Raw genomic sequence first — 56546 nt, forward strand, 5'->3', positions numbered from 1 at the left:
CCGCCCGCCTGCGGCGCCGCCGCGCGCACCGGCGTGGCAGATGCCGCGCCCGGCCGGTTGGCCACGCGAACGATGTCGGGGTTGGCCTCGGCCTGCTGCGCACCGAGCTTCTCGGCCAAGCGCTGGCGCAGGCGGTCCATCGGATCCTCGAAGCCGCGTGCCTTCGCGGCCTTGGCGGTCGCCGGCTTGTCGGAATCGGCATCCTTCATCGGCTTGACCGGCGAATTGCGCGGATCCGGTGCATGGACGTCGGACGCCTGCGCCGCAGCGGCGCACAGGCTCAGGCCGAGCAAGGCCGCAGCGACGCGGGCAGACAGGATGGTGGACATGGTGGAAACGCTCCCGGCTCGCCCCCGGAACTCGGGGCGCCTGTCGCGATATCGACCGTCAGGCCGCCGGCTTGAGCTTGATGACGACGCGCGGCTTGACCCAGATCCACGCGAAGACGCCGATGCTCATCATCAGCAACGACGTGATCGCGAGCCAGAGCGTGGAATGCATCACCAACGGCGCGATCAGGCCGGCCACCATGCCGTTGGCGAGGCTGCCGATGCAGGCCTGGAACGACGACGCCATGCCGCGCCGCTCAGGCACGAGGTCGAGCGTCATCAGCGTGACCACCGGCACCATCAGCGCCCAGCCGAACGCGAAGATGCCGATCGGCAGCAGCGCCCACCAGGCCTGCGGCTCGAACAACAGGTTCAGCGCGAGGTTGACGACCGATACCACCAGCATGATCACGAAACCATGGCGGATCTGGTGGTGCGGCTTGATCTTGCCGGCCAGCCGCCCCGAGAACCAGGCGCCGCCCATGATCCCGCCGATCGTGATCAGGAAGAACCAGAAGAACTGGCCGGGCTGCAGGTGCAGGTGGTCGCCGAGGAAGACCGGCGCCGACAGCACGTACAGGAACATGCCGTTGAACGGAATGCCGCTGGCGAGCGCCAGCATCAGGAAGCGCGGGTTCGAGCCCAGCTGCCAGTAGCCGCGCATCAGGTGGCGCACGTTGAACGGCTGCTTCTGCGAGGCATGCAGCGTCTCGGGCAGCAAGCGGTAATTGCCGATCCACAGCGCGATGCCGACCGCCGTGAGGAACCAGAAGATCGCGTGCCAGCCGACATGCACGAACAGGAAACCGCCGACCATCGGCGCGATGGCCGGCGCGATGCCGAAATAAATGGTGACCYGCGACATCACGCGCTGCGCATCGGCCGGCGGGAACATGTCGCGGATCACCGCCCGCGAGACGACGATGCCGGCACCGGCCGACATGCCTTGCAGCGCACGGAAGAACACCAGCGCGCCGATGTGCTGCGACAGCGCGCAGCCGGCCGATGCGAGCGTGAACACCGCGATGCCCCACAGCACCACCGGGCGGCGCCCGAGGCTGTCGGACAGCGCACCGTGGAACAGGTTCATCACCGCGAAGCCGAACAGGTAGGCCGACAGCGTCTGCTGCATCTCGACCGGTGTCGCGCCGATCGACTGCGCGATGCCGGTGAAGGCAGGCAGGTAGGTGTCGATCGAGAAGGGGCCGAGCATGCCGAGGCATGCGAGCAGCGCGGCCAGCGCCCAGCGCGGTGCGCGCCAGAGGTGTTGTGCGTCGGGATTCATGCGGAGCGTCGAGTGTAGCGGGCGGTCCGCGGCCCCGTGCGCGTGCGGGGTCGACCTGCGACGGCGCTTGCGTCACACTCGGCCCATGAGCTCCTCGACGGACCGCGTTCCGCTGGTCCAGGTGCGCGATCTGCTGCACGTGGGCGAGCCGCTGCCGTTCCGGATCCTCGACACGCATGAGCGGCTGTTGCTGAACGCCGGGCAGGTGCTGCTCGATGAACGCCAGCTCGACGAACTGCACGAACGAGGCGCCTGGGCGGAGCGGGCCCTGGTGGAGGCGGCCCGCCAGGCGCAGTCTGCCGCGGCCAAGAAGGCCCAGGCTGTTGCCGCCTTGTCGATCTTCGACCGCTGGGAGCGCCTGATGCTCCATTTCGACCAGGTGCCGCGTGCGCTCCAGCGCCGCGAGGCGCAGGGCACGGCGGTGACGAGCTTCTTCGTTGCGCTGCAAGCGCTGGTCGACCGGGATCCGGACGTGGCGCTGTTCGAATGCATGCGACAGGAAGAGCGCCGCTTTGCGCTCTACCCGTTCCGCCACGCCGTCCGGGTGGCGGCGCTGGCGCTTCTGACCGCCCGCCAGCTCGGGTGGGCGCCCGAGCGATGCACCTCGCTCGGCTGTGCCGCGCTGACGATGAACCTGTCGATGTTCGACCTGCAGGCCACGCTGGCCGCGCAGGACACGCCACCGACCCGCAAGCAGCTGGAGCAGATCCGCGCGCACCCCGAAGCCTCGGTCGCGATGCTGCGGGCCGCCAGCGTCGACGACGAAACCTGGCTGGCGACGGTGCTGGGCCACCACGAACGCCTGGGCGGCGCCGGCTACCCGCAGGGGCTCGAACCCACCCCGGAAGCGCGCGTGCTGCGCGCGGCCGACGTCTACATGGCCAAGATCAGCGCGCGCGAAAAGCGCCCGGCGATGACGCCCCAGATGGCGACGCGCCAGCTCTTCCAGCAAAGCGCCGGCGATGAACTGGCGATGGCCATGATCAAGACCGTCGGCGTCCACCCGCCCGGCAGCCTGGTGCGGCTCCACTCCGGTGAGGTGGGCGTCGTGATCCGCCGGGCGGTCACCGGGCCGCACCCGCTGGTGGCGACGCTGAGCGACAAGAACGGCAAGCCGGTCGGCGAGACCCATCGGCGCGATTCGTCCCAGGTGGGCTTCGCGATCGAAGGCGCTCCCGAGAACGCAGCCGCGTTCCCGCGCATCCCGCCGGAGCGGGTGTATGGCCTGATGACCTGATGGTCAGTGGATAGTGTGAAGCGGACCGATAGGCCGGATTCTGTGCGTCCCCCGATTCTTGCGAACCGGTGAACGTGACCGCCATTCCTCTGGGCCGGGCATCGCTGCCCGGCTCGGTGCTACCTACCCGCACACTCCTCGGGCCGAATCAACGTGTGCCTATTTGGTATTGCTGCGCGTAGAGATTGCCCGTTTCACCCGCCACGCCGGCCTTGCGACCGATGCGGCGACTCGTCTCTGTTGCTCTGATCCTCACCTCGCGGTGGACAGCCGTTGGCTGCTACGCTGCCCTGTGCAGTCCGGACCTTCCTCCAGTGCGCCCTTTCGGGCCTTGCACCAGCGGCGGTCTGGTCCGCTTCACCGGCGCATTATCCCCTGCTCTTCGAGAGCCGCTTGTCGCGCAGCACCACCTGGCTGCCGCGGCGGTCGAGTTCGAACAGCTGCGTCGCCTCGATCAGGTCGATCAGCTTGCGGTAGCCGTAGTTGCGCGGGTCGAACGAGGCCTGGTTGCCGATCTGCTGGCCGACCGCACCGAGCGCCGACCAGCCGTCCTCGCCGGCCGCCGATTCGGCCGCATTGCGCAGCAGCGAGACCAGCCGCGCGTCCTGCTTCAGCGCCGCGGTGTCCTGGCGCAGCGCCGCGGCCGGCTCGGCTACCACCGGCGCGGGCTCCGGCGCCGCCTTGGCGCCGCCGCGGGTCTTGCGGCCGGCGGCCGGCTTGGCCTTCGCCGGCTTCGATGCGCTGTCGGCCTCGGCCACCTCGACCGCCTGGCCCAGGTTTTCGAGGTACAGGAAGCGCGAGCAGGCGTTGACGAAGGGCATCGGCGTCTTCTTCGCGCCGAAGCCGTAGACCAGCGCGCCCTTGGCCTTCAGGTGCATCACGAGCGGCGTGAAGTCGCTGTCGGACGAGACAATGCCGAACGCATCGGGCTGGTCGGTGTAGAGCAGGTCCATCGCCTCGATGACCATGCCCATGTCGGTCGCGTTCTTGCCCTTGCTGTAGTCGAACTGCTGCACCGGGCGGATCGCGTACTCGTGCAGCACCGCCTCCCAGCCCTTCAGCCCGTCCTTCTTCCAGTTGCCATAGGCGCGGCGGATGTTCGCGACGCCGACCTTGGCCAGCTCCGCGAGGATCACGTCGATCTTGCTGGCCGGCGAGTTGTCGGCATCGATCAGCAGCGCGATGCGGGCGGGCTTGTCGAGCAGGGTCATGCGGTCTCCAGTTTCCAGCCGATCGTCTCGCCGCCGCGCAGCGGTTTCAGCTGGGCCTCGCCGAACGGCAGGGCTTCGGGGAGTGTCCATGTTTCGCGGCGCAGCGTCACGCGGCCGCTGTTGCGCGGCAGGCCGTAGAAGTCGGGGCCGTTGAAGCTCACGAAGGCCTCCAGCTTGTCGAGCGCGCCGGCCGCCTCGAAGGCCTCGGCATACAGCTCCAGCGCCGACAGCGCGGTGTAGCAGCCCGCACCGCACACCGACTGCTCCTTCAGGTGCGACGCGTGCGGCGCGCTGTCGGTGCCGAGGAAGAACTTCGTGCTGCCCGAGGTGGCGGCCTGCACCAGCGCCTGGCGGTGCACTTCGCGCTTGAGCACCGGCAGGCAGTAGTAGTGCGGCCGCAAGCCGCCCTGGAAGATCGCGTTGCGGTTGTAGAGCAGGTGGTGGGCGGTGACGGTGGCGGCGGTGTGCGCATCGGCCTGCGCCACGTACTGCGCCGCCTCGCGCGTGGTGATGTGCTCGAACACCACCTTCAGCTCGGGGAAGTCGCGGCGCAGCGGCTGCATCACGGTGTCGATGAAGACGGCTTCGCGGTCGAACACGTCGACCGCCGGGTCGGTGACCTCGCCGTGCACCAGCAGCAGCAGGCCTTCGCGCTGCATCGCTTCGAGCGTGGCGTAGGTCTTGCGCAGGTCGGTTACGCCGGCATCGCTGTTGGTGGTGGCACCGGCCGGGTAGAGCTTGACGGCGACGATGCCGGCATCTTTCGCGCGGCGGATCTCGTCGGGCGGCAGCTTGTCGGTCAGGTACAGCGTCATCAGCGGCTCGAAGGCCGAGCCTTCGGGGCGTGCCGCGAGGATGCGCTCGCGGTAGGCGACGGCCTGCGCCGCGGTGGTGACCGGCGGGCGCAGGTTGGGCATCACGATCGCGCGGGCGAACTGGCGCGCGGTGTCGGGCAGCACCGCGGCGAGCGCGGCACCGTCACGCAGGTGCAGGTGCCAGTCGTCTGGCGTGGTGAGGGTGAGTGAATCGGTCGTCATGCGCCGATTTTCGCACCCGCGCCATCAGCTCAGATCACCTCAGTGTTGCAGGATCTTCGACAGGAATTCCTTCGCGCGCGGAGTGCGCTCTTCGGGCTTGCCGAAGAAGCTGTCCTTCGTGCAGTCCTCGACGATCTTGCCGGCGTCCATGAAGATCACGCGGTTGCTGACCTTCTTCGCGAAGCCCATCTCGTGCGTGACGCACATCATCGTCATGCCTTCGTTAGCCAGCTGCACCATCACGTCGAGCACCTCGCCGACCATCTCGGGGTCGAGCGCCGAGGTCGGCTCGTCGAACAGCATCACGATCGGGTCCATGCTGAGCGCGCGGGCGATCGCGACGCGCTGCTGCTGGCCGCCCGACAGCTGACCGGGGAACTTGTCCTTGTGCCCGCTCAGCCCGACGCGGTCGAGCATCTTCATGCCGCGCACCTTGGCTTCTTCAGGCTTGCGGTTCAGCACCTTGATCTGCGCGAGCGTCAGGTTCTCGGTGACGGTGAGGTGCGGGAACAGCTCGAAGTGCTGGAACACCATGCCGACGCGGCTGCGCAGCTTCGGCAGATTGGTCTTCGGGTCGGAGATCGAGATGCCGTCGACGACGATGTCGCCCTTCTGRATCGGCTCCAGCGCGTTCACCGTCTTGATCAGCGTCGACTTGCCCGAACCCGACGGGCCGCACACCACGACCACCTCGCCCTTGGCGATGCTGGTCGTGCAATCGGTCAGCACCTGGAACGCGCCGTACCACTTCGAAACGTTGTTGATCTTGATCATGGGAAGTCCCCCCGGGGGTTCAGCGGATGATGGCGATCTTCTTCTGCAGCCGACGAACCAGCATCGACAGGCTGAAGCAGATCACGAAGTAGACGACGGCGGCGACCAGGTAGGTCTCGACCGGGCGGTTGAAGTTCTTGCCCGCGACCTCGAAGCCCTTCAGCAGGTCGTAGGCACCGATCGCGTAGACCAGCGAGGTGTCCTGGAACAGGATGATGGTCTGCGTCAGCAGCACCGGCAGCATGTTGCGGAAGGCCTGCGGCAGCACGATCAGCTGCATGGTCTGGCGGTAGGTCATGCCGACCGCGTAGCCGGCGTACACCTGCCCGCGCGGCACGCTCTGGATGCCGGCCCGCATGATCTCCGAGTAGTAGGCCGCCTCGAACACCGTGAAGGTGATGATGGCCGACAGCTCGGCGCCCATCGGCCGGCCGATCAGCAGCGGGATCAGAAGGAAGAACCACAGGATCACCATCACCAGCGGGATCGAGCGCAGCGTGTTGACGTAGAACGCCGCCGGCATCACCAGCCACTTCTTGCCCGACAAGCGCATCAGCGCGAGCAGCGTGCCCAGCGCGATGCCGCCGATCATCGCGACCAGCGTCAGCTGCACCGAGAAGATCATGCCCTTGGCAATGAACGCCGAGACGACGTTCCAGTTCAGGAAGGCAAAGTCGAGGTTCATTTGCCGCCCCCGATCATGCCGGGCACCTGCACCCGGTTCTCAATGAACAAGGCCAGGCGGTTGATCGCGAACGCGGAGATGAAGTAGAGGCCGGTCACGGCAAGGTAGACCTCGATGCCGCGCGAGGTTTCTTCCTGCGCCTGCATCGCGAACATCGTCAGCTCGGAGATGCTCACCGCGAACGCCACCGACGAGTTCTTGATGATGTTCATCGACTCGCTGGTCAGCGGTGGAATGACGATGCGGAACGCCATCGGCAGCAGCACGTAGCGGTAGGTCTGCGGCAGCGTCAGCCCCATCGCGAGGCCGGCGTAGCGCTGGCCCTTGGGCAGCGCCTGGATGCCGGCCTTGACCTGCTCGGACACGCGTGCCGACGTGAAGAACCCGAGCGCGAACACCACCAGCACGAAGCTCGGCACGGCGCGCAGGCTCAGGAACAACGACGGAATCACGTGGTACCAGAGGAAGACCTGCACCAGCAGCGGAATGTTGCGAAACAACTCCGTCCACGCATTGGCGAGAAACACCAGCGTCTTGCTGGGAACCGTGCGCAGGATGCCCATCAATGAACCGACCACCAGCGCGACCACCAGCGACAGCGATGCCACCGACAGCGTCCAGCCCCAGGCAGACATCAACCATTCCAGGTAGGTCTGCCCTCCCCCCGTGTCCTGCAGGAATACCTGCCAGTCCCACTTGCCCAAGGTGTTGCTCCAATTCTTGTGAGGGGTCGCACCACGGCTGCGCTGCCCCAATGAAAAGCGCGACGCGGGTCACCCGGCGCCGCGCTGGGGGGACTGTAAGCAAGTGTCGCGCCCAGTGGCGTCAGGGCTTACCTCAGTCCCGGTCCATCGCAAGAACCCGCCTTACTTCTTGACGTAGTCTTCCATCGGCTTGTCGTTCGGGGTCGCCCACGCGGCCTTGGTGGCGTCCGACAGCGGCAGGCCGACCTTGGTGTTGCTCGGCGGGATCGGCTGGTTGAACCACTTGTCGTAGGTCTTCGCCAGGTCGCCCGACTTGATCTGCGCCACGATGCTGTCGTCGACCGCCTTCTTGAAGGCCGGGTCGTCCTTGCGCAGCATGATCGCGATCGGCTCGACGCTCAGCACTTCGCCGACGATCTTGAACTCGGCCGGGTTCTTCGCGCGCGAGATGTTGCCGGCGAGGATCTGGCCGTCCATCACGAACGCATCGGCACGGCCCGATTCGAGCAGCAGGAAGCTGTCGGCGTGGTCCTTGCCGAACACTTCCTTGAAGTCGACGCCGGTGGCGCGCTCGTGCTTGCGCAGCGTCTGCACCGAGGTCGTGCCGGTGGTGGTGGCGACCGTCTTGCCGGCCAGCTGGCCGATCGCGGTGATGCCCGAGTTGGCCTTCACCGCGATGCGCACTTCTTCCACGTAGGTGGTGAAGGCGAAGGCGACGTCCTTCTGGCGGGTCGCGTTGTTGGTGGTCGAGCCGCACTCGATGTCGACGGTGCCGTTCTGCACCAGCGGAATGCGGTTCTGCGAGGTCACCGGCTGGTACTTGATGTCCAGCGCGGCCAGGCCCAGCTGCTTCTTGATGTCGGCCAGCACCTTCTGGCAGACGTCGTAGTGGAAGCCGGCGTACTTGCCGTCACCCAGCGTGTAGGCCAGCGCACCGGACGACTCGCGCACGCCCATCGTGACGGTGCCGCTGTCCTTGATCTTCTTCAGCGTGTCGCTCTGCTGCGCCTGGGCAACGCCCGCGACGGACAACAGGACGGCAACGCTCAGCCATGCCTTTTTCATACGATCTCCTTCAGGGTGGAAAAGAGGGGGTGGGGGAGGACCCCCCTACAACGAAATTCTAGGGACACGGGGCCTACGCACTACCACGTAGACGAGAGGGCCGCGCGGGTTTCAGCCCGGCACCTGGTCCGACGGGTACTTCCAGAAGTCCCGCAGCAGGTAGTTCATCGGCAGGTTCAGCGGCAGGTTCTTGGGCGGGATCGGCTTGTTGAACCAGCGATCGTAGATCGCATAGGCCTCGCGGCTGAGGATCAGGCGCTTCATTTCTTCGTCGCAGATCTTCTTGAACTCGGGATCGTCCTTGCGCATCATGATCGCGAGCGGCTCGATGGTCAGGAACTTGCCCACCACCTTCAGCTTGCCCGGGTCGGCACTCGACGAGATCAGGCCGTACAGCAGCACGTCGTCCATCACGAAGCCGTCGGCCTCGCCGGCCAGCACCATCTGCATGGCCTTGGCATGTTCGGGCGCTTCGAGGATGGTGATGCGCAGCAGGCGTTCGCGGTTCGCGCGATCCACCTCTTTCAGCGGCGTCGTGCCCTTGGTCGACACCAGCTTCTTGCCCTCGAACATCGGCAGCTCGGCGATCGGGCTGTCGGCCAGCACCATGTAGCGCGCACCGGTGATGTAGTGCGGGATCGTGAAGGCCACCTTCTGGCGGCGCTCGGCGTTGTTGGTGGTCGAGCCGCACTCCAGGTCGGCCTTGCCGTCGACCACCATCTGGATGCGGTTGCCGGCGGTGACGAGCACGAACTCCGGCGCGATGGCCTTGATCTCGAGCCGCTTGCGCACCGCCTCGGCCAGCTTCAGGCACAGGTCGACCGCATAGCCCATCGGCTTCTTGTCGGCATCGAGGTACGAGAACGGCACCGACGATTCGCGGTGCGCGATCAGGATCTTGCCGGTCTGCTTGATGCGGTCGAGCACCGGGCCGGTGGGGACGGCCGCAGCCGCCGGCGGCGCGGCCATCGCCGGCACCGCAAGCATTGCCAGCACGACCACGGATGAACGCAGAAGAACGGAACACCGGCGCTTGCTGTGCTGAAACTTCATGGGTGGATTCTCGCAACCTTCGTGCCACGAACCCGTCGGGCGCCGTGGGGCAGAAGGCGCCAGTGTGCCCGCTTGTCGGCATGAGGCCGGTCACGCAGGAGCAAGGGCATCGGCGCATGGGAACAAGTTGGCGTTTGGGTGGCGATGGGCGCGGACTGTATGCGCCTGCCGGTTGGAAATCCAATGCGGATTCGCGGGCAAGCCATGCATCGAATGCATGTGGCGCGAGGGAAAACCCTCTGGCATCGGCGGTCGCCGACCGTCGTGCCCGGCGTCACCTCGGGGGTTTGAGGAAATCCCAGAGCGCCCGGGCGCTCGGCTTGGCGCCCTGGCGCGAGAGCTCGGGCAGCTCGCGGTACATGCGGACTTCCATCGTCAGCTCGAGCGTGCCGGGGGCCGAGGCGCGCACCAGTCGGCGGCTCTTCAGCTCCTTCTTCACCGAACTGACCGGCAGGAAAGCCAGGCCATGGCCTTCGAGTGCCATCGCCTTCAGGCCCTCGGCCATGTCGGTCTCGTAGATCGGATCGAGGTTCAGTGGCGCGGGCGAGAGCTTGACGATCTGCTCGACCAGGCGCCCGAGGTAGGCGCCGCTGCCGTAGCTGAGGAAGGGCACGCGCTCGCCGGAGGCGCCGGGCAGGCGGAACAGCGGCTCGCCCTTCGGGTCGGCCTTGGCGTACACCGCCAGCATCTCGTGGCCGAGGCTCAGCATCTCGTAGCGCTCCGGGCTCAGCTGCAAGGGCTGCGACGGGTGGTGGTAGGCGATCAGCAGGTCGCAGCTGCCTTCGGTGAGCTGCATCACGGCGTCGTGCACGTTGAGCGCGATCAAGCGGCTCTTCAGCGCGCCGAAGCGCTTGCGCAGGTCCATCACCCAGTGCGGGAAGAAGGTGAACGCGAGCGAGTGCGGCACCGCGAACTCGATCATGTCCTGCCCGGCGACCTGGTGGCCGCGCATCATGTTGCGCGTGGTCTGCAGCGCGCCGAGGATGTCGAGCGCCTGCGCATGGAAGGTCTCGCCGGCGGGCGTCAGGCGGGTCGGGTACGACGAGCGGTCGACCAGGTCCAGCCCGGCCCAGGCTTCCAGCGCCTGGATGCGGCGCGAGAACGCCGGCTGCGTCACATGCCGCATCTGCGCCGAGCGCGAAAAACTCCGCGTCTCGGCCAGGCTCACGAAGTCTTCAAGCCACTTGGTTTCCACGGCCGGCAGTGTAACGAGGGGGCGTCACGCGTCCGGCCGCGCGGGCTCAATGGGAGCGGCTGAGGGTGACGTCCAACTCGTGGACCAGGTCGTTCACCAGCTGCACCGTCGCCAGCTTCGGATCCGATGCCGCGCCGGCCGTCTGCGCCACCACGTCGGCATTCCACGTGGCGCCCGAGGAGGCGCTGACACCGGACACCCGGAACACCACGCGGCTGGCCAGGCTGCCGCAGTTCTGGCCGCCGTTCAGCGGCGTCAGCGTGACGAACTGCTGGCTCGCCGGCGTCACGCCGTTGCTCAGCATCATCGGCCCGAGGTCGCTCATCAGGCGCTCGCGCAGTGCGCCCATCACCGCCGCCACATGCTCGCCGCCAGCGGCGGAGCAGGTGTCGAACGCAAAGCTCTCGTTGTCGACCCACACCACCTTGGCGTCGGGCAGACGCAAGCTGGCCTGGGACACCGCGTCGGGCGTCGCCGCCCTGGCCGGCATCGCCAACGTCGAGATCGCGCCGGCAAACGCCAGCATCGCAAACAGAACCGTCTTCTGAGTCATCTGAGCAGTCATCGCATCCGTCCTCTGTGGGTGAATCGGTGACGCGACTCTAGAAGTGCAACAAGATGTGTGCTCGTCGGCTCCGTAACGATTGTTCACAATTGACCCAGACTTCACGCTCGTTTTTCACGAAACGGTCCGGAACCTTCGCGACTGTCCTACAGCCGCGATCATGGGGCTGGAACGATGTCACGCCAGCGCGTCTTCGGTGCTGCTTTGCTGCAGGCGCCACATGTCGGCATAGCGGCCGTCGAGTGCCAACAACTGCGCATGCGTGCCGCGCTCGACGATGCGGCCCTGCTCCATCACCAGGATCTGGTGCGCATCGACGACGGTCGACAGCCGGTGCGCGATGACCAGCGCCGTCTTGTTGCGCGCGACGCCCTGCAGCTCGGCCTGGATGGCGCGTTCGTTGGCCGAGTCGAGCGCCGAGGTGGCCTCGTCGAAGATCATGATCGGCGGGTCCTTCAGCAGCGTGCGCGCGATCGCGACGCGCTGCTTCTCGCCGCCGCTCAGCTTCAGCCCGCGCTCGCCGACCGTCGTCTCGTAACCCTTCGGCGTCGACACGATGAAGTCGTGGATGCGCGCCGCGCGCGCCGCGCCCTCGATCTCGGCCTGCGTCGCACCCGGCCGGCCATAGGCGATGTTGTAGGCCACGCTGTCGTTGAACAGCACCGTGTCCTGCGGAACGATGCCGATGCGCTGGCGCACGCTGCTTTGCGTGACCGAGCGCAGGTCCTGCCCGTCGATCGTGATCACGCCGCCCTGCACGTCGTAGAAGCGGTACAGCAGCCGCGCGAGCGTGCTCTTGCCCGAGCCCGACGGGCCGACCACCGCCACCGTCTTGCCGGCCGGGATCTCGAAGCTCACGTCGTGCAGGATCTGCCGGTCCGGCTCATACGAGAAATCGACGTGGTCGAAGCGCAGCTGCCCGTGCGGCACCTGCAACGGCAATGCGCCCGGCGTGTCGGCGATCTCGCGTTCGCGCTCGAGCAGCGCGAACATCTTGTCGAGGTCGGTCAGGCTCTGCTTGATCTCGCGGTAGATCACGCCGAGGAAGTTCAGCGGGATGTAGAGCTGGATCATGAAGGCGTTGATCATCACCAGGTCGCCGAGCGTCATGTGGCCGGCCACCACGCCCTGCGTCGCGCGCCACAGCATCGCGACCAGGCCCGCCGCGATGATCAGCTGCTGCCCGGTGTTCAGCATCGACAGCGTGGCCTGCGATTTCAGCGCGACGCGGCGCAGCCGCTCCAGGCTCTCGTCGTAGCGGCGCGCCTCGAAGTCCTCGTTGTTGAAGTACTTGACGGTCTCGTAGTTCAGCAGCGAGTCGATCGCGCGCGAATGCGCGGTCGAATCGAGCTCGTTCATCTGCTTGCGGAACTGCGTGCGCCAGTTGGTGAACACGACCGTGAAGCTGATGTACACCGCCAGCGCCGCCAGCGTGATCCACGCGAACCAGGCGTCGAACTTGACGGCCAGCAGCGTCAGCACGAGCACCATCTCGACCAGCGTCGGCACGATGCTGTAGATCGAATACGAGATCAGCGAATGCACCGCGCGCGTGCCGCGCTCGATGTCGCGCGTCATGCCGCCGGTCTGGCGCTCGAGGTGAAAGCGCAGGCTCAGCGCATGCAGGTGGCGGAACACGTTCAGCGAGATGCTGCGCGCGGTGCCCTCGGTGGCCTTCGCGAAGATCAGCTCGCGCAGCTCGGTGAACAGCGAGGTCGACAGCCGCAGCAGCCCGTAGGCCGCCAGCAGCCCGATCGGCACCACCAGCACCGCCTGGAGGTCGCCCGGCTTGATCGACAGGCTGTCGACCAGTTGCTTCAGCAGCAAGGGCACGCCGACGTTGGCCAGCTTGGCGGCGATCATGAAACTGAGCGCGATCCCGACCCGCCAACGGTAGCGCCACAGGTAGGGCAGCAGCTTGCGCAGCGTGGCCGCATCGGTTCGCGGTGCGGCAGGTGTCACGGCATCGGGCGTCGGAACAGGGGTCGAGAGGGATCGCATCGTGGAAGAATCGTGGGGTTGAACCCAGGTGAAGGCGCCCAGTATGAATACAAGCCAGCCGCAGCATGACCCCGCATTGGCGGTCACGCTGCCGAAAGACCTCGATCTGGTGCTGCGCGTGATGCCGATGCCGGCCGATTCGAACAGCAACGGCGACATCTTCGGCGGCTGGATCATGGCCCAGGTCGACCTCGCCGGCTCGGTGCTGCCGGCGCGCGTCGCGAAGGGCCGCGTCGTGACGGTCGCCGTCAACGAGTTCGTGTTCAAGCAGGCGGTGTCGATCGGCGACCTGCTGAGCTTCTATGCCCGGGTCGATCGCATCGGGCGCACCTCGATCACGGTGCACGTCGAGGTCTATGCCGAGCGCAACCCGGCCGACCTGAAGGTCGTGAAGGTCACCGAGGCGAACCTGACCTATGTCGCGATCGACCGCGACGGGCAACCGCGGGTGATTCCGCGCGACTGATGGCGATGCGCCTGATCGATGCGGCGCAGACGGCCGCCCTGCTGCCGTGGCGGCCGCTGGCCGATGCGGTCATGCGCGCGGCGATCGAACGCGATGAAGGCCGGCTGCAGGCGCCGGTGCGCAGCAGCTTCGCGCTGTCGGGCGACGACAGGCTGTTGCTGATGCCGGCCAGCGATGCGCACTACGCGAGCGTCAAGCTGGTGACGGTGAACCATGGCAACCCGGCGCTCGGGCGCGAGCGCGTGCAGGGCGAGGTGCTGCTGATGGCCCGCGCGACCGGCGAGCGGCTTGCGATGTTCGATGGCGTCACCGTGACGGCGCGGCGCACCGCGGCGGTGTCGTTGGCCGCGGCCTTGGCGTTGAAGGTGCCGGCCGGCGAACGCTTGCTGATCGTCGGTGCCGGCGCGCAGGCGCTGGCGCATGGGCTGGCCTTCGATGCGGTGCTGGCGCCGGCGTGGATCGGCGTGGCGGCGCGTTCGCGCATGTCGGCAGACGCGTTGGTCGCGGCGCTCGCGGCGCAGGGGGTGACGGCGCATCCGGTCGACGACATCGGCGCCGAGATCGGCCGTTGCGGGTTGATCGTCACCGCGACGACGAGCCGGTCGGCGGTGATCCCCGATGCGTTGCGCCCCGGCGCACGCGTGTTCGCGGTCGGCGCGTTCACGCCGGCGATGTGCGAGCTGCCGGCGGCGCTGGTGCGGCGGGCCGCGCTGGTGGTCGACGACCTCGACGGGGCGAAGGAAGAGGCGGGCGACCTGATCCAGGCGGGCGTCGATTGGTCGAAGGTGCGGGGGCTGGCGCAGGCCGCGGAGCTTGCCGATGCCGGCGATGCGCCGGTGGTGTTCAAGAGCGTCGGCAGCGCGGCGTGGGATCTTGCCGCGGCGCGGTTTGCGTGGGACCGGCTGAGCGCCTGTTGAACCTCAATCCACGAAGAAGTCCGGCACGAACTCCGTCGTCCCCGGCGTCACGCTGTACTTCTCGAGGTCGGTGACCCCATGCCGCGCCAGCAGCTCGTCATCGATGAAGAAGTTCCCCGTCGTCTGCCGCGCATCGCTGGTCAGCACCAGGTACGCCGCATCGGCCAGGATCTCCGGCGTGCGGCAGCGCGCGATGTCGGCGCCCGGGATCATCTGCAGCGCCGCCGTCGCGATCGCGGTGCGCGGCCACAAGCTGTTGACGCCGATGCCCAGCGGCCGGAACTCGCCCGCGTGCCCCAGCGTGCATTCGCTCATGCCGTACTTGGCCATCGTGTAAGCGACGTGCGGGCTGAACCAGCGCTCGCGCATCGACAGCGGCGGCGACATGTTCAGCACGTGCGGGTTGCGCCCGGCCTGCGCGGCCTTCGCCAGGTGCGGCAGGCAGGCCTGCGTCACCAGGTAGGTGCCGCGCACGTTGACGCCGAACATCAGGTCGAAGCGCTTCATCGGCGTGGCCGTCGTCGGCGTCAGGCTGATCGCGCTCGCGTTGTTGATCAGGATGTCGATGCCACCGAAGCGCGCCACCGCCTGCTCCACCGCCGCCAGCACGCTGGCTTCGTCACGGATGTCGGTCTGCACCGGCAGCGCCTGCCCACCGGCGGCCTCGATCTCGGCGGCGGCCGAATGGATGGTGCCCGGCAGCTTCGGGTTGGCCTCGGTCGTCTTGGCCGCGATCACGATGCGCGCGCCATCGGCTGCGGCGCGCTTCGCGATCGCAAGGCCGATGCCGCGCGACGCGCCGGTGATGAACAAGGTCTTGCCCGCCAAGGTCTGGTGGTTCTGGCTCATGGGGTCTGTCTCCGCGTGGGGGTGGTGGCCGGCAGGCGCGGCGCGAGCTCGGTCGCGATCATGCCGGCCAGTTGTTCGGCCCACAGCGCATACACCGCCGGGCCGGGATGGAAGCCGTCATCGGCCATCAGGATGCTGTCGGACATGCGCTCGTTCTCGAACGGCACCGGCAGCCACCAGCGGTCGGGCCAGCGCTTGATCCAGTCGGCGAGCGCCCGGTTGTAGCGCCGCGCGTCGGCGCCGAGCACCCAGCGCAGCGGGTTCGGCAGCAGCGGGAACGAATGGATGGGCGGCACGCCGCTGTGCACGACCTGGCGCACGCCGGCCCGCCGGATCGCGACGCCGTCGAGTTCGTCGAGCTGGGCCAGCCAGCGCCGCACCGGCACCTGCGAGATGACGTCGTTGACGCCGAGCGCGGTGACCATCACGTCGGCCGGGTGCAACGCCGCGCTCTCCAGCGCGATCAGCGCGTCGCGCGTGGTGTCGCCGGTGTGCGCGACCAGCTGCCACACGACCGCACCGCCCAGCCGCTGCGACAAGGCCTCGCTGAGCCGGCCGGCCAGCGCCTGGCCCTGCGTCGGCGCGCCGACACCGGCCGCCGACGAATCGCCGACGATCAACACGCGCATGCGCACGCGGCCGGTGCCGGCCACGCCCTCGCGCGAGCCTTCGGCCTCGGGCAGGCGCAGCGCGAGACGCCGCACGCGGGCACCCTGCCACAGCAGCAACGGCGACAGCAGCACCTTGGCCGCGGTGAGCATCGACCGGGCCGTCTTCAGCTGAACTGCGAGAAATCGGGCTTGCGCTTCTGGAAGAACGCGCTGAAGGCCTCGCGTGCCTCGGGGCTGGTGAGCCGCTCGGCGAAGATCGCCGCTTCGGCCTGGATGGCCTGCAGCGTGCTCTCGCTGCCGGCGCGGCGCAGCAGCTTCTTCGTGTCGCGCACGGCGCCCGGCGGCAGCGCGTTGAAGCGCTCGGCGATGCGGCGGGCGTGCGGCGCGACCTCGGCGGTCGGCAGCACCGCGTTGGCGATGCCCATCTCGACCGCCTCGGCACCGGTGAACGGCTCGCCGAGCAGGATCTTCTCGGCCGCCTTCACGCGGCCCACCAGCTGCGGCACCACCAGGCTGGACGCGAACTCCGGCACCAGGCCCAGGCTGACGAACGGCATCGCGAGGCGCGCCTCGTCGGCCACGTAGACCAGGTCGCAGTGCAGCAGCATCGTGGTGCCGATGCCGATCGCGGCGCCGGTGACGGCGGCCACCACCGGCTTCTCGCAGCCGTTCAGCGCCTGCATGAACTGGAACACCGGCGAGTCCTGGCCGCTCGGCGGGCGCTTCATGAAGTCTTCGAGGTCGTTGCCCGAGGTGAAGATGCCGGGCTGGCCGGTGATCAGCACCGCGCGCACCGCGCCGTCGGCCTGCGCGGCCTTCAGGCCGTCGGCCATCGCCTGGTACATGTCGATGGTGATCGCGTTCTTCTTCTCGGGGCGCGCGATCTCGATCGTGAATACGCCGTTCAGCACGGCGGTCTTGATGCTCATGTCGTCTCCTTCATCGTGTGCAGTGAGGCAGGGCCGAAGCCTTGCAGCAAGGCCGTCATGCGCGGCCAGAGTGTCGCCTGGAACTGCTCGCGGAACAGCCCGAAATGCCCGATGCGCTTCGCTTGCACGTCGGCCGGCGCGATGCGCTCGATGCGGCGCGGCGCGTTCGGGTAGCAGTCGACCAGCACACGGGTGCCGCGCTCGGTCATCAGTTCGTCGTCGGTGATCGACAGCGCGACCAGCGGGAAGCGCGCCGCCTCGAACTGCTCGCGCACCGCCGTGCCCTCGGCCCCGACGTGGTAGCGCGGGTGCAGGCACCAGCGCCGCCATTGCAGCATCACGCCCTTCGGCAGGTCGCCGACCTTGCGCAGCCGCTTGCCGGGGAAGTAGCCGAACAGCGCGGTCGCGACCGGTACCAGCAGGTACCAGAAGTACAGGACCGTGCGGCGCAGCGGCGGCGCGTTGTCGCGCCAGTAGCCGCTGCCGGCCGCCACCGAGATCAGGCCGTCGACCTGCGCGTGGTTGCGCAGCAGGCCGGGCAGCTGCGCACCCAGGCTGTGGCCGACGAGGTAGAGCGGCACACCGGGCGCGGCCTCGCGCAGCGCGTCGATCGCGCTGTCGTAGTCGCGGGCCCAGCTGAACAGGTCGGCCTTCAGGCCGCGCAGCGACGGCGTCATGCGCGACTCGCCCATGCCGCGGTAGTCGAAGGTCGCGATCGCGTAGCCCTGCCCGGCCAGCCATTGCGCGAACGGCTGGTAGTAGTCCTGCCGCACGCCCATCGCGCCGCCGATCAGCACCGCGGCTTTCGCGGTGCCGGTCGACGGGTACAGGCGCAGCGACAGGCGGCTGCCGTCGTCGGCCGTGAGTTGCCTCGTCTCCATGCTCACCTCCTGGCGGTGAAAACAAAGCCCGCTCTGCGGCGGGCTTGTCCGAGAGAGATCAGACGCGTTCGAAGATGCCGGCGGCGCCCTGACCCGTTCCCACGCACATCGTCACCATCCCGTACTTCAGGTTGTGGCGACGCAGCGCGTGGATCACCGTCGCGGCACGGATCGCACCGGTGGCGCCCAGCGGATGGCCCAGCGCGATCGCGCCGCCCATCGGGTTCACCTTGGCCGGGTCGAGCCCGACGCTGTTGATCACCGCCAGCGACTGCGCGGCGAACGCCTCGTTCAGCTCGATCCAGTCCATGTCCTTCAGGCTCAGGCCGGCGTAGCGCAGCGCGGCCGGGATCGCCTCGATCGGGCCGATCCCCATGATCTCCGGCGGCACGCCGCGCGCGGCGAAGCTGACGAAGCGGGCCAGCGGCTTCAGGTCGTACTGCTTGACGGCCTTCTCGCTCGCGAGGATCAGCGCACCCGCGCCATCACTCGTCTGCGAACTGTTGCCGGCCGTCACGCTGCCCTTGGCGGCGAACACCGCCTTCAGCTTGGCCAGGCCTTCCGGCGAGGTGTCGGCGCGCGGGCCTTCGTCGAGGCTCACGGTGCGGGTCTTCACGCCCTGTTCGCCGGTCAGCAGGTTCGGGAAGCGCTCGACGATCTCGATCGGCGTGATCTCGTCGGTGAACTCGCCCGCCTTCTGCGCCTTCAGCGCGCGCATGTGCGATTCGTACGCGAACGCGTCCTGCGCCTCGCGGCTGACCTTCCATTGCGCGGCGACCCGTTCGGCCGTCAGGCCCATGCCGTACGCAATGCCGACGTTCTCGTCCTTGGCGAACACCTGCGGGTTGAACGACGGCTTGTTGCCGCCCATCGGCACCAGGCTCATCGACTCGGCACCGCCGGCGATCAGCACATCGGCCTCGCCGACGCGGATGCGGTCGGCCGCCATCTGGATCGCGGTGACGCCCGACGCGCAGAAGCGGTTCACCGTCACGCCGCCCACCGGGTGCGCAAAGGCCAGCGCGACCGCGATGCGGGCCATGTTCATGCCCTGCTCGCCCTCGGGGAACGAGCAGCCGATGATGGCGTCCTCGATGGCCTTCGGGTCCAGCGTCGGCACCTGGGCCATCGCGCTGCGGATCGCGGTGACCAGCAGGTCGTCCGGGCGGGTGTTCTTGAAGTAGCCCCGGCCGGAGCGGCCGATCGGGGTGCGGGTGGCGGCGACGATGTACGCGTCTTGCACTTGCTTGCTCATGTTCTTTGCTCCGTTCAGTTGCCGTCAATTACGAACAGGCTTGCCGGTCTGCAGCATGCCCATGATGCGTTCCTGGCTCTTCGGATGTTCCAGCAGCCCGCAGAAGTGCTTGCGCTCCAGCGCCATCAGGTACTCCTCGCTGACCAGCGAGCCGGCATCGACATCGCCGCCGCACACCACGTCGGCGATCAGCGCCGAGATGTGGAAGTCGTGCGCGCTGATGAAGCCACCGTCGCGCATGTTGACGAGCTGCGCCTTGATGGTCGCGATGGCGTTGCGGCCGGCCACCGGGAACAGCGTCTTCGCCGGTGCGCGGTAGCCGCTCTCGAACATCGCCTTGGCCTGCTGGATCGCGACGAACAGCAGCTCGTCCTTGTTCGGAACGATCACGTCGCTCCACAACAGGTAGCCGAGCTTGCGGCTCTCGATCGCGCTGGTGCCGACCTTGGCCATCGCGGCGTTCGTGAAGCCGTCGGTCAGGAACTTCAGGATGTCGGCGTTCGCGTTCGCGGCGCTCGCCATCTCGGCCGCGCGGCGCGCGATGTACGCGAGACCACCGCCGCCCGGGATCAGGCCGACGCCCACTTCCACCAGGCCCATGTAGCTTTCCATTGCCGCGACGCGCTTGGCGGAATACACCGACAGCTCGCAGCCACCGCCCAGCGCGATGCCGCGGATCGCCGAGACAACGGGCACTTGCGCGTAGCGGATGCGCAGCATCGCGTCCTGCAGCTTCTTCTCTTCGGGCGCGATGCCCTTGGCGCCGCTCTTCATGAACACCGGCATCAGCGCCTCGAGGTTGGCACCGGCCGAGAACACGTCATCGGGCGACCAGATCACCAGGCCCTTGTACTTGGCCTCGGCGATCTCCACCGCCTTCAGCAGGCCTTCGGTGACGGTCGGGCTGATCAGGTGCAGCTTCGCGGTGATGCTGGCGATCAGCACCTCGCCGTCGAGCGACCAGACGCGCACTTCGTCGTTCTTGAACTCCTGCGTGCCGGCCTTCAGCGGATCGGTCGCACCCGAGCCAAGCACCGCCTCGGGGAAGTGCTGGCGCGCATACACCGGCAGCGTGCTGCCCGGGATGTACTTGTTCAGCGCCGCGCTCCACGAGCCTTCGGCGGTGTGAACACCGTCGCGGCCGTCGAACACCCAGGCGGGCAGCGGCGCCTTGCTCAGTGCCTTGCCGGCGTCGATGTCGGCCTTGACCCACTCGGCGACCTGCTTCCAGCCGGCGGTCTGCCACAGCTCGAACGGGCCTTGCTGCATGCCGAAGCCCCAGCGCATCGCGAAGTCGACCTCGCGCGCCGAATCGGCGATGTCGGCCAGGTGCACCGCGACGTAGTGGAAGCTGTCGCGCAGGATCGCCCACAGGAACTGCGCCTGCGGGTTGGTCGATTCGCGCAGCAGCTTCAGGCGCTCCGGCGCGGCCTTCTTCAGCATGCGCGCGACGATCTCGTCGGCCTTGCCGCCTGCCGGAACATAGTCGGCCTTGGCGGGGTCGAGCCGCAGGATGTCCTTGCCGACCTTCTTGTAGAAGCCGGCACCGCTCTTCTGGCCCAGCGCGCCCTGCTCGATCAGCTTGGCCAGCACCGGCGGCGTCGCGTAGCTGGGGAAGAATGGGTCGTCGGCCAGGTTGTCCTGCAGCGTCTTGACGACGTGCGCCATCGTGTCGAGGCCGACCACGTCCGCGGTGCGGAAGGTGCCCGAGCTCGCACGGCCCATCTTCTTGCCGGTCAGGTCGTCGACGACGTCGTACGTCAGGCCGAAGTTCTCGGCTTCCTTGATCGTCGCCAGCATGCCGGCGATGCCGACGCGGTTGGCGATGAAGTTCGGCGTGTCCTTTGCGCGCACGACGCCCTTGCCGACCGCGGTGGTCACGAAGGTCTCGAGCTGGTCGAGGATCTCCGGACGCGTCGTCGGGGTCGGGATCAGCTCGACGAGGTACATGTACCGCGGCGGGTTGAAGAAGTGGATGCCGCAGAAGCGCGGCTTGATCTCTTCGGGCAGCACCTCGGACAGCTTGGTGATCGACAGGCCCGAGGTGTTGCTCGCGATGATCGCGTGGGGCGCGATGAAGGGCGCGATCTTCTTGTACAGGTCGAGCTTCCAGTCCATGCGCTCGGCGATGGCCTCGATGATCAGGTCGCAGTCTTTCAGCAGCTCGCTGTGCTCTTCGTAGTTGGCCTGCTGGATCAGCGCGGCGTCTTCCGGAATGCCGAGCGGCGACGGCTTCAGCTTCTTCAGGCCCTCGACGGCCTTCGTGACGATGCCGTTTTTCGGACCTTCCTTGGCCGGCAGGTCGAACAGCACGACCGGCACCTTGACGTTGACCAGGTGAGCGGCGATCTGCGCGCCCATCACGCCGGCGCCGAGGACGGCGACCTTGCGGACGTTGAAGCGACTCATGTTTCTTCTCCTTTGACTTTGATTTACTCGACCCGGATCCAGGTCTGGGTGCGCCCGAACAGCGGCGCGCCGACATAGCCTCGAACTTCCAACTTCTTGCCGCCCTCGACCGGCTTCAGGCGCAGCTTGTAGGTCTTGCCGTTGGCCGGGTCGAGGATGGTGCCCCCGTCCCACAGGCCGTCGGTGTCGGCGCTCTTCTTCGCGCCGCGGATGATGGACAGGCCGACCAGCGGCTGGCCCTTGCGGTCGTCGCTGCATTCGTCGCAGACCGCGTCCTGCTTCGCGTCGGGGTCGAGCAGCTTCTCGAGCTTGCCGCTGATCACGCCGTCGGTGTCGACGATGCGCACCAGCGAGCGCTCTTTCTTCGTGCTGTCGTCGATCGTCTTCCACAGGCCCGCGGGCGTGCTCTGCGCGTAGGCGCTCGACAGGGTCAGCGTGGCGGCCAGCGCCAGCAGCAGTCTCTTCATCGCGTTGTCTCTCCTGATTGTTTTTGATTCGATGGCGGTGGAACGCGAGGCCTCAGAACAGCGCCTCGTCCATTTCCATCAGCGGCTTCAGGCCCGAGCGCGCCGTGCGGATCAACGACGCGGTCTCGGGCAGCAGCTTCGCGAAGTAGAAGCGCGCGGTCGCGATCTTGGCCTTGTAGAACGGATCGCCGCCGTCGAGCTTCTCAAGCGCGACCTTCGCCATGCGGGCCCAGAAGTACGCGAACACCAGGTGGCCGGCCACGCGCAGGTAGTCGACTGCCGCGGCGCCCACTTCGTCGGCGTTGCCGAAGGCCTTCATGCCCAGCTCGGTGGTCAGCTTCGTGACCTTGTCGCCCAGCTCGGCCAGCGGGTTCACGAACTCCTGCATCGCCTCGTTCGTGCCCTCTTCCTCGACGAACTCCTGCACCAGCTTGCCGAACTTCTTCAGCTTGGCACCGTTGTCGGAGAGGATCTTGCGGCCCAGCAGGTCCAGCGACTGGATCGTGTTGGTGCCCTCGTAGATCATGTTGATGCGGGCATCGCGCACGTACTGCTCCATGCCCCATTCCTTGATGTAGCCATGGCCGCCGAACACCTGCATGCAATGCGAGGTCGCGATCCAGCCGTTGTCGGTGATGAAGGCCTTGATGATCGGCGTGATCAGCGCGACCAGGTCGCCGCAATCCTTGCGCACGTCCTCGTCGTCGGACGACAGCTCCTTGTCGAGCTGCAGCGTGGTCCACATCGCGAGCGCCCGGCCGCCTTCGGCATAGGCGCGGGCGGTCAGCAGCATCTTGCGCACGTCGGGGTGCACGATGATCGCGTCGGCCGGCTTGTCCGGGTTCTTCGGGCCCGACAGCGCGCGCATCTGGATGCGGTCCTTCGCGTACGCCACGGCGTTCTGGTAGGCCACTTCGGTCAGGCCCAGCGACTGCATGCCGACACCCAGGCGGGCCGCGTTCATCATCACGAACATCGCGGCGAGGCCCTTGTTGGGCTGCCCGACCAGCGTGCCGACGGCCCCTTCGAGCACCATCTGCGCGGTCGCATTGCCATGGATGCCCATCTTGTGCTCGAGGCCGCCGCACCAGATGCCGTTGCGCGAACCGATCGAGCCGTCGGCATTGACGTTGAACTTCGGCACCGCGAACAGCGAGATGCCCTTCGAGCCGGCCGGCGCGTCCGGCAGGCGCGCCAGCACCAGGTGGATGATGTTCTCGGCCAGGTCGTGCTCGCCGGCCGAGATGAAGATCTTGTTGCCGGTCAGCTTGTAGGTGCCGTCGGCCTGGGGCTCGGCTTTCGTGCGCAGCAGGCCGAGGTCGGTGCCGCAGTGCGGCTCGGTCAGGCACATCGTGCCGGTCCACACGCCGCTGGTCAGCTTCGGCAGGTACAACGCCTTCTGCGCGTCGGTGCCGTGCGCATGCAGCGCCTCGTAGGCGCCGTGCGACAGGCCGGGGTACATGGTCCAGGCCTGGTTGGCCGAGTTCAGCATCTCGTAGAAGCACTGGTTCACGACGTGCGGCAGGCCCTGGCCGCCGAAGGCCGGGTCGCAGCTCAGCGCCGGCCAGCCGCCTTCGACGTACTGTGCGTAGGCTTCCTTGAAGCCCTTCGGCGCGGTGACCTCGTGCGTGCTCTTGTCGAGCGTGCAGCCTTCTTCGTCGCCGCTCTGGTTCAGCGGGAACACCACCTGCGATGCGAACTTGCCGCCCTCTTCGAGCACGGCGTTGATCGTGTCGAGGTCGATGTCGGCATGCGCCGGCAAGGCCTTCAGTTCGTCGACCACGTTCAGCACTTCGCTCATCAGGAACTGCATGTCACGCAACGGAGGGGTGTACTGAGCCATCGGAAAAACTCCTGGGAAAGAAGTGAAAAGTCGAAAAATCGGGGTTCAGCGGCGCGCAGCGCGCACCAGCTTGTCGGGGGCGGCGGCCGTATCGACCGCGTAGTAGCTGACGACGCGCTCGAAGGCATGGCGGGCGCGGTCGAGCGCGCCGGGGATGCGCAGGAAGCGGGCGTCGTGGTGCAGCGCGAGGATCAGGCCGTGGATCTCGAACAGCATCTGCAGCGGGTCGGTGTCGGTGCGCAGCTGGCCTTCGTCGATCGCGATGCGGATCGCCTTCTCCAGCGCGGTGTGCCAGGCCTGCACCATGGTCGCGAGCGCATCGCGCACGGGGCCCGGCCGGTCGTCGAACTCGACCGCACCGCTGATGTAGATGCAACCCGAATCCAGCTCGATCGACACCCGCTTGACCCAACGCTCGAACAGCGCACGCAAGCGGGGCAAACCCCTGGCCTCGCGCACGGCAGGGAAAAACACTTCTTCCTCGAACTTGGCGTGATACTCGCGGATCACGGAGATCTGCAGTTCCTCGCGGGAACCGAAGTGCGCGAAGACGCCGGACTTGCTCATCTGCGTGACCTCGGCCAGCGCCCCGATCGACAGGCCTTCCAGCCCCATCGAAGACGCCAGGCCGAGCGCGGCTTCGAGAATCGTCGCCCGCGTCTGCTGGCCCTTCTGCAGGGTCTTCGAGACATCGCGGGACGCGCGACCGGTGACGGGCGCTGCAGTGTTCACGGGTGTATCGGTTGTGTCGCTCACGGGTGCATCCACAAAATCGAACGGTCGTTCTATTTTGCAGGTTCCGCGCAGATCACGCGCTGCTATTTCGAGCAAGCCGTCTGTTTCTGTAGGGTTTAGTGCCTAGAAAGCGACGGCACTGCCGGCCGCCAAGGGTTAACCCGGGCCACGGGTTATCGCCTCTTCCGGTGATCCGCGTGTGACAACGTGCGCTTGTGGCGCCAACGCACTGCAGTATTCGCGCCACGGTTGAGCGAAATGCAGTGAATGGATTACGCTCCGAGGAAGGAGATCATCCGTGGAAGTGCTCCAGCTCGATGTGTCCGGCCGGCCCCAGTCGTGGATTTCAGCGAAGGAGGCAGCCATCATCTACGCCAGCGACGGTGTCGCGTGGACGCTCGGTGATGCGTTCTATGTGCTGCGTGGCGGCATGCAGCGGCGCACGGGCCTGCAATCGCGCATCGAGGTGCACCCGATCATCGCGGTGCGCGGGGCGATCCCGAGCCGGGCCTGGCGCCAGACGCCGGCGCTGTCGAACCCCAAGCTCTTCGCGCGCGACCGGCAGGTGTGCGCCTACTGCGCCGGGCGTTTCCACATGGACGACCTGACCCGCGAGCACATCATCCCGACCTCGCGCGGCGGGGTCGACAGCTGGATGAACTGCATCACCGCCTGCCGGGCCTGCAACGGCCACAAGGGCAACCGGATGCCGGAAGAAGCGCACATGTCGCTGATGTACCTGCCCTACGTGCCGAGCCTGCACGAGGACATGATCCTGCGCGGCCGGCGCATACTCGCGGACCAGATGGAGTTCCTGCTGGCGAGCGTGCCCCGGCACAGCCGCCTGCGGATCTGACTTCCGCTTTCTTTACATCGCCGCCGCGGAACTCACCGCACGGCCGACTCGTCCATGCAGATGAGTAACGAGGAGTGACCCCATGAACAAGCTTTTGATCGCCGTGGCCGTTGCCGCCACCTTGAGTGCCTGCGCCACCAGCAGCCCCGATGTCGTGTCGCGCAATGAAGCGCAGCGCCTGTCGCAAATTCAAGACGCCACCGTGCTGTCGGTGCGGTCGGTCGTGATTGACGGCTCGCAATCCGGCGCCGGTGCGGTGACCGGCGGCGTGGTCGGCGGCATCGCCGGTGCGTCGGTCGGCGGGCACCGCGAAGCGGTGGCCGTCGGCGTGCTGGCCGCGGTGGCCGGCGCGGTGGTCGGCAACGCGATCGAGCGTGCCGGCACCCGCGAAGAAGCGCTCGAGATCCTGGTGCAGCTGCGCAACGGCGAACGCCGCTCGATCGTGCAGGCCAAGGGCAAGGAGACGCTGACACCGGGCGAACCGGTGATCCTGGTGTCGACGAACGGCAAGACGCGCGTGATGCGCGCCCCGGCCGTCACGCAGCCGGCACCGGTGCCGGCCGCCCCGTCAACGCAAGGCTGATGCGCTGAACCGGCTCATCCGCCGCGCAGGCGGGTGAGCAAGCCGGCGGTCGAACCGTCGAGCCCCGTGGTGTCGCCCGAGGCGAGCCGCGGCAGCAGTTCGTTGCACAGCGCCTTGCCGAGCTCGACCCCCCACTGGTCGAAGCTGTTGATGCGCCACAGCGCACCGCTGACGAACACCCGGTGCTCGAACAGCGCGATCAGCGCGCCGAGGCTGCGCGGCGTCAGTTCGTCGAGCAGCAGCGTCGTGCTGGGCCGGTTGCCGGGGAAGGTGCGGTGCTTCGCGAGCGTCAGCGCATCGAGCGTGGCCGAGGCCGTCGGCGCCTTCTCCTTCATTGCCTGCTCGGTCGTCTTGCCCACCATCAGCGCCTGCGCCTGCGCGAGGCCGTTGGCCAGCAGCTTGGTGTGCAGGTCGCTCAGCGAATGCGTCGGCCGCTTGACGAGCAGGAACTCGACCGGGATCACGTCGGTGCCCTGGTGCAGCATCTGGAAGTAGGCGTGCTGGCCGTTCGTGCCGGGCTCGCCCCACACGACCGGGCTGGTGCCGAACGGCAGCGCTTCACCGTCGATGTCGACGCGCTTGCCGTTGCTCTCCATCTCGAGCTGCTGCAGGTAGGCCGGCAGCCGCTTCAGGCCCTGGTGGTACGGCGCCATGCTGCGGCTGGTGAAGCGGTGGAAGTTGCGGTACCAGACGTCGATCAGGCCTTGCAGCACCGGGAGGTTCTTCTCGAGCGGCGCCTGCGCGAAATGAACGTCCATCGCGTGCGCGCCGGCCAGCAGGCCGCGGAAGTTGTCGGCGCCGATCGCCAGCGCGATCGGCAGACCGATCGCCGACCACAGCGAGTAGCGCCCGCCCACCCAGTCCCAGAAGCCGAAGGTGGTGGTGATGCCGAACTCGGCCGCGGCCTTCACGTTGGTGGTGGTCGCGACGAAGTGCTGGTGGATCTCTTCGCCGCCCTGCGCCAGGAACCAGGCCTTCGCGGCATGCGCGTTGGCCATCGTCTCTTGCGTCGTGAAGGTCTTGCTCGCGATGATGAAGAGCGTTTCCTGCGGCTTCAGCCGGCGCAGCACCGGCGCGATGTCGTGGCCGTCGACGTTCGACACGAAGTGGAACGTGAGGCCCGGGTGCACGAAGGTGTCGAGCGCCGGCACCACCATCTGCGGGCCCAGGTCGGAGCCGCCGATGCCGATGTTGACGACATGCCGGATGCCGCTGGCCGCGGTGTCGCGCACCGTCTCGGCGTAGCCGAGCATCGCGTCGAGCACCGTGTGCACCTCGCGGCCGAACGGCGATGCGCCTTCGGGTGCGCGCAAGGCCACGTGCTGCACCGCCCGACCTTCGGTGACGTTGACCGGGTCGCCGCGCAGCATCGCATCGCGCTGCGACTCGATGCCGCATTCGCGCGCCAGGTCGACGAGGAACTTCAGCGTCGCGGTGTCGACGCGGTTCTTCGACAGGTCGGCGAAGATCTCCGGCGCCTCGACGCTCAGCGACGCGAAGCGGTCCGCGTCGCGCGCGAATGCCTCGCGGATGTCGAAGTCTCGGCCGTGCGCCTCGAAGTGCCCGGCCAGCGCGGCCCAGGCCGAGGTGCGGTCGCAGCGCGGGAAGCCGCTCACTTCAGGCCCTCGATCAGCTTGTCGAGCTTGCCGGCGTCAACCGCAAAGGCGCGGATGCCTTCGGCCAGCTTCTCGGTGGCCATCGCGTCGTCGTTCAGCGCGAAGCGGAAGCTCTGCTCGTTGAAGGTCGCCGCATGCAGGCTCGCGCCCTTCGCGTTGGCCGGGTCGAGCTGGCGGGTGATCGGCGCTTCGCTCGCCTGCATCTGCGCGAGCAGCTCGGGGCTGATCGTCAGCAGGTCGCAGCCCGCGAGCGCGGTGATCTGGCCGACGTTGCGGAAGCTCGCGCCCATCACCTCGGTGGCAATGCCGAACTTCTTGAAGTAGTTGTAGATCTGGGCCACCGACTTGACGCCCGGGTCGTTGACGCCGGCGTTCGCCGCCTCGTCCCACTGGCTGCCGGCCGATTTCTTGTACCAGTCGTAGATGCGACCGACGAAGGGCGAGATCAGCTTGACGCCGGCATCGCCGCAGGCCACCGCCTGGCAGAACGAGAACAGCAGCGTCAGGTTGCAGTTGATGCCGTCGCGCTGCAGGATGCGCGCCGCCTGGATGCCTTCCCAGGTGGACGCGAGCTTGATCAGCACCCGCTCGCGGCCGATGCCCGCGGCTTCGTACAGCTCGATGATGCGGCGCGCCCGCGCGACGCTGCAGGCGGTGTCGAAGCTCAGCCGCGCATCGACCTCGGTCGACACCCGGCCCGGCACCACCTTCAGGATCTCCTGGCCGAAGCGCACCAGCACCTGGTCGACGATGCCCTCGAGCGGCAGGCTCTTGTGCCGGGCCACCGTCTCGCTGAGCAGCGGCGCGTAGTCGGCGTGCTGCACCGCCTTCAGGATCAGCGACGGGTTGGTCGTCGCATCCTTCGGCGCGAACTGCGCCAGTTGCTTGAAGTTGCCCGTGTCGGCGACAACGGCGGTGTACTGCTTGAGCTGGTCGATTTGATTCATGGCAAGACGCTGTTGAGCACAGGAAGGAAATTAGAACCCGGCTGGCGTGACACGCGCGCACGCCGACGACGGTTTGTTTTCAGAACGTAACCCGAAGTTCCACCGGCCGCATGATGCACCTTCAGGCGCCCCTCGTGCGGGGCGGGTTTCGTTGACGCTGCTCGGAAACTTGGGCATCATCCCGGTGAAACTAAATTACATCGTCGACCGCCTGCGTCGACTTCACCACTGAGGCAAGGCATGTCTTTCGATCTCGTTTTCTTCGGCGGCACGGGCGACCTGACGTGGCGCAAGCTGATGCCGGCCCTGTTCCAGGCCTTCCGCCACGGCAAGCTGCCGGCCGGTGGCCGCATCCTGGCGGTGGCCCGCGACGAGCAGAGCGACGACAAGTACCGCGCCTGGCTGAAGGAGCGCTTTCAAGAGGTCGAAGGTGCCAAGCGCCCGACCGATGAAGAGTTCGCCCGTTTCGCCGACATGCTGCATTACCGCCGCATGGACCTCTCGCAGCCCGAGCACTACGCCGGGCTCAAGAAGTGGATCGAGGAGCGCAATGCCGACACGGCGGTGCTGTACCTCGCCACCAGCCCGCATCTCTTTCCGCAGATCTGCGAGCAGCTCGGCGTCGCCGGGCTGAACACGCCGCGCATCCGCGTCGTGCTTGAAAAGCCGTTGGGCCACGACCTGCAGAGCGCGCAGGAGATCAACCGCGTGGTGCGCTCGGTGTTCAGCGAGACGCAGGCCTTCCGGATCGACCACTACCTCGGCAAGCCGTCGGTGCAGAACCTGATGGCGCTGCGCTTCGGCAATGCGCTGTTCGAGCCGCTGTGGCGCCGCGAGAGCATCGCCAACATCCAGATCACGCTGGCCGAGGCGATCGGCGTCGGCACGCGTGGCGATTTCTACGACCGCACCGGCGCGCTGCGCGACATGGTGCAGAACCACGCACTGCAGCTGCTGACGATGATCGCGATGGAGCCGCCGTCGCGCAACGATGCCGATGCGATCCGCGACGAGAAGCTGAAGGTGCTGCGCTCGCTGAAGCCGTTCACCGAAGAGAGCGTCGGCCGCGACGTGGTGCGCGGCCAGTACCGCGCCGGCACGGCCGGCGGGCAGCCGGTGGTCGGCTACCTGCAGGAGATCAAGGTGCCCGCGGGCAGCCAGTGCGAGACCTTCGTCGCGCTGCGCACCGAGGTGCAGAACTGGCGCTGGGCCGGCGTGCCCTTCTACCTGCGCACCGGCAAGCGGCTGGCCGCGCGCGACGCACAGATCGTCGTCAATTTCCGCCCGACACCGCACAGCATCTTCCCGGGCCACAACCAGCCGAACAAGCTGGTGATCAACCTGCAGCCGGAAGACGGCCTCGAGCTGCACCTGCTGGCCGCCAAGGGGGCCGGGCAGCAGGAGCAACTGGCGCCGGTGTCGCTGGACCTCGACTTCGACAAGGCCTTCGCCGAGAACCGCGTGGGCGCCTACGAGCGGCTGCTGCTCGACGCGATCGCCGGCCGGCTGAACCTGTTCGTGCGCAGCGACGAGCAGGAGCAGGCCTGGCGCTGGGTCGAGCCGATCCTCGACGCCTGGGGCAAGGACAGCACCGGCCCGCGCCCCTATGCGGCGGGCACCTGGGGCCCGGCGGCCGCGAGCGCGCTGGTCGCACGCGACGGCTTCGCGTGGTCCGAAGAACAGTAATCGGAACACTTCATGCTGGACCGCATCCGCGCCTCGATTCCGGCGCTTCCCCCTGCGGAACAGCGCGTGGCGAAGCTGGTGCTGGCCGACGCCCGCAGCTTCGCGAGCCTGCCGGTCACTGAGCTGGCCGACCGGGCGCACGTCAGCAAGCCGACGGTGGTGCGCTTCTGCCGCAGCGTCGGCTACGACGGGCTGGCCGACTTCAAGCGCAAGCTGGCCGGCAGCGTCAACGAAGGCGTGCCTTTCGTGCACCGTGCGGTCGACGAAGACGACAAGCCGGGCGACATCGTCGTCAAGGTGATCGACAACGCGGTCAGCGCGCTGCTGAAGTACCGCAACGACGCTGCCAGCCTGGCGTTCGATCGCGCGATCACGGTGCTGACCGAGGCCGGCCGCGGTGGGCGGCGCATCGAGTTCTATGGTGTCGGCAATTCGGGCATCGTCGCGCAGGACGCCCAGCACAAGTTCTTCCGGCTGGGCGTCAATGCGCTGGCCATCAGCGACGGCCATGTGCAGGTGATGAGCGCGACGATGCTGCAGCCGGGCGATTGCGTCGTGATCATTTCGAACTCCGGGCGCAGCCGCGACCTGATCGACGTGGCTGACATCGCGCGCAAGAAGGGCGCGACGACGATCGTGATCACCGCGAGCGGCTCGCCGCTGGCGCAGATCGGGCAGTCGGGCAGCAACCAGATCCTGCTGGCGGCCGATCACCCGGAAGACTACGACCGCTACAGCCCGATGGTGTCGCGGCTGCTGCACCTGATCGTGATCGACATCCTGACCACCGGCGTCGCGCTGCGGCTGGGGAGCGAGTTGCGGCCGATGCTGCAGGAGATCAAGCGGAATCTGCGGGCGAAGCGGTACGCGCAGGCTGAGTAGCTTGTCGGGTTCTCAGTGCGGCAAAGGCGCGGGTGGGGAGGCTGTGGCTCGCCGGCCGGGTCGGTCATCGCCCCTTGGGGGGCGATGACTCCCCTCCGCTGACCCGTCCTGATTGGCGCTCCACAGCCTCCCCACCCGCGCCTTTGCGGGCACCGCTGTGCTGTGTTTGGGGGAAAAAGACTGAAGTGACCGACGAGCGTGCCGGCGCTCGCATGCTTGTCGGTCACTTCAATCTTTTCCCCCCAACAAGAGCGGGTGGGTCTGCGCGGCGCGGCGCGCCTAAGAGGCCTTCAGCAACAGCCCATCCACACCATACAGCCGAGCCAGCTCAGCCAGCTTCGCCGGTGCATTGCGCACCGCGAAGCCCTTGCCGAAGGCCGTGGCCAGGCGCTGGCATTCCAGCAGCACCGCCAGCGCCGCCGAATCGAATTGCGCCAGGCCCGAGGCATCCACCGTCACGGTGGGCTCGGACTGGGTCTTCACTTCCTGCTGCAAGGCCTGCGACAGCATGCGCTGCGTGTCGCGGGCCTCGCGCGTCGTCACGGTGTCGGGCAGCAGCAGCATGCGGGCCTCAGCTCTTGCCGGCGGCCGCCGACTTGTTGCGCTCGATCAGCTTGGCGATCAGGCCGTCGATGCCGCCGGCACCGATCTCCTGCGCGAAGCTGTTGCGGTAGTTCTCGACCAGCCACACGCCGAGCACGTTGACGTCATAGATCTTCCATCCGTCGGCCGCCTTCTCGAGGCGGTAGTCGAGCTGGATCGGATCGCCCTTGCCGCGGATCTCGGTGCGAACGATCACCTCGGTGTCTGCAGGCGTCGAGCGCATCGGCTTCAGCTGCACGGTCTGGTCACGCACCTGCGCCAGCGCACCGGAATACGTGCGCACCAGCAGCGTCTTGAACTCATCCTGCAGCTTCTTCTGCTGCTCGGGCGTGGCCTGGCGCCAGTAGCGGCCGACCGCCGAAGCCGTCATGCGCTGGAAGTTGACGTGCGGCATCACCTTGGCTTCGACCAGCGCCGAGACCTGCTTCACGTCACCGGCCTGGATCGACTTGTCGGCCTTGGCGGCGTCGAGCACCTCGGACGACACCTGCTTGACGAGCTGGTCCGGCGCCTGCTGCGCGAAGGCGGTGGCACTGGCGACCGCGAGCGTCGCGGCGGAGATCCATCTGACGATTTGTTGGCTGAGCATCTGTGGTTCCTTTCTGGGAAGAGCCTCGCAGCTCGGTGCGGGCACGGTAACCGGAGTTCGCGGCGTCTGCGCCGCGGCCCGACATGACCTCAACGGCAGCGGGTGTCTGCCGGTTGGCCGCCGGATCGTTTCCGGGAGGTGAAGTTCATGGCTTGGGTCCGGACGCGGGTGCCGCCGGCGCGGTTGCGGATGCCGGTGCCGAGGCGGCTGCCGGCGCGGCCGCAGCCGCGTTGGGCGGCGTCTCATCCTGGTCGTAACGCTCGTCCTTCGATTCCGGCACCTCGCCGTCGTAGACCAGGCTGCGCCGGCGCTGCAGGTAGGCGTCGCGGATGAAGGTGTACTTGTCGAGCGCGATGTCGTCGAGCATACCGGTCGCGCCGAGCAGCGCGGCGCGCTCGTTGACGAAACCGACGCCGACCACCGCATAGCGCGCCAGGCTGTCGTTGAAGGCCAGCGCCGGCGACACCGAGCGGTCGATCGGCAGCGCGAACGAATCGCGCAGCGTCGACGGCCCGAAGAACGGCCACACCACGTAGGGGCCCGAGGCAATGCCCCAGCGGCCGAGCGTCTGGCCGAGGTCTTCGTTGTGGCGGTCCAGCCCCATCTCGGTCGCGACGTCGAAGAAACCGCCGAGGCCGAAGATCGTGTTGGTGGTCACGCGCATCACGTCCTGCATGCCGTCGTTGACCTTGCCCTGCAGCACGTTGTTGAAGGCCGACCACAGGTCCGACACGTTGCCGAAGATGTTGCTGATGCCGCGGCGCGTCGGCTGCGGCACGACATCGCGGTAGGTGGTCGCCACCGGCTTCAGCACCGCGGTGTCGAGCGCGTCGTTGAAGTTGTAGACCTTGCGGTTCCAGCTCTCCCACGGGTCGACCCGCTGCACCGGCTTGCCGTCGGGCCCGGGCGCGGTGGTCGCGCAACCGGTGACCAGCGCGAGCCAGGCCAGCGCGAGGCCGGCCAGGACCCGCCGCCACGGCGACTGCAAGGCCCGCAGGTTCACTTCTTCGCTCCGCTGGCGGGCGCCGCCGCGGCGGCAGGCGAGCCTGAGTCGGCCGCCTTGCTGTACAGGAACTGGCTGATCAGGTTCTCGAGCACCACCGCCGACTGCGTCTGGCTGATGACGTCGCCGGCCGCGAGGTTCTTCTCCTCGGCGCCGGCCTCGAGCCCGATGTACTGCTCGCCGAGCAGGCCGGACGTGAGGATCTTGGCCGAGCTGTCCTTCGGGAACGCGAACTTCTTCTGCAGCTGCAGCACGACACGCGCCTGGTAGCTCTTGTCGTCGAAGCCGATCGACTCGACGCGGCCCACGACCACGCCGGCGCTCTTGACGGCCGCGCGCGGCTTGAGCCCGCCGATGTTGTCGAACTTGGTGATCACCTGGTAGGTCTCGTCGAAGTTCAGGCTCAGCAGGTTGCCGGCCTTCAACGCGAGGAACAACACCGCTGCCGCGCCGATCAGCACGAACAGGCCCACCCACACATCGTGACGAGATTTCTGCATCGTCGCCTCTTTCTTCAAATCGAGAACATCATGGCTGTGAGCACGAAATCGAGCCCCAGCGTTGCAAGCGATGCCATCACGACGGTGCGCGTGGTGGCGGCGGAAACGCCTTCAGGCGTCGGCTTGCAGTTGTAGCCCTGCAGCAGCGCGATGAAGGTGACGGTGAAACCGAAGACGATGCTCTTGATCACGCCGTTGCCGACATCGGCCCAGACATCGACGCCGCCCTGCATCTGCGACCAGAACGAGCCTTCGTCGATGCCGATCAGCGGCACCGCGACCAGCCAGCCGCCGAGGATGCCGACCGCGCTGAACACCGCCGCCAGGAACGGCATCGCGATCACGCCGCCCCAGAAGCGCGGTGCCAGCACGCGCTTGATCGGGTCGACCGCCATCATCTCCATCGCGGCGAGCTGCTCGCCGGCCTTCATCAGGCCGATCTCGGCCGTCAGCGAGGTGCCGGCGCGGCCCGCGAACAGCAGCGCGGTGACGACCGGGCCCAGCTCGCGCACCAGCGACAGCGCGACCAGCAGGCCCACCGCCTCGGCCGAGCCGTAGCGCTGCAGCGTGTAGTAGCCCTGCAGCGCGAGCACGAAGCCGACGAACAGGCCCGACACCGTGATGATCGACAGCGAGCGGTTGCCGAGGAAGAAGACCTGGTCGCTGACCAGGCGCGGGCGGGCGAAGCTCGCGCTGCCGAGGCCGCCGAGCTGGAAGAACAGGCGCGCGGCGTCGCCGATGCCGGCGAGCTTGCCGCGCACCGCGAAGCCGATGTCGGCGGGGTTGTACCAGCTCATCGGGCCGCTCCTGCGCTGAAATCTTCCTCGACCGACACGGCCGGGTAGTGAAAGCGCACCGGCCCGTCGGTCTGCGCCTTGACGAACTGCTGCACCAGCGGATCGTCGCTCGCGCGCATCTCGGCCGGCGAGCCCTGGGCCGCGATCTTGCCGTTGGCGACGAACACGATGTGATCGGCGATCAGGAAGGTCTCGGCCACGTCGTGCGACACGACGATGCTGGTGACGCCCAGCGCGTGGTTCAGGTCCTTGATCAGCGTCGCGGCGACGCTCATCGAAATGGGGTCGAGGCCGGCGAACGGCTCGTCGTACATGATCAGGTCGGGGTCGAGCGCGATGGCGCGTGCGAGCGCGACGCGGCGCGCCATGCCGCCCGACACCTGCGACGGCAGCAGGTCGCGCGCACCGCGCAGGCCGACCGCGTTGAGCTTCATCAGCACCAGGTCGCGGATCATCGCCTCGCCGAGGTTGGTGTGCTCGCGCAGCGGGAACGCGACGTTGTCGAACACCGACAGGTCGGTGAACAGCGCGCCGAACTGGAACAGCATGCCCATGCGCCGGCGCATCGCGTGCAGGCCTTGCGCATCGAGGGTGGCGATGTCGACGCCGTCGAACAGCACCTGGCCCTTCATCGGCTGCAGCTGGCGCCCGATCAGGCGCAGCACCGTGGTCTTGCCGCCGCCCGAGGTGCCCATCAGCGCGAGCACCTTGCCGCGCGGCACGCTGAGGTTGACGTTCTCGAGGATCACCCGGTCGCCGTAGCCGCAGGTGACGTCGCGCAGCTCGATCAGAACAGGCGCGGCTGGCACCGCGGTTTGAGGGGTCGACATGGATCGGAACCGGCGGCCCGTTGGGGCGGACGTCTGTAGCGAAGCCGCAATGATAGGGGAAAGCCCGCACCCCTCGGTTTCAGCCCATTGTCCGGTTTCATCGACAGACGGCGACTTCCGCCTGATGCCCGGCGCCCTCCCCGGGGGATGCACCACAGATAATTTGCGCAGAGGAAGGATCCATGGCCACCACACACTCCAACACAAATTACAGCATGCGACACAGCCGGCGCCCGCTCGGCGTGACCTTGATCGAGCTGATGGTCACGCTGGCGGTCATGGCCGTCCTGGTCACCATCGCCGCCCCGTCGTTCAGCCGGTTGATCGCCTCGAACCGGCTGACGAGCCAGACCAACGAATTCATCCTCGCGCTGAACCTGGCGCGCTCCGAGGCCACCCGGCGCGGGCAGCCCGTGACGCTGCTGGCCACGGCCACCGCCACCCCGGTGTTCCAGTCCGGCTGGCAGATATTCACCGATGCCAATGGTGATGCCGCCATGGAGTCGCCGGCGACAGCAGCAGACGGCACGGTGCTCCGCGAAAGCGCGGCCGCACCGGGCAACACCACGATCACGCGCGTGACGATGAGTGGCTCGACGGCCACCACGGCGACCGCGAGCGCGGTGCCCGACCGGATGTACGTGACCTTCAATGCGCTGGGCGGCAAGTATTCCGGCGCCGCGGCTTACTTCAAGGTCTGCGATTCGTCGATCCCCTCGCTGCCGGGCCGCGTCATCCAGGTATCGCTGGTCGGACGGGCGTCCCTCTATCTCAACAACATCTCGTGCCCGTGACAAGGACTCGACGAACATGCAGCTGAATCGCATCCCCCGCAAACGGCGCCAAACGGGCGTCAGCATGATCGAACTGCTGGTCGCGTTCGTGATCTTCTCGTTCGGCATGCTCGGCCTGGCCGGTCTGCAAAGCCGGACACTCGCCTACAACCAGAGTTCCCTCTTCCGCTCACAGGCCACCGCGCTGGCGGACGACATCCTTGACCGCATGCGCGTCGACCGCGACAACGCGCTGGCCCTGCGGTGGAACACCGAGCTCGCCAGCACGTCCTCGACGATCACGCCGCTGACCTTCATCTACCAGACGGACCTGAAGGACTGGAAGGGACAGATCGAAGCCTTGCTGCCGGACGGCAAGGGCCGCATCACCGTGGCTGCCGATCGGTCGGTGACGATCGAGATCGAGTGGCTCGACAACCGCACTGCGGATTCGCCGCGCCAGAGTTTCACCACCGTGAGCCGGCTTTGAAAGGGTTTCCCATGACATTGCAGACTTCCGCGCCGTCGCGGTTGCGCCAGGCCGGCTTCTCGCTGGTCGAAATGATGGTGGCCCTGACGCTGGGCCTCGTGCTGACCGGCGTGATGACCGCCATCTACCTGACGAGCAAGAGCGCCACGCGCCGTGTCGACCAGCTGAGCACGCTGCAGCAGAACGTGCGGCTGGCCTTCCAGCTCCTGTCCACCGACGCGCGCATGGTGGGTTACCAGGGCTGCTTCACGAACCGCACGTCCGGCTTCACGAACTCGTTGGCCGTCGGCCTGGGCACCAACTTCGCCGTCGGCGTCGAGGGCTACAAGTACGGCATCACCGGCTCGGCGATGACGATGAGCAGCAGCAACCCGGCCAATGTCACCACGACGGCCTCGTGGGAGAACAACACCACGGGCACCAGCAACACCATTCCGCTGGATGCGATTTCCGGTGCCGGTGTCGGCCTGACGCCCGGCAGCGACGTGCTCGTGATCCGGACGATCTCCGGCCCGCCGGTCCGCCTGAAGGCCGCGGCCGTGGGTTCGGCGACGACGTTGAGCATCGAGGACGACGGCACGACGGGCAAGTGCCGCGACGGCACGACCACCAAGTTCTCGGGCCTGTGCACCAACAGCTATGCGCTGATCGCCAGCTGCTCGGCGGCCCAGGCATTCCAGGTCTCCACGGCCGCCACCACCCTCGGGATCGCCGGCAGTGGCCTGAGCGCCGGCAACGTCTATCCGCAGGCCTCGTCGGAGGTGTTTCCGCTGCAGACGGTCGTCTACTACGTCAAGCGCTCGGCCAACAACGTCAACAACAACGGCACGTCGCTCTACCGGCGCACCTTCGACGGCGACAAGACAGGCACGGATGACGGCGTCGAGCAGGAGCTGATCGAAGGCGTCGAGAACCTGCAGGTGCGCTTCGGCCTCGACACGACGACCGAACCCGACGGCGTCATCGACGGCAGCTACGTGGCGGCCAGTGCGGTCGGCGACTGGTCCCGCGTGATCGCGGTGCGCATGAGCCTGCTGACCCACGGCCCTGCCGCTGCGGAAGCCGACGTGACCTTGCCTGCCACCGGCAAGGTGGCCGACGTCACCGTCACCTATCCGACCACCGGAACGCGCTTCGACCGCCGCGTGTTCAGCACCACGGTCGCCGTCCGCAACAAGATCACCTACGCGTCGCCATGAAACTCAAGACCCTGAAGGCCGCCCGTCCCCAGCAGGGCGCGATCCTGATCATCATGATGGTGATGCTGGTGCTGATCACGCTGATCACCGTGTCGGGCTTTCGTGCGACGGCCCTGGACGAGCGCATGGCCGGCAACGCGCGCGACCGCAACAAGGCCTTGCAGGCGGCCGAAGCGGCGGTCCGGGCCTGCCTGCTGCAGGTGACCTCGTCGCCGGTCACCTACCCGGCCGCCAAGATCCTGCTGCCTACCGCGCCGCCGACGAAGGCCAACTGGGACACCGATGCGACGTGGACGGCCAGCGGCGTCGACGTGACGATGACCGGCGCCGGCCTGGCGTCCAACCCGCGCTGCCTGGTCGAGAACATCGGCGGCGGCACCAGCTTCAGGGTCACCGCCCGCGCGGTCGGCGGCTCGGACCTCAGCGTCGTGATGCTGCAAGCCACTTATTCGGCGGACTGAGCGCAAGCCCGGTCGCCCCAACGGAGAACGATGATGAAAACCCCCTCCCGTCACTGGATGCAGCCGAAGCGCGTGGTCGCCGCGGTGATCCTGGAAGTGCTGCTGGCGCACGCCGTGTTTCCCGCCTATGCCACGGTGTCGCAAATCCCCGGAATCTATGTCCCACCGCCGTTGCCCAACGTGATGTACACGCTGGACGATTCGGGCTCGATGACATCGGATGCGATCCCGGACTTCGTCCGCTGCACCGCCGGCATGCCCAACAGCTCGTCGCTGACCGACAGCTACAACTGCGGCGCAGGCAACGAGGGTGGCAACGGCTCCCAGCTACCGTCGATGTGGAAGAGCGGTTCGGGCTACCTGTTGACCACTTACTACCGCAGCGACAACGCCATCGCACGGTACATGCGTTCGTCCTCGGGCAATCCGCTGTACTACGACCCGAAGGTCACCTACCTGCCGTGGCCTGACAAGTCGGACGACACCAAGCGCATGGCCAATGCCAACGTCACGGCGGTCAACATCGACGCGTTGGATCCGACGAACACCGGACGCCAGCTCGACCTGACCACCCGGCAGGGCACCGCCGGAGCAGATGACCAGACCAAGAATTTCTGGCCCGCCACCTACTTCGTCTATACCGACGGCGTCGCGAATCCGCTGCCTGCCGCGAACCCGAACACGACCCTCAACATGGCGTCGAAGTTCGTCAAGTACGAAGTGAAGCCCAGCGTCACGGGCTATCCGCGGGCCGCCGCGCGCACCGATTGCAGCGGAGCCGTCGGCGCCACCGGCTGCACGTACGACCAGGAACTGCAGAACTTCGCCAACTGGCTGCAGTACTACCGCAGCCGCATGCTGATGGCCAAGGGCGGCGTGTCGGCGGCCTTCGCACTGCAAGGCACGAACCTGCGCGTCGGCTTCACGACCATCAACCAGAACAAGTCCGATCCGCGCCGGCCGGTGGCCCAGTTCAGCGGCAGCAACCGCAGCGGGTTCTACACCGATCTCTACAAGATCGGCAACAACGGCAGCACGCCGTTGCGCAAAGCGATGGACGACGTCGGCCAGTACTTCCTGGGCACGTCGACCGCGAGCCCGTGGGCCGAAGACACCTCGAAGCTGGCGGGAAGCTCGGACTCGTGCCGCCGTTCCTTCCACATCTTGAGCACCGACGGCTTCTGGAACGGCAACGACGCCAGTTCACCGGCCAACAACAACAATGACGACTTCACGGGGTCGACACCGGTGCCGTACGGCGGCACGGTCGGCTACACCTATACCGACAGCGGTACCGCGGGAACGCTCGCGGGCCGCTTCTCGGTCAGCCCGTTCAACGACAACAACGCGGCCAACGTCAACACGCTCGCGGACGTGGCTGCGTACTACTGGAAGACCGATCTGCAGACCGGCATCGACAACCGGATCTCCGCCTCGACGCGCGACCCTGCCTTCTGGCAACACTTGACCACCTTCACCGTCGGCCTGGGCATCTCCGGGACCGGCAAGGTGCGTCCCAGGACTGCCGCCACCGACACCAATTCGCTCGGGCAGTACATCGTGCCGCTGACAACCTCGTCGGCTTCTGCCTACTACCCGTACCGTGGGCAGACCTGGCTGTCGTCGCAGGGCCTGCGCGACCTGCTGGTCAAGGACAAGGTGGAGATGATCTGGACGCACGCGACCGGCGACTCTGCCCAGACCGGCGATGACCTGATCCACGCCTCGATCAACGGGCACGGCCGTTATTTCTCGGCCACCAACCCGACCGAGCTGTCCACCGGCATCGCTTCGGCGTTGAGCGAAGCTGTCAACCAACCGCAGGCGACCGCCAACCTGGCGACGAGTTCCACCGCCGCGACCGCCGGCACGCTCGTGTTCCAGCCGACCTACAACCCTTATGGCTGGTCGGGCCGCCTCTACGCGTTCCCGTTGGCGAGCAACGGCGTCGTGAACACCGATCCCGCGGCAGCGGTCTGGGAGGTGTCCAAGGCCATGCCAGCACCCGCCAGCCGCAACATCTTCACCTGGAATCCGCTCGTGGTGCCGAAGGCGGCCACGCAATTCGCGTGGAGCTCGCTCAACGCGAACCAGAAGACTGCGCTTGGCGATTCGACCGTTCTGGATTGGGTGCGCGGCAGCAGTGCGAACGAGGCACAGAACGGCGGCTTGCTGCGCGACCGGGTGCGCGACACAGCGACCGGTGGCGTTCTGGGCGATATCGTCGGCGGCAATCCGATCAAGGGACCGGACGCCGGTGGAGGTTACCAGCGCATGAAGGTCGGCACACCCGGCCAGGACAGCTATGCCGCGTTCCGGTCGCCCTCGTCGACCACGCTGGATGCCATGCGATCGACACTGTTCTTCGGCGCCAATGACGGCATGCTTCATGCCGTCAACACCGCGAATGGCGTCGAGCGCTTCGCTTACGTACCCGATTCCGTCTTCAGCGTGCCGCGCACGCAGTACGCGGGTTCCTTGCAGACGGTGCGCAAGCTGAAGGCCATGTCCGATCCGTCATACAACCATCTGTTCACGGTCAATGGCGCACCGCAGCTGGCAGACGCCTATATCGGGAGCTCCGTCCCGTCGTGGAAGACGGTACTGGTGGCCTCCACCGGTGCGGGCGCGCGCTCCGTGTTCGCCATGGACGTCACCAACCCGGTTGTCGGCTCCGGCGGCTTCTCCAGCAGCAACATATTGTGGGAGTTCTCCGGGGACGACAGCACCAACACGAGTGCCGCTGCGATGGGCAGCGTGCTCAACTATCCCCATGTGGCACGGATGCAGGACGGCACCTGGGTCGCCATGTTCGGCAACGGCTACGACAGCGCCAGCGGGCAGGCTACCTTGTTCCTGCTGAATCTGCAGACCGGCGCAGTGGTGTGGCAGCAGCCGGTGGGCACCACCGGTGCCGGCAACGGCCTCAGCCAGCCGAACTTCCTCCTGAACTCGAACCGCGAGGTCGTCGCGATCTATGCTGGCGATCTGAAAGGCAACCTCTGGAAGTTCGACGTGGACAGCGCGGTGCGGGCCGACTGGAAGGTGGCATTCAGCGGCAAGCCCTTGTACGCAGGCAACCAGAATCAACCCATCACCGTCATGCCGGAGATCAGCTTCCCGCCATCGGGTGGCCAGGTCATCTCGTTCGGGACCGGCAAGCTCTATGAAGCCGAAGACACCGCGACCGACGCGACGAACGTGAATCGGAACACCCAGGCGATCTTCGGCATCTGGGACAAGCCGACGGCAACCACCGGGCTGACCGACACGAGCCTGCTGGTCGCACAGACCTTGAACGCCGGTACCGCCACTGGCTTCTCGGGCACCAGTTCAAAGGACATTGACTGGGCGACCAACCGGGGATGGATGCTCACCCTCACGGGTGGTGCGAGCGGTGAACGGGTGAACGTGAATCCCTCGCAGCAAGGCAACGTGCTGTTCGTGGTGGCAAACACACCTTCGGTCCAGCCCTGCAGTTCCGGCGGTAGCGCGCGCATCTTCGCGCTGGATCCGTTCAGTGGCAAAGCCAAGACCGCGTTCGATGCCAATCGCGATGGCTCGATCAACAGTTCCGACAAAAGCAACAACGTGCGTGAAGTCAACGGCGGCATTCTTTCGCTGCCGCGATTCCTCGATAAAGGCAACGACGGCCTCACGCCGGAGTCGTCGTCCGGCGTCGGCGCTACCGGCGCCGAAGCCGGCGGCAAGGAAAAGGACGTGAACGGCTGTAGCGGCGGCAACTCTTCTGCCACCTTGGTGGCCGGAGTCTCCGACACCACAACGGCCAGCGAGAAAGTTCAGTTGTGTGACGGCAAGGGCCGCGTGACCTGGCGCCAGATCCGATGAACCGCCAAATCCACAGAACCGAGACTCCAGGGAACCTGATCATGCACCGCTATCGAACCAGCGCCGCCGGCTTCACCTTGATCGAGTTGATGATCACGGTGGCGATCATCGGCATCCTCTCCGCCATCGCCTACCCGGCCTACACCGAGCAAGTCGCCCGAAGCCGGCGCGCCGATGCCAAGGCGGCGTTGATGGACGCAGCGCATTGGATGGAGCGCCAGTACACGGTGAGCAGCAGCTATGCAGCCGTCACCGATTCGTCGTTGCCGGCGTTGAAGTCGCCGCTGTCGAACTACTACACGCTGTCGCTCGGGACGGCTTCGGCAGCCTCGGCCCCGACCGCCTCCGCCTACTGGCTGCGGGTGGTGCCGAAGGGCACGATGAGCAACGACCGGTGCGGCTCCATGTCGGTCGACAGCAAGGGCCTGCCCACCGTGTCGGGCACGCCAGGCGTGGACAGCTGCTGGAACCGCTGAAAACTTGACGGGCGGCAGGCTCTCGACGTACCTGCCGCCTCCTGACGGACCGAATCTCTCTGCTCAGCGCGGCAAGTCGCTGGATCCCATCAGGAATTCATCGACTGCGCGGGCCGCCTGGCGCCCTTCGCGGATCGCCCACACCACCAGCGACTGGCCGCGCCGCACATCGCCGGCCGCGAACACCTTGGCGACGTTGGTCGCATAGCCGCCGGTGAAATCGGTTCCGGCTCGCGCATTGCCACGTGCATCCTTGTCGACACCGAACGCATCGAGCACGCTCGCGACCGGGCTGACGAAGCCCATCGCCAGCAGCACCAGGTCGGCCGGCAGCGTCTGCTCGCTGCCCGGCACCTCGATCATCTTGCCGCCCTGCCATTCGACGCGCACCGACTTCAGTGCGCGCAGCTTGCCCTTGTCCTTGCCTTCGCCGCCGATGAACTCCTTGGTGGCGATCGCGAACTCGCGCTCGCAGCCTTCTTCATGGCTGGAGCTGGTGCGCAGCTTGATCGGCCAGTACGGCCACACCAGCGGCTTGTTCTCCTGCTCGGGCGGCATCGGCAACAGCTCGAACTGGGTGACGCTCTTCGCGCCGTGGCGGTTGCTGGTGCCGACGCAATCGCTGCCGGTGTCGCCGCCGCCGATCACGATCACGTGCTTGCCGTCGGCACGCAGCTGGCTCTTCAGCTTGTCGCCGGCGTTCAGCTTGTTCTGCTGCGGCAGGAATTCCATCGCGAAATGCACGCCGTCGAGCTCGCGCCCCGGCACCGGCAGGTCGCGCGACTGCTCGGCGCCGCCGGCCAGCACGACCGCGTCGAACTGCGCCTTCAGCTCGTCGGGCGTGATGCTCTCCTTCGCCCAGTTGGTCACCTTGCTGCCTTCGGGCAGCTTGCCGACGATCACGCCGGTGCGGAACTGCACGCCCTCGGCCTGCATCTGCTCGACGCGGCGGTCGATGTGCGACTTCTCCATCTTGAAGTCGGGAATGCCGTAGCGCAGCAGGCCGCCGACACGGTCGTTCTTCTCGAACACCGTCACGTCATGGCCGACGCGCGCCAGCTGCTGCGCGGCCGCCATGCCGGCCGGGCCGGAGCCGACGACCGCGACCTTCTTGCCCGTCTTCGCCTTCGGCGGGCGCGCCTTGACCCAGCCCTCAGCCCACGCGCGGTCGATGATCGCGTGCTCGATGCTCTTGATGCCGACCGCATCGTCGTTGACGTTCAGCGTGCAGGCCGCCTCGCACGGCGCCGGGCAGATGCGCCCGGTGAACTCGGGGAAGTTGTTCGTCGAGTGCAGCACGTCGATGGCGTTGCGCCATTCGTTGCGGTACACGAGGTCGTTGAAGTCGGGAATGATGTTGTTGACCGGGCAGCCGTTGTTGCAGAACGGCGTGCCGCAGTCCATGCAGCGCGCGGCCTGGATCTTCGACTCGTCCGCCTTGAGCCCGATCACGAACTCGTTGTAGTTCTTCAGGCGCGTCTGCACGGGCGCGTAGCCCTCTTCCAGGCGCTCGTACTCCATGAAGCCGGTGACTTTTCCCATGATCTCTTGAAACTCCAGACAGTTGGGCTCGGGCCTGAATCAGGCCTTGGCGCGGCTCTTCGGGCCGGTCTTCTCGGGGGTGCTCTTCTCGGGCGACTTCGCCTTGGCGATCGTGTCGTCGACCTGCTTGGCCGCGTTGATCTCGCCGAGCGCACGCTTGTATTCGCTCGGGAAGACCTTCACGAATTTGCCGCGCGACTCGGCCCAGGTGTCGAGGATCTCGCGCGCTCGCAGGCTGCCGGTCCAGCGGTGGTGGTCGTCGAGCAGCTTGCGCAGGATCGCCTCGTCGGTCTGGCCCAGGTGCCACACCGCCTTGTCGACCGAAGCCTCCTGCTCGGCAGCGCCCAGCACCTTGTCGAGCTGCACCATCGCGGTGTTGCAGCGCTTCGCGAACTGGCCGTCTTCGTCGAACACGTAGGCGATGCCGCCGCTCATGCCGGCCGCGAAGTTGCGCCCGGTCTTGCCGAGCACCGCCACCGTGCCGCCGGTCATGTACTCGCAGCCGTGGTCGCCTGTGCCTTCGACGACCGCGGTCGCCCCCGACAGGCGCACCGCGAAGCGCTCGCCGGCGACGCCGCGGAAGAAGGCCTCGCCGCTGGTCGCGCCGTACAGCACGGTGTTGCCGACGATGATGTTGCGCGTCGCGTCGCCGCGGAAATCGATGCTCGGGCGCACCACCACGCGGCCGCCTGAGAGGCCCTTGCCGGTGTAGTCGTTCGCGTCGCCGATCAGGTACAGCGTGATGCCCTTCGCGAGGAACGCGCCGAAGCTCTGGCCGCCGGTGCCCTCCATCTGCATGAAGATCGTGTGGTCGGGCAGGCCTTCAGGGTGGCGGCGCACCAGCTCGCCGGACAGCATCGCGCCGACCGTGCGGTTGACGTTGCGCGTCTCCTCCATGAACTGCACCTTCTCGCCGCGCTCCAGCGCGGGCAGGCACTTCTGGATCAGCTTCACGTCGAGCGCGCGCGCCAGGCCGTGGTCCTGCTCCTCGACCTGGCGACGCGCCACGTCGGCCGGTGCCGTCGGCAGGTGGAAGATGCGCGAGAAATCGAGGCCGCTGGCCTTCCAGTGCGAGATGCCCTTGCGGGTGTCGAGCAGGTCGGCGCGGCCGATCAGGTCGTCGAACTTGCGGATGCCCAGCTGCGCCATGATCTGGCGCGCCTCTTCGGCGATGAAGAAGAAGAAGTTGACGACGTGTTCGGGGCGGCCCTGGAATTTCTTGCGCAGCACCGGGTCTTGCGTGGCCACGCCGACCGGGCAGGTGTTCAGGTGGCACTTGCGCATCATGATGCAGCCCTCGACGACCAGCGGCGCGGTCGCGAAGCCGAATTCATCCGCGCCGAGCAGCGCGCCGATCACCACGTCGCGGCCTGTCTTCATCTGGCCGTCGGCCTGCACGCGCACGCGGCCGCGCAGCCGGTTCAGCACCAGCGTCTGCTGGGTCTCGGCCAGGCCGAGCTCCCACGGCGTGCCGGCATGCTTGATCGAACTCCACGGCGACGCGCCGGTGCCGCCATCGTGGCCGGCGATCACGATGTGGTCGGCCTTGGCCTTGGCCACGCCGGTCGCGATGGTGCCGACGCCGACCTCGGACACCAGCTTCACGCTGATGGCCGCGCGCTGGTTCACGTTCTTCAGGTCGTGGATCAGCTGCGCCAGGTCCTCGATCGAATAGATGTCGTGGTGCGGTGGCGGCGAGATCAGGCCGACGCCCGGCACCGAGTAGCGCAGGAAGCCGATGTAGTCGGTGACCTTGCCGCCCGGCAGCTGGCCGCCTTCGCCCGGCTTCGCGCCCTGCGCCATCTTGATCTGGATCTGGTCGGCCGACGACAGGTACTCGGCCGTGACGCCGAAGCGGCCCGACGCCACCTGCTTGATCTTCGAGCGCAGCGAGTCGCCCTCTTGCAGCTCGTAGTCGGCCTCGATCACCTTGTTCGCGATCACGTCGCTGACCTTGGTGCCGGCGCTGATGCGGATGCCCTTCAGCTCGTTGCGATAACGCGCCGGATCCTCACCGCCTTCGCCGGTGTTCGACTTGCCGCCGATGCGGTTCATCGCGACGGCCAGCGTCGCATGCGCTTCGGTGGAGATCGAGCCGAGCGACATCGCACCGGTCGCGAAGCGCTTGACGATCTCGGCCGCCGATTCGACCTCGTCGAGCGGGATCGCCTTGGCCGGGTCGACCTTGAACTCGAACAGCCCGCGCAGCGTCATGTGGCGGCGCGACTGGTCGTTCACCAGCTGGGCGTATTCCTTGTAGGTGTCGAACTTGTTCGCACGCGCGCTGTGCTGCAGCTTCGCGATCACGTCCGGCGTCCACATGTGCTCTTCGCCGCGCACGCGCCAGGCGTATTCGCCGCCGGCATCGAGCATGTTCTCGAGCACCGGGTCGTCGCCGAAGGCGGCGCGGTGCATGCGGATGGCTTCTTCGGCGACCTCGAACACGCCGATGCCGCCGACCTGGCTCGCGGTGCCGCGGAAGTACTTGTCGATCAGCACCTTGTCGAGGCCGATCGCCTCGAAGATCTGCGCGCCGCAATACGACATGTAGGTCGAGATGCCCATCTTGGACATGATCTTCGACAGCCCCTTGCCGATCGCCTTCACGTAGTTGTAGATGGCCTTGTCGGCCGACAGCTCGCCCGGCAGTTCCTTGTGCAGGCCGATCAGCGTCTCCATCGCCAGGTAGGGGTGCACCGCCTCGGCGCCGTAGCCCGCCAGCACCGCGAAGTGATGCACCTCGCGTGCCGAGCCGGTCTCGACCACCAGCCCGGCCGTCGTGCGCAGGCCCTCGCGCACCAGATGCTGGTGGATCGCCGACAGCGCGAGCAGCGCGGGAATCGCGACGTTGTCGCGGTTCATCGCGCGGTCGCTGATGATCAGGATGTTGTGGCCGCTCTTCAGCGCATCGACGCTCTCGGCGCACAGCGACGCGAGCTTCGCCTCGACGCCCTCATCGCCCCACACGAGCGGGTAGGTGATGTCGATCACATGGCTCTTGAACTTGCCGCGTGTGTGCTTCTCGATCTCGATCAGCCGCTCCATGTCGGCAAAGTCGAGGATCGGCTGCGACACCTCGAGCCGCATCGGCGGGTTCACCGCGTTGATGTCGAGCAGGTTCGGCTTCGGGCCGATGAACGACACCAGCGACATCACGACCGCTTCGCGGATCGGGTCGATCGGCGGGTTCGTGACCTGCGCGAACAGCTGCTTGAAGTAGTTGTACAGCGGCTTGTTCTTGTCCGACAGCACCGCGAGCGGCGAGTCGTTGCCCATCGAGCCGGTGCCCTCCTCGCCGGCCTGCGCCATCGGGCTCAGCAGGAACTTGATGTCTTCCTGCGTGTAGCCGAAGGCCTGCTGGCGGTCGAGCAGCGATTCGCCGAACTCGCGCGGCTCGCCGGTCAGCTCGATCGAATCGAGGCGGATGCGCACGTTCTCGATCCACTGGCGGTAGGGCTTGGCGAGCGCGAACTGGTTCTTCAGTTCCTCGTCGTCGATGATGCGGCCCTGGTCGAAGTCGATCAGGAACATCTTGCCGGGCTGCAGCCGCCACTTCTTGATGATCTTGTTCTCGGGAATCATCGGCAGCACGCCGGATTCGGAGGCCATCACGACCAGGTCGTCGTCGGTGACGATGTAGCGCGACGGGCGCAGGCCGTTGCGGTCGAGCGTGGCGCCGATCTGGCGGCCGTCGGTGAACACCATCGAGGCCGGGCCGTCCCACGGCTCCATCATCGCGGCGTGGTACTCGTAGAACGCGCGGCGGCGCTCGTCCATCGTCGCGTGCTGCTCCCAGGCCTCGGGGATCATCATCATCGCGGCGTGCGCCAGCGAATAGCCGCTCATCGTCAGCAGCTCGAGCGCGTTGTCGAAGGTGGCGGTGTCGGACTGGCCTTCGAAGGTGATCGGGTAGAGCTTGTTCAGGTCGTCGCCGAGCACCGGCGACTTCATCACGCCTTCGCGGGCACGCATCCAGTTGAAGTTGCCCTTGACGGTGTTGATCTCGCCGTTGTGCGCCACCATCCGGTACGGGTGGGCCAGCGGCCACTCGGGGAAGGTGTTGGTCGAGAAGCGCTGGTGCACCAGCGCCAGCGCCGACATCACGCGCGGGTCCTGCAGGTCCTTGTAGTACTTGCCGACCTGGTCGGCCAGCAGCAGGCCCTTGTAGATGATGGTGCGGCAGCTCATGCTGGGCACGTAGTACTCGCGGCTGTGCGTGAGCTTCAGGCGCTGGATCGCGCTCGACGCCGTCTTGCGGATCACGTAGAGCTTGCGCTCCAGCGCGTCCTGCACGATCACGTCGGGGCCGCGGCCGATGAAGATCTGGCGCAGCACCGGCTCCTTCGCGCGCACCGTCGGCGACATCGGCATCTCGGCATCGACCGGCACCTCGCGCCAGCCCAGCACCACCTGCCCTTCGGCGCGCACCGCACGCTCGAGCTCTTGCTCGCAGGCCAGGCGCGAGGCGTGCTCCTTCGGCATGAAGATCATGCCGACGCCGTACTCGCCGGGCGGCGGCAGCTCGACACCGTGCGCGGCCATCTCGGCGCGGTAGAACTCGTCGGGGATCTGGATCAGGATGCCGGCGCCGTCGCCCATCAGCTTGTCGGCACCGACCGCGCCGCGGTGGTCGAGGTTCTCGAGGATCTTCAGGCCCTGCGCAACGATGCTGTGCGCCTTGTGGCCCTTGATGTGGGCGACGAAGCCGACGCCGCAGGCATCGTGCTCGTGCTCGGGGCTGTACAGGCCGTGCTCGGCCGATTGCTGCAATTCAGCGGCGTCAGTGGGAGATGCCCCACCTTGGTCGGCCTGGGTCATGGCGAACTCCGTCCGGAAATCTGGAATGGGCCGAAGAATACTGCAGCGCAGCAGGCGCTTCAATCGATTTAAATGGGGTCAGACACCTTTTATTCGATTGACCCGGGTCGGCGATATTTAAATAGGGACAGATCAAGCGGGCGCTTTCGGCGGCCTCCCGCGAGGGCGCGCCGCCAGCCGGCGGCTCGTCACTTGCGAGAGGTTGTCGATGAAGGAGGCTTCGCCCAGCGGCCATCCTTGTGCGACGGCGCGCCGAAAGCGATCGGCCTCGACGGAGGAGCTGCCCTGCTCGAACCACGTTCGGTATTTCATCTCCCGGTCGAATGGCGTGTTTCCCAGGGCCCAATAGAGGGGGTGGTCGCTCACTGCGGGATCGGTTGCCTGCCCAAGGTGGTGCGCCGCGCTGGAGGCGCGCAGGTCGGGCACGGCCGACTCGACGTAGCGCATCGCAGCAAGCAAGTGCCGTTCCCCGTCGATCGGCACCGCGCGGAAGCGGCCGTCCCAGAGGCTGCCGGAGCGGCCGTGCCGGCGGTTGAACGCCAGGCCGTGCTGGCGCCCGAGCGTCTGCATCAGGCGGCTCAGTGAATCGGCGGTGCTTGGCGTCGCGAGCAAGTGCACTTCGCCCGCTGCCAGCCCGTAGGCGTGGATCGCGACGCCGCTCGCCTTCGCCGCGTCGGCCAGCATCCGCAGGAAGCCCTGCGTGTCGGCCTCGTCGATGAACACCGGCTGGCCGTTGTGGCCTCGCTGCTGCACGAGGTGCGGCTGGCCGGGGATGCACAGGCGGGCGAGGCGCGCCATGGCTCAGTCGAACAGGCGGCGGCCCGTCAGCCGCTCGTGTTCGCGCAGCGCGTACCGGTCGGTCATCCCCGCCACGTAGTCGGCCAGCTGGCGCAGCCCGGCCGGGCGGGACTCGCCGGCAGGGATCCATTCCGCCGGCGCATCGCGGTAGGTCGCGAACAGCTCGCGCACCACCTGCTTCGCCCGGTCGGTGGTCGCCACCACCTGCGGATGCCGGTACAAGTTGTGCCGCAGGAAGCGCTTCAGCGCGATGCTGTCGGCTGCCATCTGCGCACCGAAGCAGATCATCGCCGGCGCCCGGCGCACCTCTTCGACCGTGCGCGGCGCGTGCAGCGCGATCGCTGCGGCACTGGCGGCGAGCACGTCATAGACCTGGGCCGACAACATCCGGCGGATGCTCTCGAACAACAGCCGCTTGCCGCGCAGGCCGGGGTGCGCCGCCAGCGACTCCGACTTGTGCCGCGCGAACAGCGGCACCTCGTCGAGCTGCTCGAGCTTCAGCAAGCCCGAGCGCACCCCATCGTCCACATCGTGCGCGTTGTAGGCGATCTCGTCGGCCAGGTTGCACAGCTGAGCCTCCAGGCTCGGACGCAGCCGCGCGACGAAGCGGTGCGCGACGCCGTTCGGCTCCCTGGCCTCCAAGCGCGCGGCAGCCGCGCCGGAGCAGTGCTTCAGGATGCCCTCGCGCGTTTCGAGCGTCAGGTTCAGGCCGTCGAACTGCGGGTAGCGCTCCTCGAGCGAATCGACGACCCGCAGGCTCTGCAGGTTGTGCTCGAAGCCGCCACTGCGAGGATCCGCGGCGAGCAGGCAGTCGTTCAGCGCATCCTGGCCGGCGTGGCCGAACGGCGTGTGGCCCAGGTCGTGGGCCAGCGCGATGGCCTCGACCAGGTCTTCGTTCAAGCCGAGGCTGCGGGCGATCGAACGGCCGAGCTGGGCCACCTCGAGCGAGTGCGTCAGCCGTGTGCGGAACAGATCGCCTTCGTGGTTCAGGAACACCTGCGTCTTGTAGACCAGGCGCCGGAACGCCGTGCTGTGCACGATGCGATCGCGGTCGCGCTGGTACTCGCTGCGGGTCGGCGCCGGCGGCTCGTGCAGCCGGCGACCGGCGCTGTGCCGCGGGTCGCAGGCATACGGTTGCCATCCTCCGGCCACAAGCATGCCCGACATGGCTCAGGCCGCGTGCGCCGCCAGCACCTCGCGCACGACGTCGTCAGGGGCCGGCCGCAGCGCGGCGCGTCCCGGCGCATCGATCACGACGAAGCGGATCTCGCCGGCTTCGGACTTCTTGTCGACGCGCATCAGTTCGAGGTAGCGCTCGGCCCCCAGATTCGGGCCGCGGATCGGCAGCCGTGCGCGCTCGACCAGCCGCGTGATGCGCTGCGCATACGCCGCATCGATCAGGCCGAGGCGGTGCGACAGGTCGGCGGCCATCACCATGCCGCAGCCGACGCCCTCGCCGTGCAACCAGGTTCCGAAGCCGAGCCCGGCCTCGATCGCATGGCCGAAGGTGTGGCCGAAGTTCAGGATCGCGCGCAGCCCGGATTCGCGCTCGTCCTGCCCGACCACCCAGGCCTTGATCTCGCACGATCGCTTGACGGCGTAGGCCAGCGCCTTCTTGTCGCGCGCCAGCAGCGCATCGAGGTTGTCCTCGATCCAGCCGAGAAAGGCGTCGTCGGCGATCGGGCCGTACTTGATGACCTCGGCCAGTCCGGCGGAGATCTCGCGGTCGGGCAGCGTGTCGAGGGTGTCCAGGTCGGCGATCACGCGCAGCGGTTGGTAGAACGCACCGATCATGTTCTTGCCGAGCGGGTGGTTGATCGCGGTCTTGCCGCCCACCGAGGAATCCACCTGGGCCAGCAAGGTGGTAGGCACCTGCACGAAGGGCACGCCGCGCATGTAGCAGGCCGCAGCGAAACCGGTGATGTCGCCGATCACACCGCCGCCCAACGCGTACAGCACGGTCTTGCGGTCGGCGTTCGCCCGCAGCAGCGCGCCGAAGATGCGCTCGAGCGACGACCAGTCCTTGTGGATCTCGCCGTCGGGCAACTCGATCAGCAGGCACTGCGCATGGCGCTGCTTCAGCAGGTTCTGCAGCCGCTGAGCATAGAGCGGCGCCACCGTCGGGTTGGCGACGATCACAGCCGCGTTGCCGGCGGGCAATCCATCGACGGACGCCCGGTCCGACAGCAGGTTCGCACCGATCAGGATGTCGTAGCTGCGTTCCCCCAGCTCGATCTTCACGCAGTCAGTCTCGACGTTCATTCGTCGAGTTTAGCGTCCGTCGGTCTTCGGATCCGCCCCGGTCACCGGGCCAACAGCGTCGCTCGCATCGACGACGCCGGCCAGCTGCAGCTGGGAGAGGATCGTGTTCACCAGGCTTTGCACCGTCGGGCGACCGATGTCCACCACATGGTGTGCGGTCTGGCGGTACAGAGGGTCACGCTCGCGCAGCAATTCCTGCAGGCGCCGCAAGGGGTCGGGCACCTGCAGCAACGGCCTGTGGGTGTCGTTGCGCAGGCGCCGGTAGAGCTCTTCGGGAGAGGAGCGAAGGTAGAAGACAACGCAGGCCCGGCGCAACGCTTCCCGGTTCTCGGCTCGCAGCACCATGCCGCCGCCGGTGGCGATGACGAGCGAGTCCCCCTGCGTCAACTCGCCGAGGGCTGCAGCCTCCAGATCGCGGAAGCGAGCCTCGCCCTCGCGCTCGAAGAAGCTGCGGATGGACTCGCCGAGGCGGGCCTCGAGGCGCGCATCAGTATCGACAAAGGTCGCACCGAGCCGGCGCCCCAGCAGCTTGCCGGCGGTGGACTTGCCGCTGCCAGGCATGCCGACGAGTGCGATCGATTGGCGCACGGCTGATCCTTGGAGACAGGGAAACGGGAAGCCCGGAATCAGAAACGGCCGCAATCCTGTGCAGGATCTGCGGCCGGTGGGAGCGTATCGGAGATCGGAAGTTCAACCTCGGAGACGTCGCTCGGTCAGGGAGTTGCCGCCTTTGCCGAAGTCACCTTGACGGTCGCCACGTTCCCAAGCGCATCGGTCACCACCACATTGCCTGGGCTCAGACACGTCCCAGGAAGAACCGTCAGCTTGAAACTTCCCCCCTTGGTGCCGAGCGAGCTGGGACTGAATTGGATGTTCTCAGGAAAAGTCGACGCTATCGAATACGGGGCCACGCCACCCACAACGATCACATTCCCCGAACCACCAGCACAGAAGAGTATGACCGCGCCAGTCGTCGGGTCCGTGATCGGATTCCCATTTTCGTCAGCGAGTGGCGTGCTGCCAGTGAAGGTCACCTCGGTCGGAATCGTGGCGAACGCTGTCGGCGATCCGGACTCGTCGTCACTAGTTCCGCCGCAAGACGCCAACATGAGCATCGCCAGCGTTCCTGCCGCCACCCGATTGATCACACCATAGTTCATTTCAAGCACCTGATTGTTTCGTGTAGCCATGCGTCGCAGGCAGTCCTTGCGCACGCCCTCAAATCGGACCGGCGTGCGAGCTTACCTCACCGCACTGCGATCGCTCACGACCTTCGGCGTGATGAAGATCAGCAACTCGGTCTTCCTCGACGATTTCGTCTTGGACTTGAACAGGTTGCCAAGGAACGGGATGTCACCGAGATACGGCACCTTCGTCACACTCTCCTGGTCATCCTGCGTGAAGATACCGCCGATCACGACCGTGCCGCCATTCTCTACCAGCACTTGCGTGCGCACATGCTTGGTGTCGATGGCCAGACCTTGCGAGGTGACCTGGCCCACGGTGTCCTTGGTCACATCGAGATCCAGGATGACGTTGCCTTCCGGCGTGATCTGCGGCGTGACTTCGAGCTTCAGGTTGGCCTTGCGGAATTGGATCGCCGTCGCGCCGCTGGAGGTGGCCGTCTGGTACGGCAACTCGGTACCCTGTTCGATCAGCGCCTTGACCTGGTCGGCCGTGATGACTCGCGGGCTCGACAGGATCTTGCCCTTGTTCTCAGCTTCCAATGCCGACAGCTCGAGGTTCAGGAAGCGGTTGGCGCCGACTCCGAACAGCGACAACGCGAAAGTCGCAGCGTTGTAGTCGTTCTGCTTCACGGCCGGCAGATTGACGAAGTTGGTGTCGCTGAATGCCAGCGGCGGAGTGGTCTGTCCGGTTTGCACGCCAACGGCATTGATATTGCCGCCGACGCCGACACGGGTGTTGCCTCCCGCATTGAAGCCGGCAACCCCGCCATTGAGCCCGCGCAGGTCGGAGTAACCCAGCTTGGCGCCCAGCGACCGACCGAAGCTGTCATTGGCCTCGACGATGCGCGCCTCAATCAGCACCTGCCGCACCGGCACGTCGATCTTGGCGATCATCGCCTGTATTTCCTCGAGCTTCGACGGAATGTCGCTGACGAACAGCTGGTTGGTGCGGGTTTCGAAGATCACGCTGCCGCGGGTCGTCAGGATGCGCGACGCGGCTCCACTGCCACCCGCCGTGTTCTGGCCGGTCAGGCCCTTGGCCACTTCTTCGGCCTTCGTGTAGTTGAGCTGGAATGACTGCGTGCGCACCGGCTCCAGGTTGGCGATCTGCGCCTTCGCCTCGAGATCGATCTTCTCTTTCGATGCGAGTTCGTCCTTCGGCGCGATCCAGATCACGTTGCCCGACTTGCGCAGCCCCAGGCCCTTGGCCTGCAGGATGATGTCGAGTGCCTGATCCCACGGCACGTCCTTCAGGCGCAGCGTCACGTTGCCGGTGACGGTGTCGCTCGTGACGACGTTGAAGTTGGTGAAGTCGGCAATGACCTGCAGCAGCGCGCGAACCTCGATGTTCTGGAAGTTCAGAGACAGCTTCTCACCGGCGTAGCCCGGGCCTTGCACCAGCTTGTTCGGATCCACCTTCTGCTGGCGCACTTCCAGCACGAACTGGTTGTCGGTCTGGTAGGCGCTGTGCTCCCAGGCACCGCGCGGCTCGACGACCATGCGCACGCGGTCGCCGTTCTGGAAAGTCGAGACGCTTTGCACCGGCGTGCCGAAATCGGTCACGTCGAGCTTGCGGCGCAGATTCTCCGGCAGGTTCGAGCGAAGGAATTCGACCACCAGGCTCTGGCCCTGCTGGCGGATGTCGACACCGACCTGGTTGTTCGGCAGGTCGACCACGACCCGGCCCGCGCCATCCTGGCCACGGCGGAAGTCGATGCCCTTCAACGGCATCGGCGCGTCGTTCAGGTTCTCCGCGAACCGCGTCGACTCACCCGCCACCGGCGACTTGGCCGCGGAGACGGCGCCGCCGACCGGTGCCGAAGATTCCATCACCACCACCAGCACCTTGCCTTCGAGCTGGGCACGGTAGTTCGACGGCGTCTTCAGGTTCAGCACCAGGCGCGTGCGGTCACCCGACTGCGCGATGTTGATCGACCGGATGTTGCCCTGGTTGATGTCCAGGTTCGACTTGCCCATCGCATTGCCGACACCGGGCAGGTCGAGCGCGATGCGCGGAGGCGTCTGCACCGTGAAACCGGTGGGCACGGCCGCCAGCGGCTCGGACAGTTCGATGCGCACGACCTCTGCGCCCGCCTGTTGAGAGCTGTTGATGGACTGGATGGCGTTCTGCGCCCACGCAGACAAGGACGCGCCGAAGAGCAACGCGAGCGCAACGCTTCGAACTTGCCACTTACCCATGATCTGTTTCTCCTGCATGTTCTTCACCGCGCCCGTTCCTGAAGCTGAAGTGAGCTCGTACGCTCGATCCACTCACCCGCCGCGTCCTGCACGATTTCGCGCAACGAGACGTCCGTCTCGGAAATCTTGGTGACCTTGCCGTAGTTCTGGCCCAGGTAATCACCTGTCTTCACCTGGTACAGCAGGTTGTCGACCCGCAGCAGCGCATAAGGACGCCCCTGCTTGCTGACGCTGCCGACCATGGCCATGCTGTCCAGCGGATAGGCTTCGAGTGGTTCCTTGCGGCGATTGATTTCCGCGGCCAGCAGCGAATTCGGCTGCCGGGATTCCTGCTTGATCGCCACCGTCAGCTTCTGCGTGCTGAACGGCTCGACGCCGGCACCGGCCAGGTAGGCCTGCGGGTTGAATTTCTTCGGCGGCGACAGCGGCGTCACGTTCGGCTTCACCTCGCGGCGTTGCTGCTCGATCCATTGCTGGAGCTCATCCTGCGCATCGCCACAGGCGGTCAGCGCAAGCACCGTGATGGCGCAAGCGCAGGCGGTTGCCGGCCAACGCAAAGTGGTTCCCATCATTTCTTCGCTCCCGCGGCCTTGGCAGCTGCCTGACGCTGCGCCGTGACCTCGTTCGGATCCAGGTAGCGGTAGGTTCTGGCCGTCGCGTCCATGCCCAGCAATCCCGTGGTGTCCTTGCCGCCGGCATACGTGATCACCATGTTGTGCAGCGTCACGATCCGCGAGAGGTTGGCCACATCGGCCGCGAACGCGCCGATGTCGTGGTAGCGCCCGGTCACGCGGATCGAGATCGGCAGCTCGGCGTAGTAGTCCTTCACGAGCACCTGGCCGGGGCGGAACAACTCGAACTGCAACCCGCGGCCGAGGCCGGCCTGGTTGATGTCCGACAGCAGCGCATCCATTTCGGCCTTGCCGGGTAGTTGCTTCTCGAGCTGGGTCACGTACTCCTCGACCTGCAGCTTCTGCTTGCGCAATTCATCGAGGTTCACGGCCTGAGCCAGCTTGCCCCGGTAGTCCTGCTTCAGGACGGGCTCCTTGTCGCGCTCTGCCTGCAATTGGTCGTCGACCCCGGTCAGCAGCAGGAAC

General features: G+C 67.0%; 51 protein-coding genes, 1 other RNA gene and 1 pseudogene (1 of these 53 running past the window's edge). 13 read left to right on the forward strand and 40 right to left on the reverse strand.

Annotated elements, in window-relative coordinates; all coding sequences use genetic code 11:
- A pseudogene (locus ACXJLU_RS09940) lies at window positions 1-329 on the reverse strand (hypothetical protein); the annotation flags it as partial.
- A 58-nt stretch (window positions 330-387) separates the two neighbouring features.
- Window positions 388-1614, reverse strand: coding sequence for a multidrug effflux MFS transporter (locus ACXJLU_RS09945; RefSeq protein WP_457330380.1), 1227 nt, complete (start codon window positions 1612-1614; stop codon window positions 388-390).
- Window positions 1615-1699: 85 nt separating this feature from the next.
- On the opposite strand from ACXJLU_RS09945, the gene ACXJLU_RS09950 reads away from it, so the two are divergent.
- Entirely contained in the window at window positions 1700-2851 is a 1152-nt protein-coding gene (locus tag ACXJLU_RS09950) for an HD-GYP domain-containing protein (RefSeq protein WP_457330382.1), read from the forward strand.
- A 13-nt stretch (window positions 2852-2864) separates the two neighbouring features.
- Here the strand turns inward: ACXJLU_RS09950 and rnpB are convergent.
- The 11 genes from rnpB to ACXJLU_RS10005 form a co-directional block, all read right to left on the reverse strand.
- Window positions 2865-3210, reverse strand: an RNA gene (rnpB, locus tag ACXJLU_RS09955) — RNase P RNA component class A.
- Window positions 3211-3219: 9 nt separating this feature from the next.
- Complete coding sequence (locus ACXJLU_RS09960; protein WP_457330384.1) at window positions 3220-4062, reverse strand: NYN domain-containing protein; 843 nt, start codon at window positions 4060-4062, stop codon at window positions 3220-3222.
- Window positions 4059-5099 carry a dihydroorotase gene (pyrC, locus tag ACXJLU_RS09965; protein WP_457330386.1) on the reverse strand — a complete coding sequence of 347 codons (1041 nt, stop codon included), beginning with the start codon at window positions 5097-5099 and terminating at the stop codon, window positions 4059-4061. Before pyrC ends, ACXJLU_RS09960 begins: the two co-directional genes overlap by 4 nt.
- Before the next feature lie 39 nt (window positions 5100-5138).
- Window positions 5139-5873 (reverse strand): amino acid ABC transporter ATP-binding protein, encoded by a 735-nt coding sequence (locus tag ACXJLU_RS09970; protein ID WP_073467422.1) that lies wholly within the window; start codon window positions 5871-5873, stop codon window positions 5139-5141.
- A 19-nt stretch (window positions 5874-5892) separates the two neighbouring features.
- A complete protein-coding gene (locus ACXJLU_RS09975) occupies window positions 5893-6558 on the reverse strand; it encodes an amino acid ABC transporter permease (RefSeq protein ID WP_056817374.1) in 666 nt (221 codons plus the stop codon).
- On the reverse strand, window positions 6555-7262 hold the full coding sequence (locus ACXJLU_RS09980; protein WP_457330389.1) for an amino acid ABC transporter permease: 708 nt from the start codon (window positions 7260-7262) through the stop codon (window positions 6555-6557). The genes ACXJLU_RS09975 and ACXJLU_RS09980 overlap by 4 nt, the downstream gene beginning before the upstream one ends.
- Window positions 7263-7424: 162 nt before the next feature.
- Window positions 7425-8327 carry a transporter substrate-binding domain-containing protein gene (locus ACXJLU_RS09985; RefSeq protein WP_457330390.1) on the reverse strand — a complete coding sequence of 301 codons (903 nt, stop codon included), beginning with the start codon at window positions 8325-8327 and terminating at the stop codon, window positions 7425-7427.
- Window positions 8328-8438: 111 nt separating this feature from the next.
- On the reverse strand, window positions 8439-9314 hold the full coding sequence (locus ACXJLU_RS09990) for an amino acid ABC transporter substrate-binding protein (RefSeq protein WP_457330505.1): 876 nt from the start codon (window positions 9312-9314) through the stop codon (window positions 8439-8441).
- A gap of 340 nt (window positions 9315-9654) precedes the next feature.
- Window positions 9655-10575 (reverse strand): LysR substrate-binding domain-containing protein, encoded by a 921-nt coding sequence (locus tag ACXJLU_RS09995; protein ID WP_457330392.1) that lies wholly within the window; start codon window positions 10573-10575, stop codon window positions 9655-9657.
- A gap of 46 nt (window positions 10576-10621) precedes the next feature.
- Entirely contained in the window at window positions 10622-11140 is a 519-nt protein-coding gene (locus tag ACXJLU_RS10000) for a hypothetical protein (RefSeq protein ID WP_457330394.1), read from the reverse strand.
- Window positions 11141-11317: 177 nt separating this feature from the next.
- On the reverse strand, window positions 11318-13141 hold the full coding sequence (locus ACXJLU_RS10005; protein ID WP_457330396.1) for an ABCB family ABC transporter ATP-binding protein/permease: 1824 nt from the start codon (window positions 13139-13141) through the stop codon (window positions 11318-11320).
- A gap of 43 nt (window positions 13142-13184) precedes the next feature.
- Between ACXJLU_RS10005 and ACXJLU_RS10010 the strand changes: the two genes are divergently transcribed.
- Both ACXJLU_RS10010 and ACXJLU_RS10015 read left to right on the forward strand, forming a co-directional pair.
- Window positions 13185-13607 (forward strand): acyl-CoA thioesterase, encoded by a 423-nt coding sequence (locus ACXJLU_RS10010; RefSeq protein WP_073467429.1) that lies wholly within the window; start codon window positions 13185-13187, stop codon window positions 13605-13607.
- Entirely contained in the window at window positions 13607-14524 is a 918-nt protein-coding gene (locus ACXJLU_RS10015; RefSeq protein ID WP_457330398.1) for a delta(1)-pyrroline-2-carboxylate reductase family protein, read from the forward strand. The genes ACXJLU_RS10010 and ACXJLU_RS10015 overlap by 1 nt, the downstream gene beginning before the upstream one ends.
- A 3-nt stretch (window positions 14525-14527) precedes the next feature.
- Here ACXJLU_RS10015 and ACXJLU_RS10020 read toward each other — a convergent pair whose 3' ends face one another.
- The 9 genes from ACXJLU_RS10020 to ACXJLU_RS10060 are packed head-to-tail and all read right to left on the reverse strand — an operon-like array spanning window position 14528 to window position 24500.
- Complete coding sequence (locus tag ACXJLU_RS10020; protein WP_457330400.1) at window positions 14528-15373, reverse strand: SDR family oxidoreductase; 846 nt, start codon at window positions 15371-15373, stop codon at window positions 14528-14530.
- A complete protein-coding gene (locus ACXJLU_RS10025; protein ID WP_457330402.1) occupies window positions 15370-16134 on the reverse strand; it encodes an SGNH/GDSL hydrolase family protein in 765 nt (254 codons plus the stop codon). Before ACXJLU_RS10025 ends, ACXJLU_RS10020 begins: the two co-directional genes overlap by 4 nt.
- A 14-nt stretch (window positions 16135-16148) precedes the next feature.
- A complete protein-coding gene (locus ACXJLU_RS10030; RefSeq protein WP_457330404.1) occupies window positions 16149-16913 on the reverse strand; it encodes an enoyl-CoA hydratase in 765 nt (254 codons plus the stop codon).
- Window positions 16910-17794 (reverse strand): alpha/beta hydrolase family protein, encoded by an 885-nt coding sequence (locus ACXJLU_RS10035; RefSeq protein WP_457330406.1) that lies wholly within the window; start codon window positions 17792-17794, stop codon window positions 16910-16912. Before ACXJLU_RS10035 ends, ACXJLU_RS10030 begins: the two co-directional genes overlap by 4 nt.
- Before the next feature lie 58 nt (window positions 17795-17852).
- Window positions 17853-19049, reverse strand: coding sequence for an acetyl-CoA C-acyltransferase (locus ACXJLU_RS10040; RefSeq protein ID WP_457330408.1), 1197 nt, complete (start codon window positions 19047-19049; stop codon window positions 17853-17855).
- A 24-nt stretch (window positions 19050-19073) separates the two neighbouring features.
- Window positions 19074-21458: a 3-hydroxyacyl-CoA dehydrogenase/enoyl-CoA hydratase family protein gene (locus tag ACXJLU_RS10045; protein ID WP_457330410.1), complete on the reverse strand. Its 2385-nt coding sequence runs from the start codon at window positions 21456-21458 to the stop codon at window positions 19074-19076.
- A 23-nt stretch (window positions 21459-21481) separates the two neighbouring features.
- Window positions 21482-21925, reverse strand: a complete 444-nt coding sequence (locus ACXJLU_RS10050) for a DUF2147 domain-containing protein (RefSeq protein ID WP_457330412.1) — start codon at window positions 21923-21925, stop codon at window positions 21482-21484.
- Between the two features lie 52 nt (window positions 21926-21977).
- A complete protein-coding gene (locus ACXJLU_RS10055) occupies window positions 21978-23768 on the reverse strand; it encodes an acyl-CoA dehydrogenase C-terminal domain-containing protein (RefSeq protein ID WP_457330414.1) in 1791 nt (596 codons plus the stop codon).
- Window positions 23769-23813: 45 nt separating this feature from the next.
- On the reverse strand, window positions 23814-24500 hold the full coding sequence (locus tag ACXJLU_RS10060; protein ID WP_457330416.1) for a TetR/AcrR family transcriptional regulator: 687 nt from the start codon (window positions 24498-24500) through the stop codon (window positions 23814-23816).
- A gap of 301 nt (window positions 24501-24801) precedes the next feature.
- On the opposite strand from ACXJLU_RS10060, the gene ACXJLU_RS10065 reads away from it, so the two are divergent.
- Together ACXJLU_RS10065 and ACXJLU_RS10070 are read left to right on the forward strand one after the other, a co-directional pair.
- Window positions 24802-25359 (forward strand): HNH endonuclease, encoded by a 558-nt coding sequence (locus ACXJLU_RS10065; RefSeq protein ID WP_073467440.1) that lies wholly within the window; start codon window positions 24802-24804, stop codon window positions 25357-25359.
- 82 nt (window positions 25360-25441) lie between these two features.
- Entirely contained in the window at window positions 25442-25942 is a 501-nt protein-coding gene (locus ACXJLU_RS10070; protein WP_073467441.1) for an outer membrane lipoprotein, read from the forward strand.
- A gap of 14 nt (window positions 25943-25956) precedes the next feature.
- On the opposite strand, the gene pgi is transcribed toward ACXJLU_RS10070, so the two are convergent.
- Both pgi and tal read right to left on the reverse strand, forming a co-directional pair.
- Complete coding sequence (gene pgi, locus ACXJLU_RS10075) at window positions 25957-27558, reverse strand: glucose-6-phosphate isomerase (RefSeq protein ID WP_457330419.1); 1602 nt, start codon at window positions 27556-27558, stop codon at window positions 25957-25959.
- Window positions 27555-28505, reverse strand: a complete 951-nt coding sequence (gene tal, locus ACXJLU_RS10080; RefSeq protein ID WP_457330421.1) for a transaldolase — start codon at window positions 28503-28505, stop codon at window positions 27555-27557. The genes pgi and tal overlap by 4 nt, the downstream gene beginning before the upstream one ends.
- Before the next feature lie 240 nt (window positions 28506-28745).
- Between tal and zwf the strand changes: the two genes are divergently transcribed.
- Both zwf and ACXJLU_RS10090 read left to right on the forward strand, forming a co-directional pair.
- Window positions 28746-30191, forward strand: a complete 1446-nt coding sequence (gene zwf / locus ACXJLU_RS10085; RefSeq protein ID WP_073467444.1) for a glucose-6-phosphate dehydrogenase — start codon at window positions 28746-28748, stop codon at window positions 30189-30191.
- Window positions 30192-30203: 12 nt separating this feature from the next.
- A complete protein-coding gene (locus tag ACXJLU_RS10090) occupies window positions 30204-31073 on the forward strand; it encodes a MurR/RpiR family transcriptional regulator (RefSeq protein WP_073467445.1) in 870 nt (289 codons plus the stop codon).
- 279 nt (window positions 31074-31352) lie between these two features.
- Here the strand turns inward: ACXJLU_RS10090 and ACXJLU_RS10095 are convergent, their stop codons facing one another.
- The 6 genes from ACXJLU_RS10095 to ACXJLU_RS10120 form a co-directional block, all read right to left on the reverse strand.
- Complete coding sequence (locus ACXJLU_RS10095; protein ID WP_457330423.1) at window positions 31353-31637, reverse strand: STAS domain-containing protein; 285 nt, start codon at window positions 31635-31637, stop codon at window positions 31353-31355.
- Window positions 31638-31644: 7 nt separating this feature from the next.
- A complete protein-coding gene (locus ACXJLU_RS10100) occupies window positions 31645-32265 on the reverse strand; it encodes an MlaC/ttg2D family ABC transporter substrate-binding protein (protein ID WP_457330426.1) in 621 nt (206 codons plus the stop codon).
- A gap of 145 nt (window positions 32266-32410) precedes the next feature.
- Window positions 32411-33268 carry an MlaA family lipoprotein gene (locus ACXJLU_RS10105; RefSeq protein ID WP_457330428.1) on the reverse strand — a complete coding sequence of 286 codons (858 nt, stop codon included), beginning with the start codon at window positions 33266-33268 and terminating at the stop codon, window positions 32411-32413.
- On the reverse strand, window positions 33265-33768 hold the full coding sequence (mlaD, locus tag ACXJLU_RS10110) for an outer membrane lipid asymmetry maintenance protein MlaD (protein WP_073469055.1): 504 nt from the start codon (window positions 33766-33768) through the stop codon (window positions 33265-33267). Before mlaD ends, ACXJLU_RS10105 begins: the two co-directional genes overlap by 4 nt.
- Window positions 33769-33782: 14 nt before the next feature.
- Complete coding sequence (gene mlaE / locus ACXJLU_RS10115) at window positions 33783-34565, reverse strand: lipid asymmetry maintenance ABC transporter permease subunit MlaE (protein ID WP_457330430.1); 783 nt, start codon at window positions 34563-34565, stop codon at window positions 33783-33785.
- Entirely contained in the window at window positions 34562-35395 is an 834-nt protein-coding gene (locus ACXJLU_RS10120; RefSeq protein WP_073469043.1) for an ABC transporter ATP-binding protein, read from the reverse strand. Before ACXJLU_RS10120 ends, mlaE begins: the two co-directional genes overlap by 4 nt.
- 182 nt (window positions 35396-35577) lie before the next feature.
- On the opposite strand from ACXJLU_RS10120, the gene ACXJLU_RS10125 reads away from it, so the two are divergent.
- The 6 genes from ACXJLU_RS10125 to ACXJLU_RS10150 are packed head-to-tail and all read left to right on the forward strand — an operon-like array spanning window position 35578 to window position 42643.
- Entirely contained in the window at window positions 35578-36189 is a 612-nt protein-coding gene (locus ACXJLU_RS10125) for a GspH/FimT family pseudopilin (protein ID WP_457330433.1), read from the forward strand.
- A gap of 16 nt (window positions 36190-36205) precedes the next feature.
- Window positions 36206-36658: a type IV pilus modification protein PilV gene (gene pilV / locus ACXJLU_RS10130; RefSeq protein WP_457330435.1), complete on the forward strand. Its 453-nt coding sequence runs from the start codon at window positions 36206-36208 to the stop codon at window positions 36656-36658.
- Window positions 36659-36669: 11 nt separating this feature from the next.
- Window positions 36670-37857 carry a PilW family protein gene (locus ACXJLU_RS10135; protein WP_457330437.1) on the forward strand — a complete coding sequence of 396 codons (1188 nt, stop codon included), beginning with the start codon at window positions 36670-36672 and terminating at the stop codon, window positions 37855-37857.
- On the forward strand, window positions 37854-38318 hold the full coding sequence (locus ACXJLU_RS10140) for a pilus assembly PilX family protein (RefSeq protein WP_457330439.1): 465 nt from the start codon (window positions 37854-37856) through the stop codon (window positions 38316-38318). The genes ACXJLU_RS10135 and ACXJLU_RS10140 overlap by 4 nt, the downstream gene beginning before the upstream one ends.
- A 33-nt stretch (window positions 38319-38351) precedes the next feature.
- On the forward strand, window positions 38352-42167 hold the full coding sequence (locus ACXJLU_RS10145) for a pilus assembly protein (RefSeq protein ID WP_457330441.1): 3816 nt from the start codon (window positions 38352-38354) through the stop codon (window positions 42165-42167).
- A gap of 41 nt (window positions 42168-42208) precedes the next feature.
- Entirely contained in the window at window positions 42209-42643 is a 435-nt protein-coding gene (locus ACXJLU_RS10150) for a type IV pilin protein (RefSeq protein WP_457330443.1), read from the forward strand.
- 63 nt (window positions 42644-42706) lie between these two features.
- Here ACXJLU_RS10150 and ACXJLU_RS10155 read toward each other — a convergent pair whose 3' ends face one another.
- The 10 genes from ACXJLU_RS10155 to ACXJLU_RS10200 all read right to left on the reverse strand — a co-directional run.
- Entirely contained in the window at window positions 42707-44185 is a 1479-nt protein-coding gene (locus ACXJLU_RS10155; protein ID WP_457330445.1) for a glutamate synthase subunit beta, read from the reverse strand.
- Between the two features lie 39 nt (window positions 44186-44224).
- A complete protein-coding gene (locus ACXJLU_RS10160; RefSeq protein WP_457330447.1) occupies window positions 44225-49003 on the reverse strand; it encodes a glutamate synthase-related protein in 4779 nt (1592 codons plus the stop codon).
- A gap of 132 nt (window positions 49004-49135) precedes the next feature.
- Window positions 49136-49801, reverse strand: a complete 666-nt coding sequence (locus ACXJLU_RS10165; RefSeq protein ID WP_457330449.1) for a transposase — start codon at window positions 49799-49801, stop codon at window positions 49136-49138.
- 3 nt (window positions 49802-49804) lie between these two features.
- Complete coding sequence (locus ACXJLU_RS10170) at window positions 49805-50968, reverse strand: deoxyguanosinetriphosphate triphosphohydrolase (protein ID WP_457330451.1); 1164 nt, start codon at window positions 50966-50968, stop codon at window positions 49805-49807.
- Between the two features lie 3 nt (window positions 50969-50971).
- Window positions 50972-52063 (reverse strand): 3-dehydroquinate synthase, encoded by a 1092-nt coding sequence (aroB, locus tag ACXJLU_RS10175; protein ID WP_457330453.1) that lies wholly within the window; start codon window positions 52061-52063, stop codon window positions 50972-50974.
- Window positions 52064-52072: 9 nt separating this feature from the next.
- Window positions 52073-52651 (reverse strand): shikimate kinase, encoded by a 579-nt coding sequence (locus ACXJLU_RS10180; RefSeq protein WP_457330455.1) that lies wholly within the window; start codon window positions 52649-52651, stop codon window positions 52073-52075.
- Between the two features lie 125 nt (window positions 52652-52776).
- The gene (locus tag ACXJLU_RS10185) at window positions 52777-53253 is read right to left on the reverse strand and encodes a hypothetical protein (RefSeq protein ID WP_457330457.1); all 477 of its coding nucleotides are present in this window, start codon (window positions 53251-53253) and stop codon (window positions 52777-52779) included.
- 51 nt (window positions 53254-53304) lie between these two features.
- Entirely contained in the window at window positions 53305-55467 is a 2163-nt protein-coding gene (locus ACXJLU_RS10190) for a type IV pilus secretin PilQ (protein ID WP_457330507.1), read from the reverse strand.
- Between the two features lie 5 nt (window positions 55468-55472).
- Window positions 55473-56018 carry a pilus assembly protein PilP gene (locus ACXJLU_RS10195; RefSeq protein ID WP_143171851.1) on the reverse strand — a complete coding sequence of 182 codons (546 nt, stop codon included), beginning with the start codon at window positions 56016-56018 and terminating at the stop codon, window positions 55473-55475.
- Window positions 56018-56546 carry the 3' portion of a type IV pilus inner membrane component PilO gene (locus ACXJLU_RS10200; RefSeq protein WP_457330459.1) on the reverse strand. 164 nt of this gene lie beyond the right edge of the window, so the window shows 529 of its 693 coding nt (coding positions 165-693); its start codon lies beyond the right edge, outside the window; the stop codon is at window positions 56018-56020. The genes ACXJLU_RS10195 and ACXJLU_RS10200 overlap by 1 nt, the downstream gene beginning before the upstream one ends.

This window comes from Rhizobacter sp. P5_C2 (genome assembly GCF_054049715.1).

What these genes read in the sequence shown, in the direction of transcription:
- ACXJLU_RS09950 (WP_457330382.1), top strand. Translation starts at nt 1,700, where the DNA reads ATGAGCTCCTCGACGGACCGCGTTCCGCTGGTCCAGGTGCGCGATCTG.
- ACXJLU_RS09960 (WP_457330384.1), bottom strand. Translation starts at nt 4,062, where the DNA reads ATGACCCTGCTCGACAAGCCCGCCCGCATCGCGCTGCTGATCGATGCC.
- pyrC (WP_457330386.1), bottom strand. Translation starts at nt 5,099, where the DNA reads ATGACGACCGATTCACTCACCCTCACCACGCCAGACGACTGGCACCTG.
- ACXJLU_RS09975 (WP_056817374.1), bottom strand. Translation starts at nt 6,558, where the DNA reads ATGAACCTCGACTTTGCCTTCCTGAACTGGAACGTCGTCTCGGCGTTC.
- ACXJLU_RS09985 (WP_457330390.1), bottom strand. Translation starts at nt 8,327, where the DNA reads ATGAAAAAGGCATGGCTGAGCGTTGCCGTCCTGTTGTCCGTCGCGGGC.
- ACXJLU_RS09990 (WP_457330505.1), bottom strand. Translation starts at nt 9,314, where the DNA reads ATGCTTGCGGTGCCGGCGATGGCCGCGCCGCCGGCGGCTGCGGCCGTC.
- ACXJLU_RS10000 (WP_457330394.1), bottom strand. Translation starts at nt 11,140, where the DNA reads ATGACTGCTCAGATGACTCAGAAGACGGTTCTGTTTGCGATGCTGGCG.
- ACXJLU_RS10005 (WP_457330396.1), bottom strand. Translation starts at nt 13,141, where the DNA reads ATGCGATCCCTCTCGACCCCTGTTCCGACGCCCGATGCCGTGACACCT.
- ACXJLU_RS10010 (WP_073467429.1), top strand. Translation starts at nt 13,185, where the DNA reads ATGAATACAAGCCAGCCGCAGCATGACCCCGCATTGGCGGTCACGCTG.
- ACXJLU_RS10015 (WP_457330398.1), top strand. Translation starts at nt 13,607, where the DNA reads ATGGCGATGCGCCTGATCGATGCGGCGCAGACGGCCGCCCTGCTGCCG.
- ACXJLU_RS10020 (WP_457330400.1), bottom strand. Translation starts at nt 15,373, where the DNA reads ATGAGCCAGAACCACCAGACCTTGGCGGGCAAGACCTTGTTCATCACC.
- ACXJLU_RS10025 (WP_457330402.1), bottom strand. Translation starts at nt 16,134, where the DNA reads ATGCTCACCGCGGCCAAGGTGCTGCTGTCGCCGTTGCTGCTGTGGCAG.
- ACXJLU_RS10030 (WP_457330404.1), bottom strand. Translation starts at nt 16,913, where the DNA reads ATGAGCATCAAGACCGCCGTGCTGAACGGCGTATTCACGATCGAGATC.
- ACXJLU_RS10035 (WP_457330406.1), bottom strand. Translation starts at nt 17,794, where the DNA reads ATGGAGACGAGGCAACTCACGGCCGACGACGGCAGCCGCCTGTCGCTG.
- ACXJLU_RS10040 (WP_457330408.1), bottom strand. Translation starts at nt 19,049, where the DNA reads ATGAGCAAGCAAGTGCAAGACGCGTACATCGTCGCCGCCACCCGCACC.
- ACXJLU_RS10045 (WP_457330410.1), bottom strand. Translation starts at nt 21,458, where the DNA reads ATGAGTCGCTTCAACGTCCGCAAGGTCGCCGTCCTCGGCGCCGGCGTG.
- ACXJLU_RS10050 (WP_457330412.1), bottom strand. Translation starts at nt 21,925, where the DNA reads ATGAAGAGACTGCTGCTGGCGCTGGCCGCCACGCTGACCCTGTCGAGC.
- ACXJLU_RS10055 (WP_457330414.1), bottom strand. Translation starts at nt 23,768, where the DNA reads ATGGCTCAGTACACCCCTCCGTTGCGTGACATGCAGTTCCTGATGAGC.
- ACXJLU_RS10070 (WP_073467441.1), top strand. Translation starts at nt 25,442, where the DNA reads ATGAACAAGCTTTTGATCGCCGTGGCCGTTGCCGCCACCTTGAGTGCC.
- tal (WP_457330421.1), bottom strand. Translation starts at nt 28,505, where the DNA reads ATGAATCAAATCGACCAGCTCAAGCAGTACACCGCCGTTGTCGCCGAC.
- zwf (WP_073467444.1), top strand. Translation starts at nt 28,746, where the DNA reads ATGTCTTTCGATCTCGTTTTCTTCGGCGGCACGGGCGACCTGACGTGG.
- ACXJLU_RS10090 (WP_073467445.1), top strand. Translation starts at nt 30,204, where the DNA reads ATGCTGGACCGCATCCGCGCCTCGATTCCGGCGCTTCCCCCTGCGGAA.
- ACXJLU_RS10095 (WP_457330423.1), bottom strand. Translation starts at nt 31,637, where the DNA reads ATGCTGCTGCTGCCCGACACCGTGACGACGCGCGAGGCCCGCGACACG.
- ACXJLU_RS10100 (WP_457330426.1), bottom strand. Translation starts at nt 32,265, where the DNA reads ATGCTCAGCCAACAAATCGTCAGATGGATCTCCGCCGCGACGCTCGCG.
- mlaD (WP_073469055.1), bottom strand. Translation starts at nt 33,768, where the DNA reads ATGCAGAAATCTCGTCACGATGTGTGGGTGGGCCTGTTCGTGCTGATC.
- mlaE (WP_457330430.1), bottom strand. Translation starts at nt 34,565, where the DNA reads ATGAGCTGGTACAACCCCGCCGACATCGGCTTCGCGGTGCGCGGCAAG.
- ACXJLU_RS10120 (WP_073469043.1), bottom strand. Translation starts at nt 35,395, where the DNA reads ATGTCGACCCCTCAAACCGCGGTGCCAGCCGCGCCTGTTCTGATCGAG.
- ACXJLU_RS10125 (WP_457330433.1), top strand. Translation starts at nt 35,578, where the DNA reads ATGGCCACCACACACTCCAACACAAATTACAGCATGCGACACAGCCGG.
- pilV (WP_457330435.1), top strand. Translation starts at nt 36,206, where the DNA reads ATGCAGCTGAATCGCATCCCCCGCAAACGGCGCCAAACGGGCGTCAGC.
- ACXJLU_RS10135 (WP_457330437.1), top strand. Translation starts at nt 36,670, where the DNA reads ATGACATTGCAGACTTCCGCGCCGTCGCGGTTGCGCCAGGCCGGCTTC.
- ACXJLU_RS10140 (WP_457330439.1), top strand. Translation starts at nt 37,854, where the DNA reads ATGAAACTCAAGACCCTGAAGGCCGCCCGTCCCCAGCAGGGCGCGATC.
- ACXJLU_RS10145 (WP_457330441.1), top strand. Translation starts at nt 38,352, where the DNA reads ATGAAAACCCCCTCCCGTCACTGGATGCAGCCGAAGCGCGTGGTCGCC.
- ACXJLU_RS10150 (WP_457330443.1), top strand. Translation starts at nt 42,209, where the DNA reads ATGCACCGCTATCGAACCAGCGCCGCCGGCTTCACCTTGATCGAGTTG.
- ACXJLU_RS10155 (WP_457330445.1), bottom strand. Translation starts at nt 44,185, where the DNA reads ATGGGAAAAGTCACCGGCTTCATGGAGTACGAGCGCCTGGAAGAGGGC.
- ACXJLU_RS10160 (WP_457330447.1), bottom strand. Translation starts at nt 49,003, where the DNA reads ATGACCCAGGCCGACCAAGGTGGGGCATCTCCCACTGACGCCGCTGAA.
- ACXJLU_RS10165 (WP_457330449.1), bottom strand. Translation starts at nt 49,801, where the DNA reads ATGGCGCGCCTCGCCCGCCTGTGCATCCCCGGCCAGCCGCACCTCGTG.
- ACXJLU_RS10170 (WP_457330451.1), bottom strand. Translation starts at nt 50,968, where the DNA reads ATGTCGGGCATGCTTGTGGCCGGAGGATGGCAACCGTATGCCTGCGAC.
- aroB (WP_457330453.1), bottom strand. Translation starts at nt 52,063, where the DNA reads ATGAACGTCGAGACTGACTGCGTGAAGATCGAGCTGGGGGAACGCAGC.
- ACXJLU_RS10185 (WP_457330457.1), bottom strand. Translation starts at nt 53,253, where the DNA reads ATGGCTACACGAAACAATCAGGTGCTTGAAATGAACTATGGTGTGATC.
- ACXJLU_RS10190 (WP_457330507.1), bottom strand. Translation starts at nt 55,467, where the DNA reads ATGCAGGAGAAACAGATCATGGGTAAGTGGCAAGTTCGAAGCGTTGCG.
- ACXJLU_RS10195 (WP_143171851.1), bottom strand. Translation starts at nt 56,018, where the DNA reads ATGGGAACCACTTTGCGTTGGCCGGCAACCGCCTGCGCTTGCGCCATC.